At 41.9% G+C, this 50,922-nt stretch carries 46 protein-coding genes and 1 pseudogene (1 of these 47 running past the window's edge); 26 read left to right on the forward strand and 21 right to left on the reverse strand.

Annotated features, from left to right (window positions below; all coding sequences use genetic code 11):
- The 6 genes from LC653_RS07595 to LC653_RS07620 form a co-directional block, all read right to left on the reverse strand.
- On the reverse strand, positions 1-1,684 hold the start of the coding sequence (locus LC653_RS07595; protein ID WP_229493829.1) for a DEAD/DEAH box helicase. 3,563 nt of this gene lie to the left of the window's left edge; the window shows 1,684 of its 5,247 coding nt (coding positions 1-1,684); the start codon lies at positions 1,682-1,684; its stop codon lies beyond the left edge, outside the window.
- Positions 1,677-2,990, reverse strand: coding sequence for a hypothetical protein (locus tag LC653_RS07600; RefSeq protein ID WP_229493831.1), 1,314 nt, complete (start codon positions 2,988-2,990; stop codon positions 1,677-1,679). The genes LC653_RS07595 and LC653_RS07600 overlap by 8 nt, the downstream gene beginning before the upstream one ends.
- Before the next feature lie 17 nt (positions 2,991-3,007).
- Positions 3,008-4,702 (reverse strand): hypothetical protein, encoded by a 1,695-nt coding sequence (locus LC653_RS07605; RefSeq protein ID WP_229493832.1) that lies wholly within the window; start codon positions 4,700-4,702, stop codon positions 3,008-3,010.
- A 710-nt stretch (positions 4,703-5,412) separates the two neighbouring features.
- Complete coding sequence (locus LC653_RS07610) at positions 5,413-5,610, reverse strand: DUF6887 family protein (RefSeq protein ID WP_094341389.1); 198 nt, start codon at positions 5,608-5,610, stop codon at positions 5,413-5,415.
- Complete coding sequence (locus LC653_RS07615; protein ID WP_094328788.1) at positions 5,607-5,789, reverse strand: DUF6888 family protein; 183 nt, start codon at positions 5,787-5,789, stop codon at positions 5,607-5,609. The genes LC653_RS07610 and LC653_RS07615 overlap by 4 nt, the downstream gene beginning before the upstream one ends.
- On the reverse strand, positions 5,789-5,974 hold the full coding sequence (locus tag LC653_RS07620) for a ribbon-helix-helix domain-containing protein (RefSeq protein ID WP_229493833.1): 186 nt from the start codon (positions 5,972-5,974) through the stop codon (positions 5,789-5,791). The genes LC653_RS07615 and LC653_RS07620 overlap by 1 nt, the downstream gene beginning before the upstream one ends.
- A 305-nt stretch (positions 5,975-6,279) precedes the next feature.
- Here LC653_RS07620 and LC653_RS07625 point away from each other — a divergent pair, with 305 nt between their 5' ends.
- Both LC653_RS07625 and LC653_RS07630 read left to right on the forward strand, forming a co-directional pair.
- Positions 6,280-9,486 carry a glycoside hydrolase family 15 protein gene (locus tag LC653_RS07625; protein ID WP_229493835.1) on the forward strand — a complete coding sequence of 1,069 codons (3,207 nt, stop codon included), beginning with the start codon at positions 6,280-6,282 and terminating at the stop codon, positions 9,484-9,486.
- A gap of 73 nt (positions 9,487-9,559) precedes the next feature.
- Entirely contained in the window at positions 9,560-10,024 is a 465-nt protein-coding gene (locus LC653_RS07630) for a zinc ribbon domain-containing protein (protein ID WP_229493837.1), read from the forward strand.
- Between the two features lie 174 nt (positions 10,025-10,198).
- On the opposite strand, the gene LC653_RS07635 is transcribed toward LC653_RS07630, so the two are convergent.
- The gene (locus LC653_RS07635; RefSeq protein ID WP_229493838.1) at positions 10,199-10,513 is read right to left on the reverse strand and encodes a YkvA family protein; all 315 of its coding nucleotides are present in this window, start codon (positions 10,511-10,513) and stop codon (positions 10,199-10,201) included.
- Positions 10,514-10,892: 379 nt separating this feature from the next.
- On the opposite strand from LC653_RS07635, the gene LC653_RS07640 reads away from it, so the two are divergent.
- From LC653_RS07640 to LC653_RS07675, 8 genes are all read left to right on the forward strand, one after another.
- The gene (locus LC653_RS07640; protein WP_229493840.1) at positions 10,893-11,495 is read left to right on the forward strand and encodes a hypothetical protein; all 603 of its coding nucleotides are present in this window, start codon (positions 10,893-10,895) and stop codon (positions 11,493-11,495) included.
- A 301-nt stretch (positions 11,496-11,796) separates the two neighbouring features.
- Positions 11,797-13,410 carry an iron uptake porin gene (locus LC653_RS07645; protein WP_229493842.1) on the forward strand — a complete coding sequence of 538 codons (1,614 nt, stop codon included), beginning with the start codon at positions 11,797-11,799 and terminating at the stop codon, positions 13,408-13,410.
- Positions 13,411-13,776: 366 nt separating this feature from the next.
- Positions 13,777-16,395 (forward strand): bifunctional serine/threonine-protein kinase/ABC transporter substrate-binding protein, encoded by a 2,619-nt coding sequence (locus LC653_RS07650; RefSeq protein ID WP_229493844.1) that lies wholly within the window; start codon positions 13,777-13,779, stop codon positions 16,393-16,395.
- Between the two features lie 57 nt (positions 16,396-16,452).
- On the forward strand, positions 16,453-18,033 hold the full coding sequence (locus LC653_RS07655; protein ID WP_229493846.1) for an NB-ARC domain-containing protein: 1,581 nt from the start codon (positions 16,453-16,455) through the stop codon (positions 18,031-18,033).
- A 1,151-nt stretch (positions 18,034-19,184) separates the two neighbouring features.
- Positions 19,185-19,391: an ATP-binding protein gene (locus LC653_RS47870; RefSeq protein WP_308189051.1), complete on the forward strand. Its 207-nt coding sequence runs from the start codon at positions 19,185-19,187 to the stop codon at positions 19,389-19,391.
- A 139-nt stretch (positions 19,392-19,530) separates the two neighbouring features.
- The gene (locus LC653_RS07665; RefSeq protein ID WP_229493847.1) at positions 19,531-20,259 is read left to right on the forward strand and encodes a MotA/TolQ/ExbB proton channel family protein; all 729 of its coding nucleotides are present in this window, start codon (positions 19,531-19,533) and stop codon (positions 20,257-20,259) included.
- Between the two features lie 41 nt (positions 20,260-20,300).
- Positions 20,301-20,999, forward strand: coding sequence for an ExbD/TolR family protein (locus tag LC653_RS07670; protein WP_229493849.1), 699 nt, complete (start codon positions 20,301-20,303; stop codon positions 20,997-20,999).
- Between the two features lie 280 nt (positions 21,000-21,279).
- Complete coding sequence (locus LC653_RS07675) at positions 21,280-21,642, forward strand: phage holin family protein (RefSeq protein WP_229493851.1); 363 nt, start codon at positions 21,280-21,282, stop codon at positions 21,640-21,642.
- A 136-nt stretch (positions 21,643-21,778) separates the two neighbouring features.
- Here the strand turns inward: LC653_RS07675 and psb29 are convergent, their stop codons facing one another.
- Positions 21,779-22,486 carry a photosystem II biogenesis protein Psp29 gene (gene psb29, locus LC653_RS07680; protein WP_229493858.1) on the reverse strand — a complete coding sequence of 236 codons (708 nt, stop codon included), beginning with the start codon at positions 22,484-22,486 and terminating at the stop codon, positions 21,779-21,781.
- A gap of 204 nt (positions 22,487-22,690) precedes the next feature.
- Here psb29 and LC653_RS07685 point away from each other — a divergent pair, with 204 nt between their 5' ends.
- Positions 22,691-23,284 (forward strand): chromophore lyase CpcT/CpeT, encoded by a 594-nt coding sequence (locus LC653_RS07685; RefSeq protein WP_229493859.1) that lies wholly within the window; start codon positions 22,691-22,693, stop codon positions 23,282-23,284.
- 96 nt (positions 23,285-23,380) lie between these two features.
- Here LC653_RS07685 and LC653_RS07690 read toward each other — a convergent pair whose 3' ends face one another.
- Together LC653_RS07690 and hemF are read right to left on the reverse strand one after the other, a co-directional pair.
- Positions 23,381-23,749, reverse strand: a complete 369-nt coding sequence (locus LC653_RS07690; RefSeq protein WP_229493861.1) for an STAS domain-containing protein — start codon at positions 23,747-23,749, stop codon at positions 23,381-23,383.
- A gap of 305 nt (positions 23,750-24,054) precedes the next feature.
- Positions 24,055-25,095 carry an oxygen-dependent coproporphyrinogen oxidase gene (gene hemF, locus LC653_RS07695; RefSeq protein WP_229493862.1) on the reverse strand — a complete coding sequence of 347 codons (1,041 nt, stop codon included), beginning with the start codon at positions 25,093-25,095 and terminating at the stop codon, positions 24,055-24,057.
- A 549-nt stretch (positions 25,096-25,644) separates the two neighbouring features.
- Between hemF and LC653_RS07700 the strand changes: the two genes are divergently transcribed.
- The gene (locus LC653_RS07700) at positions 25,645-26,169 is read left to right on the forward strand and encodes an SRPBCC family protein (protein ID WP_229493863.1); all 525 of its coding nucleotides are present in this window, start codon (positions 25,645-25,647) and stop codon (positions 26,167-26,169) included.
- Positions 26,170-26,329: 160 nt separating this feature from the next.
- On the opposite strand, the gene LC653_RS07705 is transcribed toward LC653_RS07700, so the two are convergent.
- A complete protein-coding gene (locus tag LC653_RS07705) occupies positions 26,330-27,544 on the reverse strand; it encodes an RNA-guided endonuclease InsQ/TnpB family protein (RefSeq protein ID WP_229493865.1) in 1,215 nt (404 codons plus the stop codon).
- Positions 27,545-27,820: 276 nt separating this feature from the next.
- Here LC653_RS07705 and LC653_RS07710 point away from each other — a divergent pair, with 276 nt between their 5' ends.
- From LC653_RS07710 to LC653_RS07740, 7 genes are all read left to right on the forward strand, one after another.
- Entirely contained in the window at positions 27,821-28,891 is a 1,071-nt protein-coding gene (locus tag LC653_RS07710; RefSeq protein WP_229493866.1) for an Mrp/NBP35 family ATP-binding protein, read from the forward strand.
- Between the two features lie 219 nt (positions 28,892-29,110).
- Positions 29,111-30,424: a rod shape-determining protein RodA gene (gene rodA / locus LC653_RS07715; protein WP_229493867.1), complete on the forward strand. Its 1,314-nt coding sequence runs from the start codon at positions 29,111-29,113 to the stop codon at positions 30,422-30,424.
- A gap of 129 nt (positions 30,425-30,553) precedes the next feature.
- Positions 30,554-30,751, forward strand: a complete 198-nt coding sequence (locus tag LC653_RS07720; protein WP_094351697.1) for an NAD(P)H dehydrogenase subunit NdhS — start codon at positions 30,554-30,556, stop codon at positions 30,749-30,751.
- Positions 30,752-30,816: 65 nt separating this feature from the next.
- Entirely contained in the window at positions 30,817-31,473 is a 657-nt protein-coding gene (locus LC653_RS07725; protein ID WP_229493869.1) for an HAS-barrel domain-containing protein, read from the forward strand.
- 152 nt (positions 31,474-31,625) lie between these two features.
- The gene (locus tag LC653_RS07730) at positions 31,626-33,764 is read left to right on the forward strand and encodes a cation:proton antiporter domain-containing protein (protein WP_229493871.1); all 2,139 of its coding nucleotides are present in this window, start codon (positions 31,626-31,628) and stop codon (positions 33,762-33,764) included.
- Between the two features lie 676 nt (positions 33,765-34,440).
- Positions 34,441-35,391 carry a UDP-glucuronic acid decarboxylase family protein gene (locus LC653_RS07735; RefSeq protein WP_229493872.1) on the forward strand — a complete coding sequence of 317 codons (951 nt, stop codon included), beginning with the start codon at positions 34,441-34,443 and terminating at the stop codon, positions 35,389-35,391.
- Positions 35,392-35,629: 238 nt separating this feature from the next.
- The gene (locus LC653_RS07740) at positions 35,630-37,021 is read left to right on the forward strand and encodes a UDP-glucose dehydrogenase family protein (protein WP_229493874.1); all 1,392 of its coding nucleotides are present in this window, start codon (positions 35,630-35,632) and stop codon (positions 37,019-37,021) included.
- Positions 37,022-37,516: 495 nt separating this feature from the next.
- Here LC653_RS07740 and LC653_RS07745 read toward each other — a convergent pair whose 3' ends face one another.
- Complete coding sequence (locus LC653_RS07745) at positions 37,517-38,311, reverse strand: LmeA family phospholipid-binding protein (protein ID WP_229493876.1); 795 nt, start codon at positions 38,309-38,311, stop codon at positions 37,517-37,519.
- A gap of 444 nt (positions 38,312-38,755) precedes the next feature.
- Here LC653_RS07745 and LC653_RS07750 point away from each other — a divergent pair, with 444 nt between their 5' ends.
- Positions 38,756-40,441 (forward strand): DUF262 domain-containing protein, encoded by a 1,686-nt coding sequence (locus LC653_RS07750; protein ID WP_229493878.1) that lies wholly within the window; start codon positions 38,756-38,758, stop codon positions 40,439-40,441.
- A 50-nt stretch (positions 40,442-40,491) separates the two neighbouring features.
- On the opposite strand, the gene LC653_RS07755 is transcribed toward LC653_RS07750, so the two are convergent.
- The 8 genes from LC653_RS07755 to LC653_RS07790 form a co-directional block, all read right to left on the reverse strand.
- Complete coding sequence (locus tag LC653_RS07755) at positions 40,492-40,713, reverse strand: type II toxin-antitoxin system HicB family antitoxin (protein ID WP_179074584.1); 222 nt, start codon at positions 40,711-40,713, stop codon at positions 40,492-40,494.
- Positions 40,710-40,967 carry a type II toxin-antitoxin system HicA family toxin gene (locus tag LC653_RS07760; RefSeq protein WP_229493879.1) on the reverse strand — a complete coding sequence of 86 codons (258 nt, stop codon included), beginning with the start codon at positions 40,965-40,967 and terminating at the stop codon, positions 40,710-40,712. The genes LC653_RS07755 and LC653_RS07760 overlap by 4 nt, the downstream gene beginning before the upstream one ends.
- Before the next feature lie 74 nt (positions 40,968-41,041).
- Positions 41,042-41,656, reverse strand: coding sequence for a hypothetical protein (locus tag LC653_RS07765; protein WP_229493881.1), 615 nt, complete (start codon positions 41,654-41,656; stop codon positions 41,042-41,044).
- Positions 41,657-41,682: 26 nt separating this feature from the next.
- Positions 41,683-42,099 carry a type II toxin-antitoxin system VapC family toxin gene (locus LC653_RS07770; protein WP_229493883.1) on the reverse strand — a complete coding sequence of 139 codons (417 nt, stop codon included), beginning with the start codon at positions 42,097-42,099 and terminating at the stop codon, positions 41,683-41,685.
- Positions 42,086-42,346, reverse strand: coding sequence for a CopG family transcriptional regulator (locus LC653_RS07775; protein ID WP_229493885.1), 261 nt, complete (start codon positions 42,344-42,346; stop codon positions 42,086-42,088). Before LC653_RS07775 ends, LC653_RS07770 begins: the two co-directional genes overlap by 14 nt.
- Positions 42,347-42,395: 49 nt before the next feature.
- The gene (locus LC653_RS07780; RefSeq protein WP_229493887.1) at positions 42,396-43,646 is read right to left on the reverse strand and encodes a competence/damage-inducible protein A; all 1,251 of its coding nucleotides are present in this window, start codon (positions 43,644-43,646) and stop codon (positions 42,396-42,398) included.
- Between the two features lie 118 nt (positions 43,647-43,764).
- Entirely contained in the window at positions 43,765-45,048 is a 1,284-nt protein-coding gene (gene glyA, locus LC653_RS07785) for a serine hydroxymethyltransferase (protein ID WP_229493888.1), read from the reverse strand.
- A 98-nt stretch (positions 45,049-45,146) separates the two neighbouring features.
- The gene (locus tag LC653_RS07790) at positions 45,147-45,392 is read right to left on the reverse strand and encodes a hypothetical protein (RefSeq protein ID WP_229493890.1); all 246 of its coding nucleotides are present in this window, start codon (positions 45,390-45,392) and stop codon (positions 45,147-45,149) included.
- A gap of 16 nt (positions 45,393-45,408) precedes the next feature.
- On the opposite strand from LC653_RS07790, the gene LC653_RS07795 reads away from it, so the two are divergent.
- The 3 genes and pseudogenes from LC653_RS07795 to LC653_RS07805 all read left to right on the forward strand — a co-directional run.
- Entirely contained in the window at positions 45,409-46,155 is a 747-nt protein-coding gene (locus tag LC653_RS07795; RefSeq protein ID WP_229493892.1) for a TRP family putative cation channel, read from the forward strand.
- Between the two features lie 8 nt (positions 46,156-46,163).
- Positions 46,164-46,781 carry a DUF4231 domain-containing protein gene (locus LC653_RS07800; protein ID WP_229493893.1) on the forward strand — a complete coding sequence of 206 codons (618 nt, stop codon included), beginning with the start codon at positions 46,164-46,166 and terminating at the stop codon, positions 46,779-46,781.
- 506 nt (positions 46,782-47,287) lie between these two features.
- Positions 47,288-48,028: pseudogene (locus LC653_RS07805) on the forward strand (RNA-guided endonuclease InsQ/TnpB family protein); the annotation flags it as partial.
- 25 nt (positions 48,029-48,053) lie between these two features.
- Here the strand turns inward: LC653_RS07805 and LC653_RS07810 are convergent.
- Positions 48,054-49,343 carry a tRNA nucleotidyltransferase/poly(A) polymerase-related protein gene (locus tag LC653_RS07810; RefSeq protein WP_229493895.1) on the reverse strand — a complete coding sequence of 430 codons (1,290 nt, stop codon included), beginning with the start codon at positions 49,341-49,343 and terminating at the stop codon, positions 48,054-48,056.
- 281 nt (positions 49,344-49,624) lie between these two features.
- Here LC653_RS07810 and LC653_RS07815 point away from each other — a divergent pair, with 281 nt between their 5' ends.
- The 3 genes from LC653_RS07815 (at position 49,625) to LC653_RS07825 (ending at position 50,795) form a co-directional block, all read left to right on the forward strand.
- Positions 49,625-49,873, forward strand: coding sequence for a Ycf34 family protein (locus tag LC653_RS07815; RefSeq protein WP_100899275.1), 249 nt, complete (start codon positions 49,625-49,627; stop codon positions 49,871-49,873).
- 216 nt (positions 49,874-50,089) lie between these two features.
- Positions 50,090-50,494: a hypothetical protein gene (locus LC653_RS07820; RefSeq protein ID WP_229493897.1), complete on the forward strand. Its 405-nt coding sequence runs from the start codon at positions 50,090-50,092 to the stop codon at positions 50,492-50,494.
- Positions 50,457-50,795, forward strand: a complete 339-nt coding sequence (locus LC653_RS07825; RefSeq protein WP_229493899.1) for a hypothetical protein — start codon at positions 50,457-50,459, stop codon at positions 50,793-50,795. The genes LC653_RS07820 and LC653_RS07825 overlap by 38 nt, the downstream gene beginning before the upstream one ends.
- The last annotated feature ends 127 nt before the right edge of the window (positions 50,796-50,922 follow it).

Below are 50,922 nucleotides of genomic sequence, written 5' to 3' on the forward strand. Positions count from 1 at the left end.
GTCCGCGCACAGGTTGGGGCGATCGCCCATTACTCAATTTGGACATCCCCAATGCTAACAGTAGTCCCCGCATGGAGTCGGATACCAAACTACTAGCCGCAGCATGGGGGAAAAGTTCGTTATCTAAATCTGTTTGCTGTTTTTGTTTATTTGGATCTTTGACTTTCGCCGCCCGAACCGACGGCTGATTAGTTTGGCGAACAACGCGATCGACTTCCTGACAAGCATCGCGCAAAGCTTCACCAGCCCCAACAATTGCTAAAGCCTCACCGAGTTGCTTTTCTTCACTGATTCCAGATTCGGAGTATCCTAACTTGCTAGCTAAGGTAGACATAGCCACACTATTTGCCGTTGGATCTGGCTGTGTCATCGACTGTAATGGATCGGGCTGCACTGACTGGGCAAACTCTGCAAAGGCACTTTGATATTTAACCAAAGATTTTCTCGCGTTGGCTTTTGGCTGTTGTTGTTGTCCAGTGATGAAAGCAAACTGTTTGTCATCACGTCCAAAAAATTCGCGCAGGAATTTTCTTCCTTCTGGGTTATCATCCAAACTTGCTGTAGTCGTGACTATCCGCAGCTTTGGCGAATCTGGTGTTAAACCCAGCCGAGAAAAAAGCAAGCGTAAAATATAGGCGACTTCCGTCCCCGGAGTGCCACGATAGGCGTGTAATTCGTCAATAATCAGGAAAAATTGCCGTTCTGGATGATTTGGTTCTGCCAGCCAGTTACGAGTTATATCAAAAATATCGTTTTCAATGCTCCGCATCATCATAATGTTGAGCATTGAATAGTTAGTAATTAAAATATCTGGTGGAGTATCTTGCATATCCCAACGTGACCACATTTCGCCACCATCAAGTCGGGGAAAGTAGTAAGGTAAATCGGGATTTAAAGATAAATTCGCCTGAAGTAAATTTTGTTGCTGCTTGGCACACTCATCTAATTCGTTTCGCAGTCGTTTGATCTTATCAGGTGTTGGTTCACCCGGAATCGGGGTTTGTCCAGTGTAACGCCCAAAGGTGATCCGGTTTGTGCCGCGTTCTTTATCCAGCCAATCGTGTATTTCTGGCGCTTCCAGGGTTTTTCTGAGTCGTCGCAATTGGTCTTCTACTAAGGCGTTGAGGGGATATAGTATCAAGCCTCGCATAGCTTTGGGGCGAGTAACGTGTTTCCACTGAGAGATGCGATCTGCTGAAAGCAGCAGCGCTTCGCTATCGCCCTGAACATCCCACCAGCAATAATTACTCGGTGGAGGCGGACTTGCCTCCCAAGTGCTAGATTCCCAGGCTAAATGGGCGAGTAGTGGCAATAAAAAGCACTCAGTTTTACCGGAACCTGTACCAGTGGTAACAACTAAATCTTTTTGGTTGATTAAAACTGACTCTAAACTTTCCCACTGGTGCTGATAAAGTTCGATTCCCCCTTCAAACAGCATTTTTCCCAGTTGTGCCAAATCATGGTACTTTCTAGGCAGTTGTTTGGCAGCAGTTTGCAAGTCTCTCCCAGATGAAGGGTAAATCGGAACTGGTTCAATTAAAGGCGGTTGGCTTAAAATACCTGGTTGTTGTAAAAGGCGATCGCGTTCTGCGGCTAAAGAGCGATAACGTAGTGGAAAGGCACTTTTAATATACAGCTGATAGATATGATTAAGTCTTTGATACGCTCCAACTACGTCATGCACAGATTAATGCCTCTTCATATTTAACATTTAGCTTTTGACTCAACTGATAGGCAACTTCCCCACTCACATTTTGATACAGTAGCCAGTTGCCCTGATATGTTGGTAATTGTCCAGATGCCAGCACCAAAGTACGTTCATATAGTTCCGGCCAGCGCTGCTTTACTGGTATTGCCAAACACTTTGTAGCAACATTGTAATGAACTTGGCAAGATGCACCATGATGATACAAAGCTAGAAAGCGCAAACCATACCAATCGCCTTGATGCCAAGTGTTAGTATTTTGGTTGTAAAAAAGGGTGTAGCGGAGATTTCGGTTTTCATCACACATCTGATACATCCCTGTTTCGTGAGGAATACCGCAGATTTGAAAATCATCACCGTCAAAGTGCTTCCATTCCCACCGACTCGGCACAATTCCCGGCATATTCCTGAGATTTTGCTGCCAAGTAGCGATATCAGGTAGAATTTGAGCAAGTCGTGTGGATACTTCACCCGCATTGATGATGGGAAAATTATTTGCGATCGCATCAGGGTTATTCACCGCCAGTTGAATGCAGGGTGGTGCTTCCCCTCTGGGTTGGGGAGTAATAGATGCTACAATACCATGTTGTTCTAATTGTTTTAGTAAGCTGATATTGCGTTGCCCACACAGTATAAATTCTGAATTTTGCGAGTTAATTTTTACAATAGCTGAAGGAGCCGCCGACCATCTGGAACCGTCTAGTGAAGACTCAATATGTCCTAGTAAGCGCAACCGTCGTAAGATGCGTTTAGGTTCCTGAAGTTGGAGTGCATTGCAGCTTTTTTGAAAGGATTCCCAGCTACCATTGCCGAGGGTTGATAACCAGTATAGGAAGCGATCGCTATTTTGAGAAGATTTCACCCAATCAGCATCAGAATGATTAATAGAGTGTAATTCTGTTAATTCAAAGGGGTTCTCAGCACTGAGATTTTGTCTAGGTTCATAAGGGATAGGGCTGGTATAATCACGAACATCATGAGCTACACCAACCATAGGTTTTATCTCTTCATAAGTGAAGCCGCGATTCCCTGTGATAGGACGTTGAAAAAACGATAACTTCAGTAAACTTGCTTGTAATTCTGTAGGTAATTCACCTACTTGGCAATTTTCAATTGCGAGAAAGAAACAAAACTCTTTCCGAGGTTTAGCTCCCTTTTCTACTCGCAAAAGCGGTATGATTTTACTAAGATTTTGACGTTGTACTTGTTCGGAAATTTGGTTGATTAGGTCTTGTGGGTTTCCCCGGTAATAAAATCCTGTATACCATCTTTGGACTTGTGGCATAATGCACCATGTTGATTCTAAATCGTTGAGAATTTTTGCTCTATTACACTGCCACAAATATGATATGCACAATCAATTTGGAACACTTCACAAGGCACATATTTTTCTATGGCAAGATCATCCCAATCTACAATTCTGACTAAACGTTGACTCGATTCACCTGCAAAATTAGCTTCTATTAGATAATCACCAGGATGGCAAAAATTCAACGTTATAGAAGTATTTGCTATTTGTGAACTATCAACAATTACCTGATTATCAGATAATCGAGTTACTTTTAATTCTGCGTTACGGTAGAAGCCAAAAATAGTAATTTGTGGCCCATGATTCACAAGCCAAGCGCCAATTTTTGGTACGCGCAAGCCGCCAGAGAAACTGATTGATAATTTGACACTTGGTTGCAAAGCATACTTAAGAGTTTGATTTTTGATGAAGACTCCATCCCAAGCTTGAGAAACAACCATGCACTGTTGAAGTTCTACCCATCCAGAATTGTTAAATATCGGCTGAGGTATACAACTCGACTTTAGTAAATGCTCATCTTGCAAGCGTTGAATATCACTGAGTAATTCTTGTTTGCACAGGAGAATAAACTGAATACCTAATGATGGGGCTTGCCAAGATGCATAAGCTCCAGAATCAGGATTTTCAGGATCGGGAATTAGTATCCAAAAGTCACGGGCAGGTAAAATTAGGTAATTTAGATCATCTGGAGAAGTAATTTGGTATTTAGCACCGTTATCTAACTGCTTCTGACTGACTGAATACTCTAAAGGAAAATACCATCCAGGGCGTTCTTCTCTTAATGAGTGAGTATTATCTCCCTGTTTAAATTCTACTGATTCTAGCCTGCGTCCCCGTTGCTGCTTGGGGTAAAGATAATAATCTACCTGTCTTAAAAATGGATCTTCAGTGCGATATAAACCACAGAAAAGATGACGACTCCAAGTGCAATAATTATTCTTGTCTGCCGGAGGACATCCTTGAGCTTTCCACTGTTCATAAACTTGATGCAAAGCTTCCACAATCGCCTCATGGCGTTGCTTTTTTTCCGTCAGTAATTCTTTTAAATGGATGCCAAATCCCCCTGCTTCTTGGCGAACATGAGCAAACAAAGTTTGGGCATCCCATTCTGCTTGCCATTTCTTTTCTTGGAATAGTTTTCGCAATCTGTCTTTATCAGTGCGACGCAGTAGGGATTGAGAAATAGGATAATTAATATAGGTAGCTGAACCACCACCTCGTTCTGCTGAAGGTAAAAATCTATGTTCCATTAGCCAACGATTCCACTCTCGCCAAAGGGGTTCTTCAGCTTCATTACCAAATTTCATCCCCAATGGACGAGCAAAACCAGGCAAGGCTAAAATCTCTCGTAAGCGTTTGAAATAATTAGTTTCTGATGTATTTTCTTCTTGAGCCATTTGTGAAGCGGCTAAAATTGTAGCGCATAAAAAAGCAACTCCTTTGGGTAATCCTTGCGAATCACGTCCTTTTAAATGCTGCAAATTAACCTGTCCCTCAAAGATGACTTTTCTTTTGACTGCTGTGCAGAAGTCATCAACCCAAGTACCACTTGTAGATGATTGCCCAAAATGATAGCCAATACGTTCTATTACATCTTCATCAACGCTCAAATAAATTTTTGTACCGTGTGGTGTACCTTTGATAAAATAATCAATTAAAGCCTGATTCCAATCTGTATAATTCGCCATTCGGGTTTAGTGCAAGCGCTCGTTAAATCACCATGATTGGTGATAATTTTTATAGTGTAAGTAGGCACTTAAAAATTTAATTGGAAATGATGTTTTATAACACAGGCAATCATTGATGAGGGCTTGCTGTTTGCTTCGCCACTCAATCAAATATTTTATTTCCAACTTAAAAATTATTATAAAGCTATAATAGCTACCAGTGCATACGTAATTTAACGTAAACTACTAGTCGTCTATCTAAGTTAAATTATCAACAAAAAGAATTCGTTATGCCTTAAAAAGCTGAAATTAAAAGTATAAAATTTTACTCATATTCATGAAGATTTGAACAAATATCATATTTTCGTTTGCGATCGCGGTCATTTTCTAACCTATGACTAAAAATTAGCTGTATTTCTGACTGTGTTAAACCCGTTTGGCAGACAATACGCTTGGGTTAAGGATAATCGTAGGTTGGGTGGAACTTAAGTGTTACCCAACAAACCCGCGTCGTAGGTTGGGTTTCGTTCCTCCAACGCCACTTGCTTCTCCCAAGGGGAGACGCTGCGCGAACAAGTCGGGAAACCGCAAGGGCGCAGTGGCTCCCCAACCTACGCAGTTTATGGTTTTTGGCGCTAACTGAACTGTATTGGTTTGGCAGAGGGCAAAAAATATATTTTCTTCCTCCTGCCTCCACTCTTGAACTGCCCTCTGCCTTTCTTCGGTAATTTTTAGAGATTTTCTCGTGTCCGTTTTGCTTCTATTAGTTTTTCCAGTTCACCAATTTCATCTATGGTATAAAACTTTGGGTTAGGTTCAGCGTTAATTTTATCCATTAGAGCGTGAAAAGCTTCTGTATCATTACGATTCTCTAATAAATAACGTTTTAACTCTATTTTACTCATTGCTGCAAACTTAGGCTTGGTCATTCGTCGTATCTCCATTTACCATTAGGGTTAATTACAATACCAGTTTCATCACCAGCCAAGATATAGATGTCTCCTGTTCGTTCATCTAATCTGACTATAAAGATAGGTAGTAGAAACGTTGTGAGGTTTTGGCAGAGGATAAAACAAATCAAATTTTGTTTGGGTGTAGGATACCTCATCAAGGTTGACTTACCTTTTTGATTGCCGCATCACACCACATCCTGACAGCTTCTTCCATTGCCTCACTGTGCCCTATTTCTAACTCAAGAGCTAGCTGTTTGAAAATTTTAACTAAATCCTTGGGCAGATAGGCAGCACTTTGGGTGTAATCGCCGTGGGTGCGTTTGTTAATTCGAGTTTCCATGATGAAAAAAGTTAATCTGCTGTTCTGCTAGCATACTAGCTCATATCCCCTAGATTGCACTCTATAGCACGTAATTCTGACCACACCCAAAAATCTCCCCAATTTTTCACTATTTCGCCAGTGCTACGCCGAAATAAAATCGCTAAAATTAAGTACCCACAGAAGTATTAACAGGAGATAATAATAAGCTCACACCACCCTTAGCTATTGTCCCATCAACCATTACAGAACTTATTCTGGCTTGGTTTAGGTAATTCACTTCACAGTCACAGGGTCAAATTTTGCAAGTTGTTCTGAACCAAACCATGAAAACATCTACCAAATTGCGAGCTAGTCTAGACTATTACTACCAGCAAATCAAAACAATCATCCTGACTCGGCAGAATCCGATTACTGGTTTACTACCTGCGAGTACAGCGATTACAGCCCACGGCGATTATACTGATGCCTGGGTGCGAGACAATGTTTACAGCATCTTGGCAGTTTGGGGTTTAGGACTTGCATACCGCAAGATTGACGACGACAAAGGACGCATCTATGAACTAGAACACAGTGTCATCAAACTGATGCGCGGATTGTTGTTTGCGATGATGCGACAGGCTCATAAAGTAGAGACATTTAAACATACTCAGTCGCTACTAGATGGACTGCACGCCAAATATAATACCGCGACTGGTGATATTGTTGTTGGCGATGATGAATGGGGACATTTGCAACTTGATGCCACATCTATATTTTTGCTGATATTGGCGCAAATGACCGCAGCCGGATTGCAAATAATTTATACGATTGATGAAGTGAATTTCGTCCAAAATTTAGTTTACTACATTGGACGAGCTTACCGCACACCAGATTATGGCATTTGGGAACGTGGTAATAAAATTAATCGGGGTAGTGCTGAGTTAAATGCCAGTTCTGTAGGCATGGCAAAAGCTGCTTTAGAAGCTATCAACGGACTGGATTTGTTTGGCGTGCATGGTAGTCAAGCATCGGTAATTCATGTGCTACCAGATGAAATCGCCCGCGCCCGGATTACCTTAGAATCCTTATTACCGAGAGAATCTGGTTCCAAAGAAATTGATGCGGCGCTGTTGAGTATTATTAGTTATCCTGCCTTTGCAGTGGAAGATTTGGAGTTACGCGATCGCACTTTAAACGATATTATCAACAAACTTGCAGGTAAATACGGCTGCAAACGCTTTCTGCGTGATGGACACCAAACCGTTTTAGAAGATAGTCAGCGCTTACACTACGAACCGTGGGAACTCAAGCAATTTGAGCATATTGAATGCGAATGGCCGTTATTTTTCACTTATTTAGTTCTAGATGGATTATTTCGCGGCGAACAAGAACAAGTTAAAAAATACCAAAACCTTTTAGAATCATTACTTATAGAACAAAATGGTTTGCGTTTATTGCCAGAACTTTATTATGTTCCCGCAGAAAACATAAAGGCAGAAAAATTAGCACCTCAAACACAACCACGTTTGCCCAATGAAAATATTCCCTTAGTGTGGGCGCAGAGTTTATATTTTCTCGGTGAAATGTTGAGTGAAGGGTTATTAGCGGTTGGTGATATCGACCCTTTAGGAAGACATTTGTGTGTGGGTAAACAGCGCGAGGCATTGGTACAAATTGCCTTGTTAGCAGAAGATGAAGATTTACAAACGAAACTAGAAGTTCACGGAATTGAAGCGCAAACACCCGCCCAAGTAGAACCGATTCAAGTGAGAAAAGCTGGAGAATTTTCAGCTATTTATACCCAAATTGGACGTAACAATAAACTTGGTTTAACTGGGCGGCCAGTGCGGCGGCTGCGGAGTTTGACAACATCTAGAATCTTTCGGATTAGCGGTGAAACAATTGTATTTTTGCCTTCATTTTCAGACTCTCAACAGTTTTACTTAACCCTTGATTACCATTTTCTGCTGGATCAAATTAGAAGCGAACTAGCTTACATTCAAAAATATTGGAGCGATTTAGGTCGTCCTACCTTAACTTTAATGTTGACGCACACCATGTTAGAAGCTGGTTCGGAAGCATTACTAGAACTGATGCAAGAACTGAAAGATGGTGTTTGTAACGGTGTGCGGGTGAAATTAGGGCGGCTAAATCAGCTAATGCTAACAGCTGGAATCCAAAGAATTGATTTTCTTCCCAATGCAGAATTTTCGCGATCGCCAGTAAAAAATGCTAGCCCACGTTGCTATTATCTAGCTTATCATCCTGAGAAAAACTGGCGCTTAGGACATACCCAAGAATTTCAAATGGAGTATGAAACTAACTTCGGATTATTACTTTCTTATTTGCGTTCATCAGAAAATATCTACGAGCAAATTGAGTTATTGCAAACTTTAACTCGATTGCAAGGAATGAAATTTGATACAGGGTATGGAGGCCCAGGATATCCCGTCACCGTAGCCGATTTACTAGATGAAGTTTACACCAAAGCTGGAGATTTAGGCATTTGGGCAGTAGTGCGTCGGGCTGCGGGGTTACGGCAAATGGTTGATATCAGCCTATCAGATGCAGTAACGAGTATTTTGGTGCGAGGTAAGCAAATTGCTGTGGGTAAAGCTTACAGTGAAGCGTCCTTGATTAGCGTACCCATGTCCCACGATGAAATTGCCGATAAAATTAATCATTTTTGTCGTGAGGATATCCGCGATCGCGTCCTAACACAAGAGATTTTAATCTATCTTGGTATCTTAATTCGCTCAGAACCCGGACTATTCCAGGGACTATTAACGCTGAGAGTCGGCTATCTGATCTTATTGATCACCAGCGAACTAGCGCGGGAATTGCATGTCACTCAAGATGAAGGTTACGATCACTTAATGCAACTTTCACCCTTTGAAGTTAAAGTGCGCTTGCGTCAGGTATTAACTGGATATACTGGCATGAGTAACCTGTTGCGCCAGCAAGAATCACTGCACGTCAAACAAAAAGAAAGTGATATTGCTTGGGTGGTGCTACCAGGAATCGCCGAAGGGATAGAAGTTCCGCCGGGCGGTTGGCGACGGTTTCGCCAAGCCGAGGGTGCGACGGGGCGCGTACCAAAAGAATTTTTTAAGCAAGTTTGGCTATTAATGCAACATTGCAAGGGTCTAGTTATTGGAGATAAATTAGAGCGCCGCAATCGTTTAGATAGTGAGATAATGTTGTCGGAGATGACAGCCGGGGAAAGAAATTTTGCTCTGTTAGTTGAGCATTTGCTGAATAAAATCGAAGCTCCAGAATATCGCCAAGTTAATATTGAAGCATTAATCGAATTAGCTGCGATCGCAGCCAATAATCCTAAGCTGCAAATTGAAGAATATATCGTGTTGGATGTATTAATTGGCCATGCAGTGCGATTGGCGTGGCTGGAAAACCATACTCATCGCAGCGATCGGTATGATGAGGATAAGGCGAGTGCGTGGCGATCGTTTTACAATACCTCTCCTAGAGATTGTGCTAGTTATATTTTGAAGGCATTCAGGTTCTTGACGGAATTTGTGAAGGATTTTTAAACGCAGAGGAACGCAGAGGGAACGCATAGGCGCTAAAAATAAAGAAGATATACTGAAAAACGAGTTCTTAAGATTGGGAGTAACTCATGTTTCTATAGGAAAGAACGCACAATGGAAAACACATCTTAATTTAGGTAAGCGAACCAACCAAAGTTTTACTCAAATACCCCACGCGAGATTTATCGAAATGCTGACCCGGAAACTAGAACGAGTTGGCATTACCGTTGTAGTAAACGAAGAAAGCTATACGAGCCGCGCTTCGTTTATTGATTGGGACAATATCCCAACTTATAACACCAACAATAAAATAAATCACACCTTTTCAGGAAGGCGCATCAAAAGAGCGTGGTATGTAAGTAAAAATGGTTTTAAAATTCATGCCGACGTAAATGGAGCATTTAACATCGGCAGAAAAAGTAATCCTGAAGGGTTCGACACTCTCTTGTCTATTCTAAGGGATAGGGGATGTCTGGTAGTACATCCAAGGCGGATAACTCCACTATTTAAGCGTGTCCATGCTAAAAGTAAGGTTGCTTAAATCTAGGTTACATACGTCTGACTATATTTGACTATGTGATTTGGAACTATTAAACGCATAGCGAACAACCTCTAACTTCCCCTCCGCGTTCCTACCCTGCGGGAAGGCGAAGCGCCTATGCGTTGAAAAAAATATCCCCCACCTCAGATTCCAAAAGCAGGGGTTTTGTTAAATTTACTTAACAGAAACAGAATCAACATCAATAGTGCTTCCAGTAGAGGTAGAACCCTCACTGGTATTAGATGCTTCAGTACCCACCTCACCCTTACGAGCTTTCCAGCCCTCAATTACTAGCCCAGACACCTCAGAAACTAGCAGAGTCAAAAGGAAAACATCATCAATCTGTCCCACAACGGGTACAAAATCTGGAAGAATATCAAATGGGCTGACCAAATAAGCCAAGGTTCCTAAAATTACCCACCAACGGTACTTGGGGTTACGAAGCAAATTGCGATACCAGCTGTAAAGTGATTCGATTGAAAATTTCATATTTTGAACCTCCAGTTATCTTTAATTTTGACAAATTATCCTATAAATTGCCGGTGGGAATAACCGCCCTAGTTAGTCTGGAAGACGCTACTCGTAATGACATACGTTTTGAAGCAGATGTTGAACTTTTTGCTTAATTTATGGTCAAAGTCACACTACCCCAACTGTACTTACAAAGTTTGCTGTAACTGAGAACTCTGAAATTCAGGTATCGGCCATTATTAGAAGGTGGTAGCTTAACTGAACTTTTCTCTGAGCGTTAAATGAACTATTCTCTGAGCCAAAACTGAGGTTTGAACTTATATTTGCTTTAATGGTAAACCCTTAATTGTAGCTCAACAGAGAGATATTAATTTAAAACAAAGAAGGAGATCAAGTTATGCTAAGTGTTATAAAAAATATTGCTGTCACTTCTTGTACACTACTGACTCTTGGAATACATAACCCAGCAATTGCGTTGGTTGATCAAGCCGTGTTTTCGAGTGGATTAGTATCTATTAATACTAAAAAATTGACACCCAAACAGTCTAATTTAGTTGCAGATAACACTACTTATTGGAGTCCGCAGGGGGATTGTAAAATTTTAATGCCAGGTATAGTCACAGACAGTACAGAGGAACAATTGACATCTGTAAGCGCTACTAGCCGTACAATATATACTATTATACATAAAGAATTTCCAGAAGCTTCCAGGATACCTATTCCACAGGTTCGGCAAGTGTTGCAAAGTGCAATGCGGGAAACTATTGGTCGTACTGGCAAGGTTATTAGAACTACCAATCTTGTAATTGATGGGCATCCTGGTTTGGAGCTACTGATGGAACACTCGGATGAAAGTCTGGGACAATATCGTGCATTTGTGGTTAATCAGCATCTTTATTTTATGGGAGCTATTACACCAAATGAGTTAACCACAGAATCAGTTAATTTTTTTGATTCTTTTCGGGTTTATCCTGAGCGGATTCGTTACTCAAGCTTCTGAATTTAGTAAAAGGGACTCAATACTTGGGATTGGGGACTGGTGTAAAACCCTTAAAATTATGGTGGTTGCTCATTACCCACCACCAAATTTTAAAAAATTTTTCCCAGTACCCAGTACCCAGTACCCAGTATTCCGTAGGCGTTCCTCCCCCACCAACTTTTATGTATGGTGGGGGACTCCGACGCTCGAAGACTCGCTAACGCTGCGCTATCGCCGCGACGTGTTAATGTCAAGGATATTACCTATTACAAAAAATAGTAATTCCAGGTTTAAAAAAAATAATTATTGTCAGGAGAAAAATATGTTTAGTTTTTTCAGAGCTACTCTGAGCTTAGTTCCTGCTGTCTTGATTTTGGTGCTAACTACCTTCGCCAGGGTTCAGGCTGAAGATTCACTAGAAGTTTTAACAACTGAAAAAAGCACTGATTCCCTTGATAAAGTTAGTCAATCTACTCAACTGAATTCTCCACCAGTCACTTCAGTTACCCAGCTTTCTGATGTGCAACCGACAGACTGGGCATTTCAAGCGTTGCAGTCTCTAGTTGAGCGTTATGGCTGTATTGCTGGATACCCTGATGGTAGTTTCAAAGGCGATCGCGCCATGACTCGCTTTGAGTTTGCTACTGCATTAAACGCCTGCTTAGACAAAGTTAACCAAAGAATTGATGCTGATATTACACAGATGGTTAACAAAGAAGATTTGGCGACTTTGCAAAAGCTACAAGAGGAATTTGCAACAGAACTTGCTACCTTACGGGGTAGAGTTGATGTTTTGGAAGCACGTACCGAACAGCTAGAGCAACAACAGTTTTCTACCACCACAAAACTTAATGCTCAAGTGATATTTGCTGCCACAGATGCTTTTGGAGATGCTAGCCGTAGTGGAAATGGGGATGATAGCAACCTCACATTTTCTAGTCGGGCGCGTATCAACTTTGATACCAGCTTTTCTGGAAAAGATCGGCTGCGTGTACGACTTCAGGCGAGTAATGTGGTAAACCCAACTGCACCCGGAAATGAAGCTCGTTTAAGCTTCCAATCTGGTAGTGATACAAATGATGTTTTCCTCAGTAAGCTGGAATATCGTTTTCCCATAGGCGATAAAGTAAGTTTTCTGTTGGGTACAGGTTTTAATACTTACTTCGATGATGCGGATGTGATTAATCCTCTACAAAGCGATGCGGATGCTACGATTTCTCGCTTCGGTCGATACAGTTCGATTTTTCGTTTGGGTGGAGATACGGGTGTAGGTGTGACTTTTAAGCCGAATGGCAATTTAAAAGCAGAGATGTTTTATTTAGCAGGTAATACCAACGACCCTGATAGGGGCTTGTTTAATGATAAATATGGTGCATTGGCACAGATTGTATTCTATCCAAATGAAAAAGATACAAATACCAAAATTGCCTTCACTTACGTCAATGCTTACAACGACAACGGTTTAGGACATAATACTGGCAGTTTAGCCTCCAACTTGTTAGCCTCCAACTTGGGCGGCCCAAAAGTTTCTTCTAATTCCTATGGTATTGAAACGAATGTAGCAGTTAGTGATGGCTTTCAACTTGGTGGATGGATAGCTTACACCAATGCACGAGCGTTGAGTGGCGAAGTCAAAGGTGATGCTGATATCTGGAGTTGGGCTGTCACTCTAGCCTTGCCTGATTTGGGCAAAAAGGGTAATTTGGGAGGGATTATCGTTGGGATGCAGCCTAAATTGACTGGTTCTTCAGCAGAGTTATCAGGCTTACCTCGTCGTGACCCAGATACGGGATTTCACATTGAAGGGTTTTATCGGTATCAAATCAACGACAATATCAGTATTACTCCTGGTTTAATTTGGCTGACAGCACCAAATCACAACGAGCAGAATGGGGACATTTTTGTGGGAGTAATTAGAACTACGTTCAAGATATAAACAACATTGTGTCATAACCTTGACTTTCTTAAAAAAGCCGAGGTTGTGAAATCATCAATTTTTCTATATGAAAAAATTATAATTTTTGCAAAAAAACATTAGTTGCAGTATGTTACAAGAATCATGACTGTACTAAAATTATTACGTAAGCAATATTGCTGAAGAGGTGAGCGTAACTTTAATCTAATTCCTAATGCGTAATTCGTAATAGCCTACGGCAAAGCTTTTGCATAGGTAATTTTTAGGTTTAATATTCCCGACTTTTCCAAGAAGTCGGGAATATTAAACTATTAATTATTACAAATAAAACAAGCTATTGTTATTTGTTATCCAGCATTTAATTAAACTAATTTTGGAAATTAATAAATGTTAGAACTAATGGAAGTTTACTGCACTCGTCCCGGTTGCAAAAACCCTGTAAATACTATTTCAACAGAAAATATAAATTCAAAGAATGCAAAAAAAGAAATATGTTGCTCTACTTGTAATATGCCATTGATTTTGCAGGAGCATTTTGTAGCTCTAAGTTATTTAGGAAGCGGCGGATTTGGTAAAACTTATAAAGCAAAGGATCTGGACTTTTTCTACACAAACCGTGTAATTAAACAGTTGCACCCCATAAGTAATCCTGGACAAATACTAACTTCAGAAGACCTCACACAGAGAGAAGAAATGTTTAAAAAAGAAGCAATCACTTTGGAAAATCTGCGTCACGCACGAATTCCCAGACTTTTTGGTTTTTTTACTAAGGATGTTGAGGCAACAACAGGCTATGTGCAGAGGTTTTTTTACTTGGTGCAGGATTATATCGAAGGAGAAAATTTAGATAATGAACTAAATGCTCGGCTAAGTCTTCCAGAGCCGAGAACCTTTTCAGAGAATGAAGTTATAAACATTCTAAAGGAAATTCTAAACATACTTAAGTATATCCATAATCCTGACGATACTAACGGAGTTATATATATCCATAGAGATATTAAGCCTGCTAATATCATGCGCTGTAGTAAAAATAATAGGCTATATCTAATAGATTTTGGTGCAGTTAAACAGATATTGCAAGGATTAGAGCTTGAGACAACATCTATAGTGTTAGATCCGCGTTTTGCACCACCTGAGCAATTTCGTAATCAGCAATTATCTCCTGCATCAGATTTATACGCCACAGCCACAACTTGTCTATGTTTGCTAACAGGAAATAGAAATCCTAATCAACTTCTTGAGGAGTCATGTTTGAAAGAGATTGTGACAGTGAGTGATCAGCATTTTGCAAAAGCTTTAGACCTGATGCTCAAACACAGATCAAAAGATCGTCCTCAGTCTGCTCAAGAGGTTCTTAAGATTCTGTCTGGTGAACCTGATCCAGATTCGGGTTCTACTCAAATACCTGATTCCGGCTCGCCTCCTCAACCAAGAATGTTGAGAAGATTTATTGATTGGGTGAGGCAACTTCCTAGACGCTGGCGTTCGATAATAAGTTTAGGCTTTTCATTTTCATTAGGAATAGCGATCGCAGTTGCTTTCTATTTTATATTTATTTATAAGCTACCAGTTACACCACCACCTTATGCAAACTATTTTAGCAGAGGGGAAGAATCTTTAATTCCTCCACTAAACTCTACTAAACCAAGTTGCAAAGAAGCTGACAATTTTAAACAAGAAGGAATAAATGCTTTTAAAAAGGCTAGTTTATCTTCTAATAAAGACGATTTCAGAGATGCTGAGAAATTTTTCACACAATCCATAAATAAAACACAATCCATAAATCAATCTAACCCAAATTATTGTAGAGTTGACCCTGAAACATTTATTTACCAATACAACTCTAAGGTTGCTCAAACTGCATCAGCGCGTAATGGCAGTCTGCCAACAATTGCAGTTGTTATTCCAAGTGAGTCCAACCTTGATATTGCACTAGAAATACTGCGTGGTGTAGCCCAAGTTTTAAAAGAACAAAACACAAATACACCATTATTTCAAATACTACTTGTGAATAATAATAATAACAAAATACAAGACAGCGAAAAGGTGGTTAACTATATCTCTAATAATAATATTCCAGAAGAATTTGATGATTTTAAGAATAGTCAAATATTAGGCGTTCTTGGTCGCTATACAAGCAGGTATATTTGGCAATTCGGAAATATTTATGGTGAAAAAAAACTTGTTACGATAGCAACCACAAGTACCGCAAATAGGGTATTGATTCCCGGTTCAAATAAACCAAATTTGAATGATTACGTTTTTCGTACAGCCTCTAATGACTCAATTGCTGCACAAGATTTGGCTAATTATATGATGATACAGAATAAAGTATTAATTGCCTATCGCAAAGGTGATCCTTATGATCCTTATAGTGACTCTTTGAAGAAAATGTTTAGAAGCTATCTGCTCAACATCAAAAAAATACGTAGTGGAAATATTCAAGAGTGTGATTTAGCAACAGATACCCCACAAACTTGCATCGATATGGCGCAGAACGAGCCAGTAAATGTGTTGATGTTAGTCCCTGATCCTAACAGGTTACAAGAAGCAATAGATATTGTTAACTTGGCAAATGGAAATTTTCAAATTCTAGCAGGAGATGTTCTATATGGAAACCAAACATCTGCTAACAAAATGGTGGTTGCTGTACCTTTTCATGCGGATAATGCTAACGACAATTTCAAGAGTCAAACCAAAAAACTTTGGGGAATAAAAAAAGTTAGTTGGAGAACAATGACTTCGTATGACGCAATGCAAGCATTTGTTAAAGCTTTAACTGACCTTCCTGGAAATGCTAATCCAACTCGTCAAAATATATACGATAATTTGAGTGATCCTAGCTTTTCTGCTCCAGGCGCTACTACAGAGGTAAGATTTGATCAGGATCACGATCGCAAAGCAGTCACAGGTGTTGGCGTTTTAGTACAACTTAATAAAAGTAATCCTAACAGGGATGAATATGGTTTTACTCTTCTGGAAACACCACAACGAAATAATTCCTAAAAAGACGTACAAACTGGTTGCGTAACAATGTAACTTTTTCGCAAAAACTTAAAATTTATGCCTAAACGCTTTACTCTCAAAGCCTCTCAACAGGGAAAAAAACTCATCAAGGAAGCCTGGAAGAGGCTAAGTATGATACATGGAAGGAGTCCTTCAGATATGAATGAAATAGTTCTTAGAGAAACAAGTAGGATTTTACAACCAGATAAAAACTGGGATAATGTTTCAGAAGACCATTATGCTGTAGCATCAGCTACTTTGAAACGCTTTCGGGAAGCAAAGGTGCGTATTACTGCTTCTACTTTTAATACTTTTTGTCAAGTGTTGGACTTGAACTGGGAAGATGTAGCAGAAAATGAAGCAGATGCTAATAGAGATTTGAGCGAAGCCCCTCCTCCTATTAATTTTTATGGTCGTACCCAAGAGTTAGCTGAACTTCAGCAATGGCTTCTCCAAAAAGATTGTCGGTTAGTCCTTGTTCACGGGATGGGGGGAATTGGAAAAAGCGCCTTAGTTCGCCATTTAGTAGATAAAATTGCTGACAAATATAATCGTATAATTTGGCTTTCTCTAGAATCAGCACCACCATTTAAAAAGATATTGAACAGACTGGTGCAATTTTTATCTAAAGGTGAACAAGAAGAAGGCGATATTTCCCAAATTATGCAGTATTTACATAATCAAAAATCTTTAATAGTGCTGGATGCTTGGGAGGAAATTATGGACAATCATAGCGATGATTATACAAAGTATAATGTATTTTTAGACAGAGTTGCTAAAGAATCCCACAAAAGCTCTTTATTATTACTTAGTAGAAGAAAACCTGACAATATTGCAATATTAGAAGGAAAATTTGTTTGCTCTAAAAAACCGTTAGCTCTCACCAAAAAAGATGTAAAAGAATTTTTAAGTGCAGAAGGTCTGTTTGGCACAGATATTGAATTAGAGAAATTTAGTGAGCGTTATAACAATCCGTGGATACTTAAGAGAATTATACAAAGTATTAGTAATGTCTTTAATGGTGATATATCACCTTTTATAAATAATGGTGAAGTTACAACTGTTATTGATGAATTAACCACTGGTTTTTTAAATCAGCAATTTAAAAGACTTTCACAAGCAGAAATAAATCTGATCTATTGGGTAGGTATCAGACGCAATACAGCCTTGTGGAATCAGTTAGTACAAGATAGTAAGCAATTTATAACTTATCAGCAGTTATTTGAGACTGTAAATAATTTAATTGAAAGGCATTGTTTAATATCTAAAAATACAGAAGAAATTTCATTAATTTATATATTAGAGCCAGTTATTTTAAAATATAGTAATGAGCGATTTATTGCAGAAAATTACGCACAAATTAACCAAATATTTATAAATGGGATCATTAATGGTTGTGAACTGTTTATTACTCATGGTTTCATTACAGGATACCCAAAAGATGAAGAACTTAATCAGGAACAAATGAGGCGGATTGTTAAACCTATTGAAAAAATGCTATCGGCTAACTTTCGTAGTCAGCAGCAACTTGAAAATCAACTTAAAAAAGTTTTGTCACTATTGGAAGAGAAAGGATTATCTCAAGGATATGCCTCCCAAAATATTTCACATTTGATCTCGGCTGGCAAACAAATCTAGCTAAGTATCCACCCGTGTCAATACTGTTCGGTTAAGCCTAAAAAATAACTCCAATGTAGGTTGGGTTGAGGAACGAAACCCAACATTTTCAGAGGTTTGTTGGGTAACACTTAAGTTCAACCCAACCTACAAATTTTCAAAACCTACGCAGTATTGCCACCCGTGTATACTTCGTCCCAGAATCTATTGGTTGGCAGTCGCTCCCACCGCAAGCATTGAGCTTTGGAGCTATTCAGTTTCGGGTAATTGCTCAAACTTTGCTTCCTTCAAACAACTACAACATATTCTGGTGAATGCGATCCATGCCTTATACCAATTCACGAAAATCCTGATACATATAGATTTCTCGTAGGGGCATGGCAATGCCCATTGGTGTCAACTTAAGCTCAAACCTATGTCCCACAACCGTTCTACCCCACCCCTCAATCCCCTCCCCAAAGCATCGGGGAGGGGAGGTTTTGCGTCAGCAAAGCCGGGGTGGGGTAATGCGGATCGTGATGGTAAGTGAATGAACTCAATATCACGTCTTGACAAGGGTTTCACGTTAAGTTGACACCTATGGGCAATGCCATGCCCTTACCAGCTGTACGTTCGCTCATTTTTGATATACAAGATTTAAATTTTGCCTTACAGTGCGTGTAATTCAGGCGATTCAATGGATTCAGGCATTTTTGTCTTGCATAGAGCTTTTGCCATTTTATGATTTATCCTATCCCTGTGCCTTTAAAACAGTGAACAGTGAACAGTGAACAGTCAGTCAGGCGTATGGTTGGGGATAAAAAGCGCAACCAACGCCTGACACCTTCTTTGTGGGGGACTTAAACCCAAGGAATGAAACTAACAACTGATAATTGATAACTGTTAAAAGTAGTCGTTTTCCTTTTGCATTAAGCCTTTAATTCCGCTTCGACTTTCAAAATAAGCGAACGCACAGTACCAGCGTATTTGTATCATTAATTAAAGTGAAATGGTATTAGACGAAGTAAACGCCAATCGCACCCATCAGGAGATCGAAGCAAATCCTAGCCAGATTAGCATCCGCACCTCAATGAGCAATTCGCAGTCCGTGGAAATTGCGTTGGCGTACCCCTACGGGGATCTTGCTATGCGTAGCGTCTCCAAGAGTTGGCATCGCTGATAATGGAGGGAGAGTGCCAAAACAGGTTAAAAACCCCATCTTCAATCGTTTCTTCACTACCAAAGCTGTAGGCAAAGGAACAGGTTTGGGCATGGCAATCAGCTACCAAATTAGCACCGAAAAACATGGTGGGAAATTGGAATGCTTTTCTACACTTGGTAAAGGAAGTGAGTTTATCATTCAATTGCCTACCCAGCAGCAAGTTTGTCCAGTAGTCTAAGTCAAATACCCCATACTTGCACTGTCTTTTTAGGTTTTCGGTAAATTTATATTTTGGAAGTCCCTCATTTTGCATTAATCTCTAGAATTAAAATGCCTTAGCACATTTGCTTTAGTCATGGAGGGAGGAAACTTAAACAGTGGATATTTTAGATTTATTTTATAAGGGCGGGCCAGCGATGTGGCCTTTGCTAGTTCTCTCGATTCTGTCTTTGAGTGTGATTTTTGAGCGTTTGTGGTTTTGGTTGCGAATTTTGACTCAGGAAAAGCAAATAGTTGATCGCATCCTGGATGCTGCCCAGGATAATTGGCAAGTAGCTGCTGACATTGCAAGACAAGCAAGCCATCAGCCTGTCGGGCGTTTTCTCTATGCTCCTCTACGTTTTCCAAAAACTGATGCGGAAACCTTTCGACTAGCACTTGAGTCCACAGCCGAAGATGAATTGGCTGGAATGCGGCGGGGCGAAAAACTTTTAGAAGCCGTAATTGCCCTCGCGCCCCTGCTGGGATTGTTAGGTACAGTTTTAGGTTTAATCCAGTCCCTGCGCTCAATTCGGATTGGCGATTTAGGAACTGAATCTACCGCCGGGGTGACTACTGGTATTGGTGAATCCTTAATTAGTACGGCAGCAGGGCTAATAGTTGCCATTATTAGTTTGGTATTTTACCGCCTATTTCAAAGTTTTGTAGTCAATCAAGTCAAAGTTTTTCGGAAGGCAGGGAATGAGATGGAATTGCTTTACCGCCAGTCCCCCCCTGATTTTAGTAATAGTACATCAGCAATTGTGCGAGAAAATTTCACTCCACCCCGCAAGCCAGGAAAGACTAGGTTGCCTGAACCTCCTGAACCCCCGCATTCACCTAATTAGTCAATAATTCAACCCCCGAACTAGGCATTTAAATTGAGAAAATGAAAGTTAATCTACATACCCCAATTGAAGAAGTCCAAATTCAAATCATCCCTTTAATAGATGTTGTTTTTTGTATTCTGACGTTTTTTTTATTAGCGGCATTACAATTTACGCGCCAACAGGCAATAAATGTTGATTTGCCCAAAGCCAGCGCCAGTTCAGTATCTGGAATAACATCACAGAGTGGAAGTCTGATTGTAACTATCGATGCCGTTGGCAATACTTACATAGAAAAACAGCCTGTACAACGCGATGATTTGGGAGCGAGGTTAAAACAGTATCTCCAAGCAAACCCTAGTGCCGTTGTGGTGCTAAATGCTTCGCGGACAGCAACTTATAATGATGTAATTGAGACATTGGATTTGCTACGGCAAGTAGGAGGCGATCGCGTTTCTTTGGGAATTATTCCTGGCCCATCTCAACCACCTACAAACTCACTTAACCAGCCTAATATCCCCTCTTTCCCAATCAATCCTGGTGCAGCACCAATACCCACAACCGCACCAGTCCCAGGCATCAATCCCGAAGGGAATCTTACCCCTAAATTTCCCTCAGCACCTAATTCTGTACCCCTTCCTGGCATAACTCAGCCTCCAACTGGACAAGGCATCAGCCCTATCAATCCTGGTATTTCCAACCCACCAGCATCTCAAGCGCCTGTAGCACCTAAACAAACCCAACCTAATCCCAAAAGATGAGATAGGGGTATGGGGAAGAGGCAGAGAGGCAGTTCTTGCTGGGAGCAGAGGGGAAAGAGGTAATTTTTTATTCTCCCCCTGCTTCCCCTGCCTCCCCTGCCTCCCCTACTCCCCACTCCCCACTCCCCACTCCCCAATCCTAAAGATATCTGAAATAAAATTTCGTTAGAGAAAAATTTCCTGCTAATTTATAGATAATTGGTTGAGCTTTAAAGATTTTTTCACCGAGAAACTGAAGTAATTTATCACCAATTGCCATTCACGTTTCAGGGGTTGTGGCATGAATATCGTTACGCTTTTAATTGTTTGGTTAGTAACAGCTATTAGCCTGTTGATAATTAGTAAATTACCTTTAGGAGTTGAAATTGATACTCCTGGTAAAGCCTTCCTTTGTGCCGCAGTGCTTGGTATCGTGACGGCAATAGTCAGACCGATTTTAAGCCTCGTTTTTGCAGTACCAAATTTACTCACATTGGACTTGCTATCCAGCATTTTCACATTTATGATTGCCGTGGTTTGTTTTAGTATTGCTGCTTGGTTAGTAGAAGGCTTTCGCTTGCGTTACGGTATTTGGAGTGCCGTTATTGGGGCATTTGCGCTGACTATAATTAACAGCTTAATCTACAAATTATTGGGTGTCTAAAATCAAAAGTTAGGAGTACAGACGCGATTAATCGCGTCTGTACAGGAGTTAGTACAGACGCGATTAATCGCGTCTGTACAGGAGTTATTAACAACTCTTAACTTATAACTCATCACTCCTCACTTCCATCTCCTAACTATTCGTTGGAACTTGGGGGAGCAACGGGGGTAGTTGATTGTTGTTTACGTTGTTCGCGTTTTTTGCGATCGGCTGAGAGCATATCTGCCATCACTATTAGCGCTTGCGCCATCTTCTCTAGGTTAGAACGATATAGCTCCAAATCCTTGTTGAGTTTGTCATCAGAAAGGTGCAAGCCAGCAGCGATCGCTTTCAGCGCCTCCGTGAGTTGCTTTTCATCTTTGACTAATTCAGGATCTGACTGTTCTAATAACGAAAATACACCAATTGCGAACAAACGGTTGTATTTAAAGTTAGGATTGTTGGCGATCGCTTGCAGTTGTGCTTGCAAGTCACCATCTCGATCTAAAAAAGTAGTTTGGCCTAGCCACCCAATTAAATCTTTAACTGGCAAACCTTTAGCTACAGCTTGCAATCTTTCGGCATCCTGTCGATAGTGTTGCGGATCTTGTTCCATAGCCCGACATAGGGCGTTAAAAATTGATTCTTGATCCCGTTCTGGTTCATAGCCTTGCATGAAGCGGTCAAAAGTAGTGACGACGCCCAAGGCATAAATTGAATTGTAGCTAAAATCGATATTTACTGACAGCAGATGCATTTCCACCATCAATTCTTCTACTACCCGACGATAAATAGTGTTGATCGGACGGGTATGAAGATTGTAAAAAGTTCGTTTTGTATCAGAGACAGTACGGACGTTGTTCACAAAGAAAATGTTAAGGGCGACGTATCTTTATTTTCTCGCTTAAAGGCTACTTTGCCAAGTTGAGCTTTTGACTGGTGACGGTTTGATTTACAATGTAGACAAATCAGAAGTATTTTATAAGCTAGTAGCCACAGGGGATTAAGACCCTTTCCTTTAAAAAACTAGCCAAAAATATTTATTTTTAATGATTTGTTTATCGCATTTATGAACTTTTCGCCACAGTTAATTGCTTTGGGTGAGTATCTAGCTGGTGAATTTGATAATCAGGAACAAGCCATAGGAGAACCAATTTGGTATGTCCACCTCCGGCTGTGGCAAAGACCAATTAATCTGTTCACAGAAGATAGCATCACCCTGTTTGCCGAACAGGCTAGCCTTGTTAATCTAGATAAACCTTACCGCCAGCGAATTATGCGATTGCGTCATTGCTGCCCTGACGCATCTCTGGAAGTACAATACTACATGCCTCAAGATCCAGGTGCATTAATAGGCGCAGGCAATAACCCTGCTCTACTTAACACACTGACATCCGAACAATTAGATTTACTACCAGGTTGTATCCTAACAGTAACTCAGGAAACACTAGCTGGCGATCGCTATAAGTTTACCGCTACCTCACTACCAGAAACTCGTTGCAGCTTTGCTTATCTTGGCAATAGCATCAATGTTTCCTTGGGTTTTGAAGCTACTGCGGCAGAATTTCACAGCTACGACAAAGGAATTGATCCAGCAACTGGAAAAGCAACTTGGGGAGCGATTATGGGGCCTTATCGCTACACCAAGCGAAACCAGTATTAAATAAGATAAAGTTATAAGTCATGACTTATGAGTTATGAATCTTGAATTAACTTCTGTACAGACGCGATTAATCGCGTCTGTACTCCTAACTCTTTTTTAGCTAGCGATGCTACGAGGTACACCTTCTAAAGCTTCGTCTTCTGTTTCAAAGATTTCAAAGACAGTATCCATCATCGTCACTTCAAACACGAGTTTGGCTTCTGGATGTACATTGCAGATGCGGAAACTGCCCTTAACTTTATCAGCATCACGCATCCCAGCAACCAAAGATGTAAGACCCGAACTATCAATAAAATTTACCTGAGCCAGATTTACAACTACATGGCGGCTGAGTTTAGAAATACACTCCTGTAACTTCAGACGAAATTGCCAAGCAGTGGTAATATCTAGGCGACCTGCTGGCGTCAGGACAATAACGGTGTTTCCCTCTTGGGTTGTATAAGTTTTTTGGTCTATATGAATCACTAAAGCCCTCCCCGTAACATTCTTCTTAAGATTAACTATTTACAGAATTTTCTAATGCTGCCACTTGAGGTTAACAAGCTATAGCTAAAATTGTCACCTTTTTTTGCTAAGTGCTTAACTTTAGTAGTTTAACTCACCAAAATAATGGGGAGTGGGGAGTGGGGAGATAAGGGAAATGAGGAAGTCGGGGAAGATCGGGATTAATTATCATAACTCCTGTAGAGACGCGATTAATCGCGCCTCTACTCCTAACTCCTGTACAGACGCGATTAATCGCGTCTCTACTCCTAACTCAGCACTCAGCACTATTTGGGTGTCCAGTTGATCCAATCTTGAGGCTTAAGGAAAGTTTCATACAACTCGGCTTCGGGGGAATTGGGTTCCGGTTGATAGCCGTATTCCCAGCGCACTAAGGGCGGTAGGGACATGAGAATTGATTCGGTGCGTCCGTTGGTTTGTAGACCAAAAATGGTGCCTCGGTCATAAACCAAGTTAAATTCTACATACCGTCCTCGGCGGTAGAGTTGAAAATTCCGTTGGCGATCGCCATATTCTATCCCATGTCGCCGTTCTACAATTGGTACATAGGCTGGTAAAAATGCTCTACCACAGTCTTGCACAAAAGCAAATAAATCTTCCCAATTGCGGGTTGCTGGTGTTCCCACCTGGTTGCTATAAATAGCCGCTTCCCCATTGGGATTTGGCCCGCGATATAAAGCACCCTGACCATCTTGGTAATCAAAAAACAGACCACCTACGCCCCGTGTCTCATCACGATGCTTGAGGTAAAAATATTCATCGCACCACAGCTTAAACACAGAGTAATAGTCTGGGTGGTGTTTGTCACAAGCCTGTTTTAACGTTTTATGTAAATGTGCCGCATCTTCAGCAAAGGGGTAATAAGGTGTCAAGTCAAGACCACCACCAAACCACCACACTGGCCCTGCTTCAAAGTAGCGATAATTTAGATGAACTGTGGGCACGTAAGGATTGTGAGGATGTAATACCATTGAAGTGCCCGTGGCATAAAAGCCATGCCCTGCTGCTTCAGGACGTTGAGCTAAAATTGAGGCTGGCAAATGGGAACCCCAAACTTCAGAAAAATTTACACCAGCTTGTTCAAATATTGCACCTTCTCGCAGCACGCGCGATCGCCCTCCACCCCCTTCTGGGCGTTCCCAACTATCTTCATGAAACTTAGCCACACCATCTAGTTTTGCCAATGATTCGGTAATTTCGTCTTGCAGTTGTTTCATAAACTGACTGACTCTAGTCTGAGCGTCAGGTGCTGGCAAAGACTTGGATGATTCTGCTGCTACAGTTGGTGTTTGCGAGTTGGTCAACATAGATTCCCGAACCTAAAAAATTACAATTTCCAGAAAGCCACAAATTTCTTATCTTAAAATTTGGGGGAAACACGCGCCAACAATCAAGCTCTATTTGCCCAACCCGCTTTTTCTTACTGGTTAAGCATTTATACGATTGATGGGCATCACTAGAGTTATTTTCCCTCAAATGCGTATAGGCTTGTATATTGACTGAGTTTTTTTTGAAATTCTTAATTGGAACATTCTGGTATAAACACTAGATTTTAGTCGTAACCTGGAATTATCAAGGGTTAAACGGGCCTGCTCAAAACTTCTTTGCCATATTGCTTATGTTATCTGTTAGTGTCTGTACCGAATACAGGCTTGCTATGTTTAGGGCATTTCTGAGAAAGTTTTAATTTAGGCAGGACTTAGGCAAACAATAGTTGAAACCCTGATTTTCAGGTAGGGGCAATTCATGAATTGCCCCTGAGCGCGTATAGTTTTGCGTAAGTTCTATTAGGGTTTGAGCGTAGTTGCCCACAATACCAGAGTTACCAGAAAGTGTCTAGGAGGAGGATTAGGAAAATGCAAAGTTGGTTATCCAAATTCATCCACCGCAAACGTCGTCGGTTTTGCGCTTCTCTGGTGCGGACGTATCGAGAGATAAGTTCTGCTTCTGTAGATGAGCTGTGGCAAAAAGTCGCTGACTTAACAGATGTTTCCTGGCATCCACTACTTAAGAGTACTAACGTGCCCTACGGATTAGTACCCAAGCCAGGATTGATTTTTCATGCTGTAACACGCTTTTGGCCGATTCCCATCCGAATTTTTGTGGAGCGCGTCAATCACAGGGAGATGCTGAGTATCCGAGTGATGGCGATTCCTGGGATAGAGGAACGGGTGACTTATCAAGTAGAGTCAACGGTTTGTGGTACTTGTTTGTCTTATTCTGTAACACTACGGGGTTGGTTATCGCCCCTAATTTGGTCTTTATCCCGTCCTTATGCAGACCGCGTAGCACGGTCTTTAGTAGAGGCAGTAGAAAAGACGGCATTGCCAACGGTATCTGGTAAGAAAAAATCCCTTAATGACAGTTGTTTGGATTTTTAGTACTGGGGGCTGGGCACAAGGGGCAGGGGGGAAGGGGGAGAATAAAAAATTACCTCTTTTCCCCTCTGCTACAAGCTTTGTGCCCCTCTGCCTCTTCCCAATGCCCAATCCCCAATGCCCAAACAAAGTTAAGATTCTATTAGGTAAGCTAACCCCAGCCCTAAAGGGCGGGGCTTTGTAGTAGCCCTGAGCTATTGGTACTGAGATTACAGCACAAATAACCCGAACCTCCGGGCAAGCTTACAGATTGCCCCAATAAAGAAATCATTTTTGCACCATTCAAGTCAGCATCTCCATGCCAATCACAATTACCACACTTGAAACTTTTATCAGACCTCAAACCAATGTGCAAACATTGGTGGCACGTCTGACTTGTATAGACTGGTGGCACAGCAATTACTTTTACTCCTTCCTTAATTCCTTTGTACTCAAGGAAGGAGCGCAATTGATAAAAAGACCAAAAGTTAGAGCGTCTGCGCTCAACTTTATTTCTAGGCTGAAAGTTGGTACGTTCTCTAATCCCGGTCAAATTTTCAATCGCAACAATTGCTCTACTAGACAAAGCTTGTCGAATAATGCGGTAGCTGATTTGATGGTTTATCCATTGCTGAAATCTTCTCTCACGCCCCGACAGCTGTTGCAAAATCCGTCTCGCACGTCGGCGACTAGACCTTGTGCCTATGTTGGCTTTTTGTTGGAGAGAAGCTCTAGTTCTAGCGTATCTATCTCGAATATCAGTTATCTGTTTACCATCCCATTTATGAGGCACTGCGTTGCGGGGGTTCCCCCCGTTGTAGCAAGTGCCGTCCCCATTGCTGGTTACAGCGATATTCCTGCGCCCAAAATCAACACCAATAACGTTGGTGGGCTTAAGTGTTTGGGGAACCTCGTCTTTGATTTGTATATGAATGTAGTAGGAACCATCCCGATGTTTACACAACTGTGCCGATGTCGGCTTCTTACCTTTGAGTTTCCCCAATTGGTAATTACCGATATCCATTTTGATGTGTTCCCTGACACAGAGCAAGTTCAAGCTAACAGTCCAGTCTTTCTCTCTAAAAGCAAAAATTCTAGCGTCGTAGTCAGCGCTAGTTGGCTTAAAAGATTTGACTGGTTTACCCTGTTGTTTAGCTGTTTTACGGTTAGCCCCGACTCTGGCACAAGCACGGACTGCCAAGTTAGCACTCAATCCAAACAACAAACGCAAATCCTGATAAACCATATTTTGAATGGTTGTCTTGCTTATTATTTGGGGTTTAACTTGCTGATTGGCATAGTTGCAAGCATCCGCAAACGCCTTCAATGTTGCCTCTATTATGACAACCTGCTCCGGTGTAGGGTTAAGCCTGCAAACCAATGTCAGTACTTGTTCCATGATATCTATACATATCACATGTGAGGAATATTTTTTGACGGCGTTAGCGTAGCGTTAGCGAGTCTTCGAGCGTCATAAATTAGCCTACGCCTTGCTCCCATGCTTAAAAGCAGTTGCTCTCCACGGCGAGAGGTGCTTGGTGATAATACAATTTGCTAAGTTTTATTACGGGATTGACAGTGAAAATACTAAGCTGACCTTACTTAAGAAAGCATCCAGTTAATAGCTAAGATGTTCGCCACAAGTGTATTTATTCATTTTGAATTTTGAATTTTTATGTACGATGTCCTCGATTCTCGTTCTGTCTTAGAAGTGTTGCGACCAGTGGAAGACCCAGAACTCCGCAAAAGTCTGGTGGAACTGAATATGATTCGCAACGTAAAAATTGACGGTGGCAAGGTTAGTTTCACTTTGGTGTTGACCACTCCCGCCTGTCCTTTACGTGAATTTATAGTTGAAGATTGTAAGAAAGCGGTCAAAAAACTCTCAGGTGTTACAGATGTAAGTATAGAAGTGACGGCAGAAACACCGCAACAAAAAAGTTTACCTGACCGCACTGGTATTTCTGGGGTGAAAAATATCATTGCTGTTTCCAGTGGCAAAGGTGGCGTTGGTAAAAGCACGGTGGCGGTGAATGTAGCAGTGGCTCTAGCTCAAACTGGGGCGAAAGTCGGTTTGCTAGATGCTGATATTTACGGCCCTAATGACCCCACCATGCTGGGACTGGCTGATGCCCAAATTACTGTGCGTTCCAGTGAAACAGGTGACATCCTGGAACCTGCTTTTAATCACGGCGTCAAATTAGTTTCAATGGGCTTTTTGATTGACCGGGATCAGCCAGTAATTTGGCGGGGGCCTATGCTCAATGGTGTAATTCGCCAGTTTCTCTATCAAGTGCAATGGGGAGAACTGGACTATTTGATTGTAGATATGCCACCGGGAACCGGAGATGCTCAGTTAACTTTAACCCAAGCAGTGCCGATGGCAGGGGCAGTAATTGTCACCACACCGCAAACGGTAGCCCTGTTAGATTCTCGCAAGGGATTGCGGATGTTCCAGCAGATGAATGTCCCGGTATTGGGGATTGTGGAAAATATGAGCTATTTTATACCCCCCGATCAACCAGATAAGCAGTATGACATATTTGGTTCCGGTGGTGGCTCTAAAACAGCTACCGAATTGGGAGTGCCACTTTTGGGGTGCGTACCGCTAGAAATTTCCACACGAGTGGGCGGTGACAGTGGTGTGCCAATAGTTGTTGGTGATCCAGATTCAGCTTCAGCAAAAGCATTAACAGCGATCGCTCTTACCATTGCTGGTAAAGTATCAGTTGCTGCTTTGACATAATTAATTTTAATTTCTATCTGCTTCCTGGGCTATAGCTTGGGAATAGTAGGGACTGGAGATTGGGGACTTGTACTGAGCGAAGCCGAAGTAGTGGGGAGTGGGGAGTGGGGAGTGGGGAAAAAGCAGGGGAGAAGAATTTTCCCCTCAGCAAGAGCAGCCCCCCGCCCCTCTGCCTCTTTTAAATTCCCAACAATTAAAACTAAAGTCTAAACTTACACAATGTTATTAAAACGATCGCTCCCCAAAATTCGCTGGAAGTCTTGGGTTAAGCCCTGGCAGTATGTAGATTGGCTACTATTTTGTTTGCCACTTGTTGTCAGTATCTTTGGCGGCCTCATGATTCTCAGTACGGAACTGAAGCAGCCAGTAACTGACTGGTGGTGGCACTGGATGGTAGCGGGTATCGGCGTGCTTATAGCCCTGTTTTTAGCTCGCGTCCGTTATGAACTATTGATGCAGTGGCACTGGGTAACTTATGCACTAACGAACTTCAGCTTAATCGCCGTGATGATTGCTGGTACTAGCGCTAAAGGGGCACAGAGGTGGATTAGTATCGCCGGCTTTAACGTGCAACCCTCAGAATTTGCCAAAGTCGGCATGATCATCACCTTAGCAGCTTTGCTACACAGGCGTACTGCTTCTACCCTCGAAGGTGTTTTCCGCGTTCTGGCAATCACTGCTATACCTTGGGGATTAGTATTTTTGCAGCCAGATTTAGCAACATCACTGGTATTTGGTGCGATCGTCTTAGGAATGCTTTACTGGGCAAATGCTAACCCAGGCTGGTTAATTCTGATGATTTCTCCTGTGGTTGCCGCCATTTTGTTTAGTATATCTTGGCCTTTATCAGAGCCGATAGTTTTATTCAAAGAACTATCTTTTGGCCCATTAGGAATAGTTTGGTCATTTGCGATGGCTATTGTGGGCTGGCAAACTCTTCCCTGGCGTCGATTTGGTTTAGGTGCTATTAATGCGTGGACTCTTAATATACTGGGTGGCGAATTAGGAGTCTTCGCCTGGAACCATATTTTGAAAGAGTATCAAAAAGATCGGCTAACTGTATTCATGAACCCCGATCACGATCCACTCGGTGCTGGGTATCACTTAATCCAATCTCGCATTGCTATTGGTGCTGGTGAAATTTGGGGATGGGGTCTGTTTAAGGGGCCAATGACGCAACTGAATTTCGTGCCTGAACAGCATACAGACTTTATTTTTTCCGCAGTGGGGGAAGAATTCGGTTTTGTTGGTTGTTTGGTAGTGCTGTTTGCCTTCTGCTTAATTTGCTTCCGTCTACTGCATGTTGCCCAAACCGCCAAAGATAACTTTGGTTCCTTGTTGGCTATTGGCGTTTTGTCCATGATTGTGTTTCAGCTAATTGTCAACGTTGGCATGACAGTTGGTTTAGCGCCTGTGGCAGGCATTCCCCTACCTTGGATGAGTTACGGGCGTTCTGCTATGCTGACCAACTTCATTTCCTTGGGAATAGTAGAATCGGTAGCAAATTTTCGCCAAAGGCAGAAGTATTATTGATTCGTCATTAGTCATTAGTCATTAGTCATTAGTCATTAGTCATTAGTCATTAGTCATTTGTAAGAGCCAAGGGCAAATGACTAATAAGAAGTATTAAGCTATTAAAAGGAAACAAGCGAGGCTAAAAACATGATTCTGCCTGGAGCAACTGTTCGCGTCAAGAATCCCGCAGATACCTATTATCGCTACGAAGGACTCGTGCAACGGGTTAGTGATGGCAAAGTAGCCGTATTATTTGAAGGTGGTAACTGGGATAAATTAGTTACCTTTCGTCTGAGCGAATTGGAACTCGTAGAAACCACAGCCGGACGTAAAAAAGCCAAATAAAATTAGTCATTAGTCATTTGTTTTTGCCAAATGACTAATGACCAATGACTAATGACTAAATTACTATGCGCCTCCCCCTACCACAATTTGCAACTGGCGATCGCCATCCCAACCACATTGCGGAGGTGATTGAAACTACTAGTACCGAGTTTTTAGCTCAGTGTTTGGAACCACCAGATTTGAGCTTTCCCTCCATGCCACCTTTTGGTAGTTGGGTCTGTTCTGTAGATGAAGAATCGGGCAATCAAGTTTATGCTGTGGTATATTATGCCACCACAATGCCCATAGATTCCGTACACCGGGCTAGAGCTTTGGGGTTGTCTTTGCAAGACTTACGAGAAGAACAACCCCAAATATTTGCCATGCTCAGAACAGAATTTAGGGCTGCGATCGTAGGATTTGAGCAATCTTCCCAGAATCGAGGTTATAACCAAAGAATATATCAGTATCTACCACCCCGTCCCCCGCAAATTCATCAAGCTGTTTATCGGTGTGAACCAGAAGCAATCATTAAATTTACTGAAGAACTAGATTTTTTGCGGACACTCCTTTGTATTAATGGTGCGCCAGTAGAGTCTTTGGCCGCAGCTGCCATTCGAGATATATACCAGTTACGCAAAGCTGACCGAGAATGGCTAATTAAAGCTGGACGTAGCTTGAGTGTGCTACTTAAAGACGACTACGATCGCTTGCGGTTCATTTTAAGTCAAATCCATCCGTAGGTAGTTAGTTCTGAGACAATTGCCTAGTTAGTGTAAATTAATATATTGGATTTATTTGATTTTTGCTCAGGTGGCTTCTCTATCTATTTATATCGATTAAGCGATCGCCCCAAGGTAATCGCGTTTTACCATAGCCCCTTCAATTCCTACCTATGGAACTCATATCACAAGTTCTTGCTCTGGAGGCAACTTCCGAAGTTCTTGGCAAGGAACCAATTGTTCCCTTTGCTATTTTGCTGGTGGTTATCTTAGTTATACCCATCATGTTTGAGCGGCTAAGATTACCAGGATTAGTGGGTTTGGTTTTCTCAGGGGTAGTACTCGGGCCCTCAGGCTGGAATCTATTTCAGTCGGACTCACCGATGATTAACCTACTATCAGACATTGGGTTAATTTACTTGCTGTTTGTCGCAGGGCTAGAAGTTGATCTAGAACAGTTTCGCCGGCAAAAAAGTCGTGCCTTCGGGTTTGCTAGCTTAACTTTCACTGTACCCCTGGTGATGGGAACTTTAGTAGGGCTGATTTTAGGCTATGGCTGGAATACTTCAATATTAATTGGCTCTTTATTCGCTTCCTATACTCTTTTGGCATATCCCATAATCAGCCGTTTGGGAGTGGTCAACAACGAAGCTGTTACGGTCACCATTGGAGCTAAGATTTTTACAGATATTGGCGCAGTACTGATCTTAGCCCTTTGTGTAGCCGTCGCTGATATTGGAGCATTCAGCTTTGCTAAACTACTCACCTTGTCGGGTTGGTTAATTATTTACTCTGTAGCCGTTGTCACAGGTTTTGATTGGGCAGGTAAAGAATTTTTCAAACGGTCTGGAGACGACGAAGGAAACAAGTTTTTGTTTGTGTTGCTTTCTGTGTTTCTGGCGGCTGTGGGCGCTCAATTGATTGGGGTAGAGAAAATTGTTGGTGCCTTTTTAGCGGGTTTGGCGGTAAATGAAGCTGTAGGGGAAGGGCCAGTCAAACAAAAGGTGGTATTTATTGGCAGTGTGCTATTCATTCCGATTTTCTTTGTTGACCTTGGCTTAACAATCAATCTACCCGCCTTTGTGAACAACCTAGACACGCTCAAGTTAACGCTGTTGATGATAATCGGTTTGATTGTCAGTAAATTGATTGCAGCTTTTTTCATAAAACTGGTTTACCGCTATAAGTGGCAAGAAATGCTAACCATCTGGTCGCTATCACTTCCTCAGGTTGGTACAACGTTAGCAGCAACGTTAGTGGGATACGGGGCTGGGTTGCTGCCACTAGAAGTATTACACAGCGTTATTGTCTTAATGGTTGTCACATCAACCTTGGGGCCGTTGCTCACTAGTAGAATAGCTGTTGGTTTGAATTCCTCAACCGCCGAAGAGCTAACCCCCCCCCTACCTGACCAAAACGCACCAGGGACAGACAGTGCTTTTACTATAGTCGTACCTGTCTATAATCCTCACACCGAGCAGTATTTGATTGAAATGGCCGCGTTATTAGCGCGTCAATCTAAGGGAAAAATTATACCGCTTGCGATCGCTAATGCCACCGCTCAAATGGATGCACCGCAGTTAGAAGCGTCTCTACAACGGAGTGAGCAATTATTAACCAAAGCCACGGTACACAGTCGAGTATTGGGCGTAGGCGCAGAACCAATGCTGCGGATTGATGATGCCTTTGCTCAAGGAATTAGCAGAGCGGCTCGTGAACAAAAGGCTAATTTAATCGTTATGGGTTGGGGTAAACGGACTGGGTTGCGAGCGCGTTTATTTGGGAATGTGATTGATGGTGTGCTTTGGGCATCCCATTGTCCAGTAGCGGTAACACGTCTAGTAGAATCACCAAAAAAAATTCAGCGTATCTTAGTACCAGTAGAAAACTTAACAGCACCTACATTACAGCCTGTACAATTTGCCCAGATGCTGGCAGAGGCAAATCAGAGCCACATTACTGTACTGAATGTGTGCGATCGCCGCACTAGTTCTAGTAAAATTGCTTGGAGGCGATCGCATCTCTCCCTATTGGTATCTAAATTGGCTTTGACCAATGCCCCAGAAATTCAAATTATCGCTCATGAAAATGTTGCTCAAGCAATTTTGCAGGCAGCACGATTATATGATCTAGTAGTTTTACCTTTTATACGTAATCGTACCAGCCCTGGAGGGTTAGCCATTAGCGATGTCACAACTCAGTTAGCCAGACAACTTACCTGCTCCATTGTCATGCTTGGAGAACCGCAACGCACTCAAACCACTAATTTAGTTATGTCTAAGACGGTTACTAGCATTACCTCTGCTGTATGATATGAAGCATAGTTTAGTCCACTCATGTGGACTTAGGCTGCGTTGGTGTAGTCCGCATTTCGACTTAGCTCAGTGACCACCGGAGGCATGGCATTGACAACAATCTTTGCAACAAATTAATCGCCTATAAGGGCATACAGATGTACGCCTCTACACACGTATGTACTTGTAGCAGGAATTTCGTGAAATGATATGAGCCTATGTACTCAATACCGTTGGGATAAGCAGGGGAGACTCTTGAGGAAAGAGGGTTATTGTTGAGTAATTCTTCTCTTTCCCTGCCTCTCTTCTCCCCCTGCCCCCTGCCTTTCTTTGTAAATGCAACAACTTGGCTATTGCAAAAATATGGGTAATTGTAATGCCTTAAACTGGGGAAAGTGTCAACCTATTCCTGCATCCAATTGAAAACAGTAGTAGCCATAAAAACGCTTTATATTGTTGAAGATTTGATGAACTTTAGGTGGAAGACTGACAATTTTTGTTATTTTACTAGTTAAATTATTAAGGAAGCAAGTAAAAAATAATAAAACTATAACCGTAGAAAAATAGGTAAATTCAACGACACTTTTTGCTTAAACATTGTTCTTTTTTTCGTTTTGTATTTTTGTACTCAACCTGGGTAACCTAAAAGTAAGTGCAATAGCTACTGAAAATATTTGCAAGTAACTGGGAAATTATGAGAATTTTGGTGACGGGTGGTGCTGGGTTTATTGGTTCCCATCTCATCGACCGACTAATGAATGATGGGCATGAATTAATATGCTTGGATAATTTTTACACTGGTCACAAACGGAACATCCTTAAATGGTTAGGTCATCCGTACTTTGAACTGATCCGCCACGATATTACCGAACCAATTCGGTTAGAAGTGGATCAAATTTATCATTTAGCTTGTCCTGCTTCACCAGTACATTACCAGTACAACCCAGTTAAAACCGTTAAAACTAACGTGATGGGAACACTCAATATGTTGGGGCTGGCTAAACGGGTGAAAGCTAGGTTTTTCTTGGCTTCAACCAGTGAAGTATACGGTGATCCAGAAGTTCATCCCCAACCTGAGGAGTATCGGGGTAGCGTTAATCCCATTGGGATACGTTCATGCTACGACGAAGGTAAAAGAATTGCTGAGACTCTAGCATTTGATTACTATAGGCAAAATAAAGTTGATATTCGAGTTGTTCGGATATTTAACACCTACGGGCCGAGAATGTTAGAAAATGATGGCCGGGTGGTGAGCAACTTTATAGTTCAAGCCTTGCGGGGTAATCCTTTAACCGTTTACGGTGATGGTTCGCAAACTCGTAGTTTCTGCTATGTTTCCGATTTAGTCGAAGGATTCATCCGTTTAATGAATAGCGACTACATTGGCCCAGTAAATCTGGGTAATCCTGGTGAATATACAATTTTGCAATTGGCACAAGCTGTGCAAAATATGATTAACCCAGACGCACAGATTAAATTCGAGCCACTACCTTTGGACGATCCCCGGCGTCGCCAGCCTGATATAACAAAGGCAAAAACTTGGTTAAATTGGGAACCGACTATTCCTCTGCAAGAAGGGTTAAAACTAACAATAGAAGATTTTCGCGATCGCATTCAAAGCGATGAAAATAATTCAACCACCTAAGCAGCACCTAGCGTTACTCTAAATTTCATCCAGGCTCACCTATCGGTAGCTAGTACCGCAAGGCGAAGTCAAAAGTCAAAAGTTTTGTATATCAAGCTTTTTGCAAGTTTTAAAATGGTAGCTTGATTTACGCAGCGCTGTACTAGTATGCTTGGTGGCTGAGTTGACTGCCAGTGTTTAAGTCTCATCTTGATACTTCTTTTTAAAGACTAACCCCAAAAAAGTGAGGAGTTAAAAAATGCGTGTTTGCGTGATTGGTACTGGTTACGTTGGTTTAGTTACAGGTGCTTGCTTGGCTCATATTGGGCATGATGTAATTTGCGTAGACAATAACGAAGAAAAAGTTAAGTTAATGAAGTCTGGGCAGTCCCCGATTTTTGAGCCGGGACTCTCAGAAATTATGCAGTCTGCCATTCAAACAGAGAAAATTCATTTTACTAGCGATCTTGCTGCTGGAGTTTCCCACGGAGAAGTTCTGTTTATTGCTGTGGGAACGCCACCTTTACCCACTGGTGAAAGTGATACTCGTTATGTTGAAGCTGTAGCCCGTGGGATTGGGGAAAATCTCAATGGTGGTTATAAAGTCATAGTAAATAAATCTACAGTACCCATTGGCTCAGGTGACTGGGTGCGGATGCTTGTTCTAGATGGTGTTGCTGAACGGCAGAAAACATTAGTACCCGCAGGTGGGGTGCCGAGTGATGAGAAATTACCTGAGTTTGCAGCCGAGTTTGATGTAATCAGCAATCCAGAGTTTTTGCGCGAAGGTTCGGCAGTGTACGACACCTTCAACCCCGATCGCATTGTACTAGGAGGCAATAGTCAAAGAGCAGTAGCCTTAATGCGACAACTTTATGCCCCAATTGTAGAACGCAAGTACGCTGACGATCAATCTTTACCCCCTGTGCCAATTTTGGCAACAGACCTAAGTTCGGCGGAGATGATTAAATACGCCGCTAATGCTTTTTTAGCCACTAAGATTAGTTTTATTAACGAAGTTGCTAATATTTGTGATCGCGTCGGTGCTGATGTTACCCAAGTAGCCAAAGGTATCGGTCTAGACTCCCGTATTGGTAACAAATTTTTACAAGCTGGTATTGGTTGGGGTGGTTCTTGTTTTCCCAAAGATGTCTCCGCTCTGGTTCACACTGCTGATGATTATGGCTATGAAGCCCAATTACTCAAAGCTGCTGTCAGTGTCAACGAACGCCAGAGATTGATTGCTTTAGAAAAACTCCAAAAAGTTCTGAAAATTCTCAAAGGCAAAACAGTTGGACTACTCGGACTGACCTTCAAGCCCGATACCGACGACTTGCGCGACGCCCCAGCCCTCAACCTAATTGAGCAGCTAAATCGACTGGGAGCCAAAGTTAAAGCCTACGACCCCATTGTTTCCCAAACAGGTTTACGTCATGGGCTTTCTGGTGTGCTAGTAGAAACCGATGCCGAAAGACTAGCTGATGGCTGCGATGCCTTAGTACTCGTCACCGAATGGCAGCAATTCAGCACTCTCGACTATGTGAAGATGGCGAAATTAATGGCCCATCCCGTTATCATCGACGGTCGTAACTTCCTTGACCCCGAAGCAATGATACGGGCTGGATTCCAATATGTAGGGGTGGGACGATAGAGGTTTAGGAGTTAGGAGCGATAAATGATGCATAAGAATTGCTTACAACTTATAATCCATAACTCCCAACTCTCTTAAAAACCCAAATATTTACAATACCGCCTAAAACGATTTAGGCGGTATTTAATTTTGTTTTAGAGCTTCATGCAAAGACGCTAAAAAAACGTGAATTCGACTATTCATATACTGTCCGTCTATTTAGCCCTATCAAAAGACCGCTAAGAGATTTTACAAGATAAAACTGTCTGTTTGACAGGCGAGAGAAACTTCAATACGGTTCGGATAAGATCCCCCCGCCTGCGGCGACCCCCTTAAAAAGGGGGTAAAGATCAGAAAAAGCCTCCCAATTTATTGGGGGGTTGGGGGATCTTCGAGAGAAAACATGTTAACCGACCCGTATTGAGAGAAACTTGAACTAAAGTTCAAGGCAGGGAGAGGTTCATCGAACTCACGTTATAAAAACTTTACTTACCTTGGTTACGTGAAAATCTCATATCAAGCGCTATGTGGAATACGTTCAATTTCAGCATATCCACTGAAAATAAGTTTTTGACCTTCAGTTTCTAATCGGTTGAGCCGCATTTTCACTCCATCGAGGTCAAAACGATCCAAATCGACCATATTATCTAAAATTTCTACCAGCGCCACGCTCAAGGTTTGCGAGATTTCCCGTTGTGCTTCTGGCACTTGGTCAAGCTCAATTTTTGGATCTTTGAAGGAAACTCGCCGCCGCCTTTCAATGCCTAAAGTTAGGCTCATGTTCAGGGGAACGAGTTCGCCATTGTTTAAATCTGCTTTTGCTACAAGCTGTAAGCGATTTCCTGGCAATAGCTGTACCTGTACTTCCGTAAAGGAGACTGGTTCACCCCCAGATAATTCTGTCAGTGATGGTACGGTGAGGTTAAGCAGGCGCTTTTTCACCAGTTCCGCATTAAAGGCTTGGTTTATCCCTGCTTCTGATAAAATTACTTGAGCGATCGCTTGAGTGGGTTGCTTGAGACTGAGTTTGCCACTTAAAACCGAGCCGAAGTCAATGGCAACCGCATCGGTTTCAAAAGACATCTCCTCTACCGCGAAATCTCTCCGAATCACCAAGCCACGACCGCTCATTTTGAAGCTATCAATGCTGCCTTGCAACAGTTTGCTGGAGGGGTAGCAGCGCACAAAGACTTCTACTGACTCGCTCATGCTAAACAGGTGGCGAATCGTTTGGCTGGCGACCGTGTTGAGCATCCGCTCTCCCCAATCTGTGCCTTTAGGATCTTGTAAACCAGTAAGTCCGCCGAACATGTGGTTTTGGGTCTCTAGAAGTTCTTTGTACTTTTGTAACAAACTGTGAAGAATACAGCAAGCGATCCCGTGATTAATTGTGCTGATGGGTAGGCATAGAATGGCTGATGGTTACAAGGCCACTGTATCAGATGTTACTACTTACAACGGGAGTGGAGGACGTAAATGTAGGTCAAACACGTTTTGTTGAGGAATTTAAACGGGAAATGCAGCACAAGTATGGCATTTCTAGTGAGGAAAACTGAGTCAGATGTTGACATTAATATAGAATTTCTGCAAGGAAAGTTATGAATAACTTATTGGTGGGAATACTTTAACTAGGACATCAGACAGCTTATCACCACTGCTAATTATGACACAGCTAAATCTAACCTAGCTGATTACGTGAGAGCGGTTTGTGCTGAAGCTTTGATACCTACAGTTTCCTAATAACGTACTAAAACCATGAAAGCTACTCAAACCAAGTTTCTCAACTTTTTAGAAGGCAACAAGCAATTAATCATCCCCATCTATCAGCGTCCTTATAGTTGGACAATTACTCAATGCCAGCAGCTATGGAATGATATTCTGCGTGCTGCTAAGGACAATGAAATTTCAGGGCATTTCATTGGTTCATTAGTTTACATGGTAGATACTGTGTATCTAACAGCAGTAATACCTAAATTGTTAGTTATTGATGGTCAGCAACGTTTAACAACCCTTTCATTACTACTTTCTGTTTTAAGTAAAGCTATTAGAGCAAGTAATGAAGAAATTGATATTAGTTCTGAAGCCCTAGAGGATTTTTATCTTTTTAATAGACATGCAAAGGGTAGTGAACGATACAAATTACTTTTAAATAAGAAAGATAGAGAAACTCTAATTCGATTGCTAGAAGATACAGAAATACCTAACGATAAATCTCAGCAGCTTGTTGATAACTACCGATATTTTGAGAGTCAAATTCCTAAACTAGACATTGACCTTAATAGCCTGTATCGAGGTATATGCAAGTTAATGATTGTAGAAATTTCTTTGGAGCGCGATCGTGATGATCCACAATTAATATTTGAAAGTCTAAATTCCACAGGACTTGAGCTTTCGGAAGCAGACAAGATTCGGAACTATGTACTGATGGGACTTCAACCGGAGGAGCAGAACGAAATTTACAACCTCTATTGGCATCCAATGGAGAAAAACTTTGATAAAACCGGATATTCTCAGCTATTTGACCGCTTCATTCGGGACTATCTGACCATCAAATCTAGATCAGGAACTATTCCTAATATTAGAGAAGTCTATAATAGCTTTAAGATTTATGTACAAGGGAAAAAAGATACTTTAATCAAAGAGATATTAGCGGATGTTTACCTTTACTCTAAATATTTTGTCAAGTTAGCTTTTGCTGAGGAAACTGACCAAGAAATTAAGCAGTTAATTACGGATATTAATACTCTTAAGGTAGATGTTGCCTATCCATTTTTAATAGAAGTTTATGATGATTACAATCAAAATAAAATAGCACGAAAAGAATTTATCAGCATTCTTAGGCTTGTGGAAAGCTATGTATTTCGGCGGACTATCTGTGGCATTCCTACTAACTATATGAACAAGAATTTTGCCACTTTAAGTCGAGAAGTTGACCGAGAAAACTACTTAGAAAGTTTACAGATTGCTTTGAGTAGTAAAAAGAGTTATAAAAGATTTCCAGATGATGAAGAGTTTCGTCGAGAGTTGCTAGTTAAGGATATTTATAACTTTCGCGGTCGCAACTATCTACTTCGTAAACTAGAAAATTATGAGCGGAAAGAGTTAGTCAATGTTGAAGAATATAGTATTGAGCATATCATGCCACAAAATCCCAATCTTTGTTTAGAATGGCAGGCAGATTTGGGAGAACAATGGAAAGAAATTCGAGCCAAATATCTACACACTATTGGAAATCTAACTCTAACTGGATATAACCCTGAGTTGAGCGATCGCCCGTTTATAGAGAAGCGGGATAAAAAGGATGGTGGATTCGCAGATAGCCCTCTACGTCTGAATCGGGGGTTGCAACATCTGAAACAGTGGAACGAAACAGAAATCAATAAAAGAGCAGAATTATTAGCAGATATAGCTGTTAAAGTTTGGTCTTCTCCATGTATGTGAAGTGAGGCGATCGCAACCTCTACACAAAAATGCGATCGCCTCTCTGCTAATTATGAGGCTATCTGGTAAATTGCAGGACGATATCTCGGTTCAGGAATTAGTTTTCCCTCCTTTTTCGCAGCATCTAACCATGCTTCTTTTGCTTTCAAAACTTCATGAAGTGCTTCTTCTTCAGTTGAACCAAACGCTGAACAGTATTTCAAATCAGGAATATCAGCAATATAGCCCTCATCTTCTTGACTGTAGAAGATATTAATATGATAGTTTTTCATCCTTCATCCTCCAAAGTAAGTGTATATTTTTCAATCAAAATCAAAAATTGACGGACTTGATACGGAACAGCTTCGCCCTTTCGATTTTGCAGGTTAACAAGCTCAGGAATATCTGGATTAGTAAATATGTGGTGACTGCCATTAACCCGTGATAGAGAAAATCCAAACGCCTCAACCAAAGTCACCAGTTCATTAAATTGAATATTCTTAGAGCTAGAAAGAAGTTTCTCTAGCAATTTACGTTTTTTCGACATTTATACACTTTATCATCACAAAATCAAAAGCGTGTAGATACAAAGCAGCTTGTGATCATACATCGCTATATTTCTTAACAACCGAGTATCGCCACCAAAATCCGAAGCAAGTCTTCTATGTCAGCAGGAACACGATATAAATTGAGGTCTTGAGTTATTTGTTTACTTTCTCGATTCAATAGACCAAATTGCCAGATATCCCCTGTAGAAACAGCCCCCTGTAAATTTGGCTCTTGAGAGTCAGTCCACGCATCAATAGCAATCAGTTCTACAGCAAGCTGAGTAAAGCCCCTTGCCAAATCAGCATTTTTAGCTTCCACAACCAAGAGTTTATGCTCTGCATGGAGATAATAGTCAAGGGAACCTTTTAACTGTTCTGTAACAATTAAAGGATATTCAATTCTAAGTTGGGCGCGAGTGTAATGAATAACATCCAGTAAAATTGGAGCAATTAGTAACTCTCTGCGGGCTGCCTCACTAGTCAAACTAATATATGGCAAACTCTCCTCAATCCTAGATTTGAGATTTGCGAGTCTATCTAATTCAATCGTGGACTTTTGTTGATTGAGAGAGGAACGTTTTAAAGAATAGCCAAATTCAGCCAGTATATCTTCTGGCTCGAATGACATCTCAAAATAGCTTCTGAAAGTGTATGATTGATTTGGTTTAAGAATAGGAATTTTGCTCATACCTGCATAATTCGTAATTGAGTTTTTTAACATACCATCAGATTTTCAAACGGATACTGATTTTTCCAACGGTAAGCATTAAAATCTCCGAAATCTATAGACAAAATTCTTCCATGCCCCAGATGTTCTGCCAAAACTACTAACGAAGCATCGGCCAGATCCATTGGTAAGTTCGCATATTTTTCCATCAGTTCACAAATGCGTTTACCATCATGGGGTTGCAAATCAAAAACCGTAAAGGCCCCTAAAAATAAGTTATTAATGAAACTTACTTGCGCGTGGTTCCCCATCTTTGTTAGCAGTAGATAGCAAGTCTCTGTAACGACAGCCGAAGTCGTAATCAGAGGTTCGTTGACATTGGCAAGTACTGTTATTGCTTGAGTGTGGTACAAGTCATTTCGATTTGCTAAGGCTAACCAAAAGCCAGTATCAACGATAATCATACTTAGCTTTCAAGCCATCTCTCAAAATTAATTTGTAATTTACAGACAGATCCGAATCTGTATGACCACAACCAATAAAGCCTGTTTGAGTCAGCATTGACAAGGCGTTCTTTTGCTCCTGCTGAAGCTGCTGGTAATACAATTCAATAGCAGACTTAATCACATCTGTTACTGCCTGATTAGTCCGCTGTTGAATAAATGCTAGTTTATCAGCATACTCGTCATCTAATCGCGCATTAATTCGCATCGTCAGGTTCGCTTGTCATACAATTTGTATGACAAACATAACATACCTCCTACCTCGTCAACAACTTCCGCCGCAGATTATCCAATGCTGCATTCGCACTCACATGACGAATTAAAGCTCGACCTCGCACTGTACCAAACTGATACTCAAAACTTGCTACTTCATCCTTTGGCCCAGCTAAACCAATGTAAACTAAACCCACTGGCTTAGTATCCGTCCCTCCAGTTGGGCCAGCAATACCAGTAATACTCAATCCCCAAGTTGTTGCAAGGCGGGTTTTGACTCCAACAGCCATTTGCTCTGCAACAGTTGCACTTACCGCCCCAAATTTATCTAAATCTTCTAGGTTAACCCCCAGCAGCCTAACCTTCACCGAATTGTCATAAGAAATTACGCCACCCCAAAAGTAATCAGAACTCCCAGAAATCTCAGTCAACATTTGCCCTAAACCGCCACCAGTGCAAGATTCTGCCACTGAAAGCGTTTCTTTTGATGCCCGCAATAACTGACCAACCACGGAAGCAAGAGTATCATTATTAACTCCGTAAAAATCTAGTCCGGCAATTTCTTTAAGTTGTTTTTCAATGGGCGCAATTAACGTTTCTGCGGCTGCTTCTGAAGTGGCTTTAGCAGAAACTCGCAATCTTACTTCCCCTTTACCTGCGTAAGGCGCTACTGTGGGATTTGGCAACTTCAAATAGGAAGCAACTTTTTCCGCCAAAGCAGATTCACCAATACCCCAAAACTTTAAACTCCGGCTGTAAATAATTTCTTTACCCCAACCTTGACTTTTGAGAAATGGTACGGCTGTTTCTTCCCACATCAGGTGCATTTCACTGGGAACACCGGGAAAGGTAAAAATTGTGATTTCAGGACGGGGTTGCCAAATGATACCGGGTGCTGTTCCACTGGGGTTGGGGAGAATTTCTGCACCTTGGGGAATCAAAGCTTGCTTGCGGTTACTTGGTGACATAACCCGACCACGTTGGGAGAATTTCTGGGTTATGTCTTCGATTATGTCAGAACGTTCTACTAAGGGAACTTTAAAAAAATCGGCGATGGTTTCGCAGGTGAGATCATCTGGTGTTGGGCCGAGTCCACCAGTGAAAATAAGAATTTGCGCTCTGGAAATAGCAATTTCTATAACTTGCTTCAACCGTTCTGGATTATCCCCAACCACTGTTTGATAGTAGTGGGGAATTCCGAGTTGCGCTAATTGTTGCGCCAAAAATTGAGCATTGCCGTTGAGGATATCTCCTAGCAGCAGTTCAGTACCAACACAAATAATTTCTGCACTCATTGGATTGGGGAAGGGGAGTAGGGAGTGGGGAGTAGGGAGTGGGGGCAGGGGGAGCAGGGGAGCAGGGGAGGCAGAGGGAGAAATAACCAATGCCCAATGCCCTATGCCCCATGCCCAATTATGCTAGTGCTGGTACAGGAATTTCCAGGTGAGGATATAAGGGGAAGCGATCGCACAATGCTGCTACCCGTTGCCGACAATCTTGGGTTACTACGTCGGAATCTGGAGAAAGCAGGCGATCGCTAATAATATTTGCAATCTCGGTAAATTCTGCTTCTCCTAAACCTCGCGTGGTCATTGCAGGCGAACCTAACCTCAGACCACTGGTAACAAATGGCGATTGCGGATCAAAGGGTATAGTATTTTTGTTAGCAGTAATATTCACGGTACTAACTAGCTGATCTGCCTGCTTACCAGTTAAACTGACAGAACGTAAATCTACCAAGATTAAATGGTTATCAGTGCCATTAGACACTAGCTTTAAACCCCGGTTTTGTAGTTGTTCTGCCAAAGCACGAGCATTTTCAATTACTTGAGCAGAATAGGTTTTAAACTCAGGCTTTAGGGCTTCTCCAAAAGCTACTGCTTTAGCAGCAATGACGTGTTCCAATGGCCCGCCTTGGCTGCCAGGAAAAACAGATTTATCTAGTTTTTTACCTAGTTCTGCGTCGCTGGTCAAAATTAAACCACCTCTAGGGCCGCGTAGAGTCTTATGTGTAGTTGTTGTCACCACATGACAATGAGGAATGGGATCGGGATGAAGACCACTAGCAACTAAACCAGCAATATGGGCAATATCGGCAAGTAAGTAAGCGCCGATTTCATCAGCAATACTACGGAACTTTTCAAAATCAATTATACGGGGATAAGCCGAATAACCACAAATCAAGAGCTTAGGACGCTCCCTCAGCGCCAGCTCCCGAATTTGATCGTAGTCAAGTTGTTCTGTTTGTTGGCTGACATTGTAGTGGCTAACTTGGAACCACTTACCTGAGACGTTTACAGGGGAACCGTGGGTGAGATGTCCCCCATGAGACAAATCCATTCCCATAATTTTGTCTCCTGGTTCCAACAGCGACAGGAACACTGCAAAATTCGCTTGTGCGCCAGAATGAGGTTGCACATTCGCATGAGCAGCACCAAATATCTGTTTAGCCCGGTTAATTGCCAGTTGCTCGATTTTGTCAATATACTCACAACCGCCATAGTAGCGTTTACCAGGCAATCCCTCGGCATATTTATTTGTCAGTACTGAACCTTGAGCCGCCAGTACAGCAGCAGAGGTAAAGTTTTCACTAGCAATCAACTCCAAGTGATCTCGCTGACGCTGTAGTTCGTCGTTGATTAACTCTGCGATCGCTGGATCGGTGGAGGTAAGAAAGTCTGAGTTAGTCTTAGTCACTTCAATTATCCTTGTGGAAATTTGTACAACGGCTGATTTTGGTTGGATACAGCACCTAACAGTCCACTCTGAAGATTCCATAGCCCAAAGTCTATAGTTCAACGATTTTTGACTGCTCTACAGAGGCGATTAATCGTCTCCGTACTATTGAGGTTTATTTGTGCCAACTTATTTATTATTAGACGATTAATTATCATAACGTTGCTTTTTGATGCTGCGCTAAATAAAGCTTGTTGCGATCGCTCCTCTGTGGGACAAAAAGCTGAAGCTTCAGCAATTGACTGTGCGTAATACAGCACTTGCGGAACATGGCTGCAAAGTTCTACGCTGGAAAACTTAAGCACTCAGTATTGTTGACAAATGAAAAATTTTTTGAAACTTACCTTTGACAGTGAACAAACAGCATTAGCTATTCGAGTTGATCAACAAGCTGAATTACCAGATGCTCTTGAGCGAATAGGGCTTGGCGGTTCGCGTTCTGTTTTAGTAGTGGTGGGGGGTGCAAGTAACATCAGTGAAGCCGACTTTCTCCGCATTAAACGGTTGTTTACAGAAGTTTTAGCCCCCATCGCCGAAAGTTTGGGGGCTTATGTTGTGGATGGAGGTACGGATGCGGGAGTAATGCAATTGATGGGTGAGGCTCGTACCCAGATAGGTGGTAAGTTTGCTTTGATTGGTGTAACACCCCAAAGCAAAGTGGCTTTACCTAATCAACAAGAACCTGCTGCTGATTTGACACCCTTAGAGCCAAACCATACTCATTTTGTACTGGTTCCTGGCGATAATTGGGGCGACGGGTCTATTTGGATATCTTGCGTTGCAACTGTGCTGGCCAATAATGCACCTTCGATAACTGTACTTTTGAACGGTGGTGAGATTACCTTTGAGGATGCGTTTAAGAGCGTTAATAGTGGAAGGTTAGTTGTTGTGATTGCTGGTAGTGGTAGAACCGCAGATATACTTGCAGATGCCTTGCGTGGACAAGCTACCGATGAACGAGCTAAAAAGTTAGCTAAATCTGGTACATTACAATACATCGACTTAATCGACATAGAGAAGGGAGTTGAAAAATTAGGCGAAATAATTAAGAGTTTGCTTTCTAATTAGGAGTAATAATGGCAAAAAAAGATAGTTATAATGAATTTTTAAAGGAAGAATTTAACAAGTTATTTGAAGGGATGAAGTTAGGCGATGTGCAAAAACATTTTTTGCGATCGCGCTGGTTAGACCAAGTACTCTGGATGGAAGGGAAGGCGAATTTTTCACGCGATCGCCATTATTTGTTGCGGATAACGACTATTGTTGGTGGTGTAATTCTCCCGGCATTGGTAAGTCTAAACATCAACACTACTCTACAAGTTAATAATAGAGCCAGGGATGTCATTATCTGGTCAACTTTTGGTTTGAGCCAAATAGTTGCTATTAGTGCTGCCATTGAAGAGTTTTTTCACTATGGAGAACGTTGGCGACACTATCGCCGTACAGTCGAATCATTAAAAAGCCAAGGGTGGCAATTCTCACAGTTGACAGGCCCTTATCGTAATTATACAAGCCATGAACAGGCGTTTAATCTTTTTGCAGGTAATGTAGAAGATATTATTCAACGAGATGTGGAAATATACTCCACTCAAGTTGTACAAGAAAAGAAAGAAGAAAAAGAGAGTCAGGAAAACTCTATTGTGATGCTAAATACAAAGATAACCAATTTGCAAGAAAAGAAAGAAGAAGAATAAACTCTTTCTTGCAATCTGCTCCCATTTTGGATTTTAGATTTGGCGGAAAGTCTGAGCTAAGGCTTCCTTATGACAGAACTTTCGCAGACAATACGCTTGGGTTAAGGCTAAAACTCTTTATCAAAGTCAAATTTTTAACGTAGACGCAAAGCGGTGAAGCAGCGCGGTCTTCTCCCAAGGGGAGACGATGCCGCGCATAGCGCCGGCGGCAAGCGAGTCCGCGAGCGTCTGGGGGTTTCCCCCATGAGCGACTGCTGTTAGCGCAGCGTTAGCGATAGCGCCGGCGGCAAGCGAGTCATCGAGCGTCGGTACGAGCGTCACCCGGAGGGCAAGCCGTCCGGCTACCGCTCCAGACGCAGAGGAAACAGAGAGAAGAGAAAAAAATCCTTGTTGGCACTTCCTCCACTGTCTTAAGTCAAGTGGAGGAAGTGCCGTTCGGCGTTCTTCTTGTGAGTCAATGGTCTGAAGTTATGGCGGTCGGTGCAACTAACGTTATTTGATATTCTCAGCGCGTGAGACTGGTTAAACGTGCAGATGGGTATTATGTTCAGTTTTCCATATCAGTAGACCGTGCAGAGGCAATCGCTCCAACTCATCAAACAGTTGGGTTAGACGTAGGGTTGTCTTGCTTTTATACTGATTCGCTTGGAAATAAAGTTGAAAATCCTCGGTTTTATCGAACCGGGGAACAAAAAATGAAACGGTCGCAAAGACTTGTTTCTAGAAAAGTGAAAGGTTCTAGCAACAGACGCAAAGCTAGAACTAGATTAGGTAGGGTTCACCTCAAAATAAGTAGACAGCGTAAAGACCATGCCGTGAAGTTGGCAAGGTGCGTAGTTCAGTCTAACGACTTGATAGCCTATGAAGACTTGAGGATTAAGAACATGGTCAAAAATCATTGCAAGGCATTGTCAATCAATGATGCTGGGTGGTATCAATTTAGGGTGTGGTTGGAGTATTTTGGAAAGGTATTTAAGAAGATTACTATTGCGGTAAATCCGTCATATACCTCGCAAGAATGTTCTGACTGTGGTTCCATTGTGAAAAAGTCACTATCTACTCGCACACACGTTTGTCAATGCGGCTGCAAGCTAGATAGAGATCACAACGCCGGGATAAACATCCTTAATTTAGGATTGGGTACAGTAGGGCATACTGGAACCTTTGTGCTAGACGCAAGCAACGCTTCTGGAGAATCGACCTCTACTCTAATTGGAGTAATCCTGTCAGAGCAAGCTGTTTCATAGATAGAAGAATCCCTGTACCTAAAGGTCAGGGAGTGTCAAATAACTGACGTGCATAAGCGATCGCCTCTGTTGATGTTGAGACTTTCCCCTCAGCTTGTGCTACGCCAACTTCTCTCAACAGTTGCCCGATAATTGGCGAAGCTGGAATATCTAATGCTATAATCAACTCCTTCCCGCTCACTAGTGGAGTGGGATGAGCAACCAGATCATCAGGGTTCAGGTAGCGGTTGATCAAAGGTGCCCAAATAAGGCAGCGTTTTGCTTTGGTTTCCACTGCTGGGTGTAGTGGCTTGTCACCAGACATCGCCTCTACCAAAATATCAAGTGCTACAGCTAAGACTGCCATAGCAGGAAACACAATATCTGCGTCATGGAAGAAAAAGTATTGTTTTCGTAAGGACATATCGACTACTTGAAGCTGCGGTAACAGTTTCAAGGCAGTGGTTACACCCCGGATTTCGGCACGACTATAAGTCAGTTCCTGTAGTTCTATTTCTGCTAACTCTGGAACTGGGTTGACAAGACAAGCAAGTTTGGCAATACCTAACCAAGTGGTTTTGATACTATCGCGGACATATTCTTGCAGTTGTGCCCCTAATTGTTGCCAATTTTCTGTAAGTAAGGCACCTGCTTCGTCAACTGCTGCTAGTTTGAGCAAGCTTTCACGGGTGGCATTTTTGAAGAAAGGGTTAAGTAAACCATCTTCCCAAGCACTTGTGATCCAAGGAGTACCCTGAGAATTGCTGAGTAGATAGCCAATTTCTACCCTAACTCGTTCGGCTGCAACTTTGCTGATATGTGATGCCAAAGAACGAATTGCGGCTTGGGTAGCTGGCTCAATAGTAAAACCTAGTTGGGCGGCTTGGCGATAACCTCGCATTAACCGTAAAGGGTCATCTTCTAGGTTCGCAGGTGATACCATTCGCAAAATGCCCTGTTGTAAGTCTGCATAACCTTGCAGAGGATCGATGATTTCTTGCGTATGGGGATTATAAGCGATCGCATTTACTGTAAAGTCCCGCCTGTGCAAGTCAACTTCTAAACTATCTCCTTCCTGTTGGGCAAAGTCAGCCGTGGCGTGGGGAAAAACCACACGAGCAATTTGTCGTTCTGCATCGAGTAACACAAAACCAGCTTTGTAATGATGAGCGATCGCTCTTGCTACCTTTACCGCCTTAGATGGTATAACAAAATCTAGATCCAGATATTCGCGGGTTCTGCCAAGAATAGCATCCCGTACAGCGCCACCTACCATGTAAGCGGGTTGTGGCAATAATTCCAAGCTGAAAGGCCAATTTTCGGGAGCTAATACCATTTTGGATTTTAGATTTTAGATTGTGTACTCCTACGGTGAAGCAAGCTACGAGTAGCATCTTGTAGAGAAAGAGTAGAGGCTACGCTGTCAGTGGCGGGTCTGAATCCCCCACGCTGTTGATTTTGACCGAAGGCGGACTTTCCTTGCTCCGCTCCTGAATTCTGACTTCTCAATTCTGAATTCTTCTTCAAGCATTGTAATAAAAATCAACCCAGCAACTCATGAATAACAGTTGGGCTTAAGTTAGATTAACAATAAAGGCCCCTGGAGTTGGTTCTATTATGTGTATTTGCGTGAACTGCCACTATGTAGACCGATGTGTTACCTATCATGCTGTAGAAGGGCAGCACCAACAGCCTCACTTGACCGAAACACCGAACTTTGATCCGAATGAACCTTCTATCAATGTCAACATTCGCACTAAAGATGATGTAATTGAAATGGAATGGGATGTTGTTGGTTGTCTGAGCTTTAAGCGAGAAACGGGTAAATGGTCGAAATTGCGTCCTGGTGAATTAGTGCCCACTTGACAGAAAATGATTGGTGTATCTTACAGCTATTTTCAGGTAAATAGACCACGCAGTAAGGGCACAGCAATGCTGTGCCCTTACGTCAGATGTGGTTCAAATACATGATTTCTGCTGTAATGAGATTTTGTTTATCAGTGATTGCTAATTCATGGTAAAGGGAGGAGATGTCAGGAAAGCGATCGCAAAAGATAAAAAAGCCAGCCAAGAGAAAACAGCATGACCAACGCACAGCGACTAGACCATGTAGAAGATGAACTCGAAACTGTTAAGCGATTGCTAGTGTCTACTGCTAGCTACGCCGAATCAGCAGGTAGGCGGCTTGACCAGTTGACGATAAAACAAGACCGTACCCAATCTCACCTTGATGAGTTGACGATAAAACAAGACCGTACCCAATCTCACCTTGACCAGTTGACGATAAAACAAGACCGTACCCAATCTCACCTTGATGAGTTGACGATAAAACAAGACCGTACCCAATCTCACCTTGATGAGTTGACGATAAAACAAGACCGTACCCAATCTCACCTTGATGAGTTGACGATAAAACAAGACCGTACCCAATCTCACCTTGATGAGTTAGTTGACGATAAAACAAGACCGTACCCAATCTCACCTTGATCAGATAGGGGTGCGTGTTGACCAGATAGGGGGAAAGGTTGACCAACTTTCTGATAAAGTTGATAGTTTTATCACTCACACGCAACGCCTATTTACAAAGGCAGGCAGTGAGATAGAGGAAACAAAGGCACGAACTGAGCGATTAGAAGCACTCATGCTAAAGCTTGACCGAAGCTTTGAAGAACAAAAATCTCAGTTTCAGGAGTTTCAACTTACCACGGGTGCTGCCTTGGAGCGAATTGACCGAGTTTTAGACTATCTACTGAGACAACAAGGCGGTAATCAAAATCCCTCATCCTAGCGCTCTTTTATTACTCTCATGAGAGTATAATTAATTACTAACAGTTTAACTTAGCAAGGGTATTTAATTGGGTTCAAGAACGGCTACCTCCACGATCACCGTGGTAGATCAGTACTGCGATGCCTAT

Source organism: Nostoc mirabile CHAB5784 (assembly GCF_020829645.1).
Lineage (GTDB): Bacteria > Cyanobacteriota > Cyanobacteriia > Cyanobacteriales > Nostocaceae > Nostoc > Nostoc mirabile.

Bases quoted from the DNA above. Each gene is read 5' to 3' on its own strand.
- LC653_RS07600 (WP_229493831.1), bottom strand. From the start codon at position 2,990: ATGCCACAAGTCCAAAGATGGTATACAGGATTTTATTACCGGGGAAAC.
- LC653_RS07605 (WP_229493832.1), bottom strand. From the start codon at position 4,702: ATGGCGAATTATACAGATTGGAATCAGGCTTTAATTGATTATTTTATC.
- LC653_RS07610 (WP_094341389.1), bottom strand. From the start codon at position 5,610: ATGACCAAGCCTAAGTTTGCAGCAATGAGTAAAATAGAGTTAAAACGT.
- LC653_RS07615 (WP_094328788.1), bottom strand. From the start codon at position 5,789: ATGAGGTATCCTACACCCAAACAAAATTTGATTTGTTTTATCCTCTGC.
- LC653_RS07620 (WP_229493833.1), bottom strand. From the start codon at position 5,974: ATGGAAACTCGAATTAACAAACGCACCCACGGCGATTACACCCAAAGT.
- LC653_RS07625 (WP_229493835.1), top strand. From the start codon at position 6,280: ATGAAAACATCTACCAAATTGCGAGCTAGTCTAGACTATTACTACCAG.
- LC653_RS07635 (WP_229493838.1), bottom strand. From the start codon at position 10,513: ATGAAATTTTCAATCGAATCACTTTACAGCTGGTATCGCAATTTGCTT.
- LC653_RS07640 (WP_229493840.1), top strand. From the start codon at position 10,893: ATGCTAAGTGTTATAAAAAATATTGCTGTCACTTCTTGTACACTACTG.
- LC653_RS07645 (WP_229493842.1), top strand. From the start codon at position 11,797: ATGTTTAGTTTTTTCAGAGCTACTCTGAGCTTAGTTCCTGCTGTCTTG.
- LC653_RS07650 (WP_229493844.1), top strand. From the start codon at position 13,777: ATGTTAGAACTAATGGAAGTTTACTGCACTCGTCCCGGTTGCAAAAAC.
- LC653_RS07655 (WP_229493846.1), top strand. From the start codon at position 16,453: ATGCCTAAACGCTTTACTCTCAAAGCCTCTCAACAGGGAAAAAAACTC.
- LC653_RS07670 (WP_229493849.1), top strand. From the start codon at position 20,301: ATGAAAGTTAATCTACATACCCCAATTGAAGAAGTCCAAATTCAAATC.
- LC653_RS07675 (WP_229493851.1), top strand. From the start codon at position 21,280: ATGAATATCGTTACGCTTTTAATTGTTTGGTTAGTAACAGCTATTAGC.
- LC653_RS07685 (WP_229493859.1), top strand. From the start codon at position 22,691: ATGAACTTTTCGCCACAGTTAATTGCTTTGGGTGAGTATCTAGCTGGT.
- hemF (WP_229493862.1), bottom strand. From the start codon at position 25,095: ATGTTGACCAACTCGCAAACACCAACTGTAGCAGCAGAATCATCCAAG.
- LC653_RS07700 (WP_229493863.1), top strand. From the start codon at position 25,645: ATGCAAAGTTGGTTATCCAAATTCATCCACCGCAAACGTCGTCGGTTT.
- LC653_RS07705 (WP_229493865.1), bottom strand. From the start codon at position 27,544: ATGGAACAAGTACTGACATTGGTTTGCAGGCTTAACCCTACACCGGAG.
- LC653_RS07710 (WP_229493866.1), top strand. From the start codon at position 27,821: ATGTACGATGTCCTCGATTCTCGTTCTGTCTTAGAAGTGTTGCGACCA.
- rodA (WP_229493867.1), top strand. From the start codon at position 29,111: ATGTTATTAAAACGATCGCTCCCCAAAATTCGCTGGAAGTCTTGGGTT.
- LC653_RS07720 (WP_094351697.1), top strand. From the start codon at position 30,554: ATGATTCTGCCTGGAGCAACTGTTCGCGTCAAGAATCCCGCAGATACC.
- LC653_RS07725 (WP_229493869.1), top strand. From the start codon at position 30,817: ATGCGCCTCCCCCTACCACAATTTGCAACTGGCGATCGCCATCCCAAC.
- LC653_RS07730 (WP_229493871.1), top strand. From the start codon at position 31,626: ATGGAACTCATATCACAAGTTCTTGCTCTGGAGGCAACTTCCGAAGTT.
- LC653_RS07735 (WP_229493872.1), top strand. From the start codon at position 34,441: ATGAGAATTTTGGTGACGGGTGGTGCTGGGTTTATTGGTTCCCATCTC.
- LC653_RS07740 (WP_229493874.1), top strand. From the start codon at position 35,630: ATGCGTGTTTGCGTGATTGGTACTGGTTACGTTGGTTTAGTTACAGGT.
- LC653_RS07745 (WP_229493876.1), bottom strand. From the start codon at position 38,311: ATGTTCGGCGGACTTACTGGTTTACAAGATCCTAAAGGCACAGATTGG.
- LC653_RS07750 (WP_229493878.1), top strand. From the start codon at position 38,756: ATGAAAGCTACTCAAACCAAGTTTCTCAACTTTTTAGAAGGCAACAAG.
- LC653_RS07755 (WP_179074584.1), bottom strand. From the start codon at position 40,713: ATGAAAAACTATCATATTAATATCTTCTACAGTCAAGAAGATGAGGGC.
- LC653_RS07760 (WP_229493879.1), bottom strand. From the start codon at position 40,967: ATGTCGAAAAAACGTAAATTGCTAGAGAAACTTCTTTCTAGCTCTAAG.
- LC653_RS07765 (WP_229493881.1), bottom strand. From the start codon at position 41,656: ATGAGCAAAATTCCTATTCTTAAACCAAATCAATCATACACTTTCAGA.
- LC653_RS07770 (WP_229493883.1), bottom strand. From the start codon at position 42,099: ATGATTATCGTTGATACTGGCTTTTGGTTAGCCTTAGCAAATCGAAAT.
- LC653_RS07775 (WP_229493885.1), bottom strand. From the start codon at position 42,346: ATGCGAATTAATGCGCGATTAGATGACGAGTATGCTGATAAACTAGCA.
- LC653_RS07780 (WP_229493887.1), bottom strand. From the start codon at position 43,646: ATGAGTGCAGAAATTATTTGTGTTGGTACTGAACTGCTGCTAGGAGAT.
- LC653_RS07795 (WP_229493892.1), top strand. From the start codon at position 45,409: ATGAAAAATTTTTTGAAACTTACCTTTGACAGTGAACAAACAGCATTA.
- LC653_RS07800 (WP_229493893.1), top strand. From the start codon at position 46,164: ATGGCAAAAAAAGATAGTTATAATGAATTTTTAAAGGAAGAATTTAAC.
- LC653_RS07810 (WP_229493895.1), bottom strand. From the start codon at position 49,343: ATGGTATTAGCTCCCGAAAATTGGCCTTTCAGCTTGGAATTATTGCCA.
- LC653_RS07815 (WP_100899275.1), top strand. From the start codon at position 49,625: ATGTGTATTTGCGTGAACTGCCACTATGTAGACCGATGTGTTACCTAT.
- LC653_RS07820 (WP_229493897.1), top strand. From the start codon at position 50,090: ATGACCAACGCACAGCGACTAGACCATGTAGAAGATGAACTCGAAACT.